This window comes from Pseudomonas sp. PDM18 (genome assembly GCF_014852585.1).
Taxonomy (GTDB): domain Bacteria; phylum Pseudomonadota; class Gammaproteobacteria; order Pseudomonadales; family Pseudomonadaceae; genus Pseudomonas.
The window spans coordinates 113,991-157,863 of the sequence record NZ_JACVBX010000015.1; the positions used below are offsets into that span (position 1 = coordinate 113,991).

The following is a 43,873-nucleotide window of genomic DNA, read 5'->3' on the forward strand; positions in this document are numbered from 1 at the left end:
CTGGGCGCTTCCGGTGACGCTGAAAGCCAGCGGTTCGGTGCTCTTCAGGTCAACGTTCAGGTCGCTGGACAGCAGGCCGCTGCGCAGTTCCAGGCGAATGAACGGGTCGATGTAGGCTTGGGCAACGCGCAGGTCGATGTCGCGGGTCGAAACCTTAAGCTTGGCGCTGACCGGACTGGGGATGACCTGGCCACTGGCTTCGATCTGACCGCGCGGGCCGAGACCGGTCTTGAGCTTGAGCTGCAGTGGCGAGGTCAGGCCGCTGTCGACGTTCTGCAGATCCAGGTCCAGCGGGCCGATTTCCAGGGCCACCGGTTTGCCCGGCGCGCGATCGGCCAGGTGAGCCTTGTAGCCGCGCAGTTGGGTGTCGCGCAAAACCACATGCCATGGCTTCGGCGGCTCGGTCGGTCTGGTCTGCTCGGTTGCCTGTGCAGGCTTGTCAACCGCGACGGGCTTGGCTCCTGGGTTGGTTTCTGGCTGGGACGGTACGGCCGGTTTGGCTGGCTCGGTCTGGGCTGTTGTGGCGGCAGCGCTGGGCTGGGTTTGCGGTTGGTCGGTCGGCGCCTTCTGCTCCTCGCCGGCTGCAGCTACCGCCTCGCTGGCAGGCGCTGGCTTGGGAGCGGCCTGCGCTTGCGGCGAGGGTTCCTCGGGGCGCTTGTAGGGTTTGAAGTTGGCGAAGAGCTTCTGCCAGTCCAGCTGGCCGTCCTTCTCCCGCGCCGCCCAGGCTTCCAGTCCTTGGCTGCGGATCTGGCCGACCACCACTTCCTGCTTGACGAGGTCCAGGGTGGTTTCGGCGACATCCAGGGTGGCAAGCTTGGCCAGTGGTTTGCCTTCGGGGGAACTGAGGTCCAGGTCACGCAGCTTGATGGCGGCCTTGTCCAGCAGGAGTTGCGTCCCCTTCGAAAGATCCAGGTGGTAGTCGGAGGCCGCGCTCAGGATGCCGTTGTTCAGGTTCAGCGGTGCATTGTCTCGCACGTAGGGCCACCAGGCCTTCAGCGGCACGCCGTCGAGGGTGAAGCTGCCCTTGGAAGTGAAGGGCACGATGCTCAAGTCACCCTTCCAGTCGAGCTTGCCGCCGTGGGGGCCGGTGGCGACCAGGGTCATTTCGGCGCCGTCCTCAGGCAGGGTGCTGAGGTTGTGCAGCTCGAAGCCCATTGGGTCGAAGACGAACTCCACTGGCTCGCTGGGGCGGCGGTCGAGGAAATGCAGGCTGCCTTCGGCGAGGCGGATGCGGTCGATGCGCAGGGGGAAGGGATCGCTGGGCTCTTCCTGGGCCGGGGCCGGCGCACTGGGCGGCAGCTTGAACAGTCTGCTCAGGTTCAGCGTGCCGTTCTCGGCGAACAGCAGTTCGGTGTGCGGTGCGTCCAGTTCGACGTCGGCGAGGTGCAGCCTGCGCTTCCACAGGCTGTCGAGTTCGAGGTTGGCGTAAAGGCGCCTGAAGCGCACCTGCTCCTGTCCATCGGCACCCAGATGCAGGCCCCAGAGGGTGAGTTCAAGGCTGAACGGGTTGAACTCGATGCGCTCCAGGCGCGCCGGAACGGTCGAGTAGTGGGCCAGTTGCTGGTTGGCTATCCGCAGTCCAACGCCGGGCAGGATGAGAAAACCCAGCAGGCAATAGAAGAGGGCCAACAGCACTACCGCGCCGAAGGCGCGTTTCAATCCTTTGGGCATGGCGAGAGTCGTTTCCGTCGTGACGTGCTACAGGAGTATGGCACGGCTGTGATTCTTCGATTCGATAGCCGCCTTCGGACGCGGTTTTCAGTGATGTCGGTCAGTCATTCAGGCGATGGGTGCGGGCGAATTCGACCAGGCCCACGAGGCTTTCCAGGTTCAGCTTCTCCAGAATGCGCGTCTTGTAAGTGCTGACAGTCTTCTGACTGAGGAACAGTTCCTCGGCGATGTCCTTGTTGCTCATGCCTCTCACCAGGCTGCGCAGCACGACCAGTTCCCGCGGCGTGAGGCTAGCCACCGGGTCGGTATTCTTGTCGATGCTCAGGGCCTTTTCCGGGAAGCAGCGATAGCCCGAAACCAGCATGCGCGCCGCGTTGAGGATGGCGCTGGTGTCCTTGTTCTTGCTGACGAATCCATGCGCGCCGGCCGCTTCGACCTTGCTGGAGTACAGGCGTTCATCCTGCGAGCTCAATACCAGCAGGCGAATGTTCTCGTCGAAGATATGGATGCGCGCCAGCAGGTCGAGGCCGTCCATGCCGGGCAGGTTGAGATCGAGTATCACCAGATCGGGGCGTTCCTTGCGTACGGCATCCAGCCCGCCGTGGCCATCGGACGCTTCACGGACCACTTCGAACTGCGGATCCTGCTCCAGCAACGAGCGGATCGCCAAACGCATTGCGGGGTGGTCTTCGATCAGCACCACACGCTTCTTCATAACTGACTCCCTGAGTCCGAATAATTGCGCGCATTGATCTTGAAGATAGACCAGTTGTTCAAGCACCTACGGAATATTCCTATGTGTAGGACTGAAAGTATGCGGGGAATCAAGTTGGCGGGGGGTGGCCCTCCCAGCGTGCGCGGAGACTTGCTGGGCAGAGTGAATTCTGCTCAGCAAGCCAGCGGGTGTTACCGCTGCAGAGCCAGCGCCACACCCTGCCCTCCGCCGATACAGAGCGTCGCGAGGCCTTTTTTCGCATCGCGGCGCAGCATCTCGTGTAACAGGGTGACGAGCACGCGGCAGCCCGATGCGCCGATGGGGTGACCAAGGGCAATGGCACCGCCGTTCACATTCACCTTTGCAGCATCCCACCCCAACTCCTTGCCAACCGACAGTGCCTGGGCGGCGAACGCCTCGTTGGCTTCGATCAGGTCCAGGTCGGCAAGCTGCCAGCCGGCTTTCTCCAGGCAGCGGCGGGTGGCCGAGACCGGGCCGATGCCCATGATGGCCGGATCGACACCCGCGTTCGCGTAGGCGGCGATGCGGGCCAATACCGGCAGACCCAGTTCGGCGGCCTTGGCAGTGCTCATCAGCAGGACGGCGGCGGCGCCGTCATTGAGGGTCGAAGCGTTGCCGGCGGTCACGCTGCCGTCCTTCTTGAACGCCGGCTTGAGCTTGGCCAGGGACTCGGCTGTAGTGCCGGCGCGTGGCTGCTCGTCGGTGTCGAAGCGCAGCGGTTCGCCCTTGCGCTGGGGAATCTCGATGGGAGTGATCTCGGCCTTGAAGCGGCCTGCTTCGATGGCCGCGGTCGCCTTTCGCTGGGACTCGGCGGCGAAGGCGTCCTGCTCCTCGCGGCTGATGCCGTACTTCTCCACCAGGTTCTCAGCGGTGATGCCCATGTGATAGTCGTTGAAGGCGTCCCACAGGCCGTCCTGGATCATGCTGTCGATCAGCTTGGCGTGGCCCATGCGCAGGCCGGTGCGGGCGCCGGGCATGAGATAGGGGGCGAGGCTCATGCTTTCCTGGCCACCGGCAATGATGACCTGGGCGTCGCCACAGCGGATCGCCTGGGCGGCCAGGTGCAGTGCCTTGAGGCCGGAGCCGCAGACCTTGTTCACCGTCATCGCCGGTACGCTGTTGGGCAGGCCGGCGGCGATGGAGGCCTGGCGTGCCGGGTTTTGGCCGGCGCCGGCGGTCAGGGTCTGGCCGAGGATCACCTCGTCGACCCGGGCAGGGTCCAGGCCGGTCTGTTGCAGCAGGCTGCGAATGACTGCAGCGCCCAATTCATGGGCCGGCAGTGCGGAAAGCGAACCCTGGAAGCTGCCGATGGCGGTACGGGTGGCAGCGACGATGACGACTTCTTGCATGACACGAATCCTCTGTCGGAAGCGGCGAGGCCGCAGCGAACGGTCATGGTTGCATGCCCGCCGCCGGCTCACCACCCTCCGAACCGGGTGGTCACGCTTCAGCGCAGAGGTGGTAAACCCATGCGGCGGCGTGCGCGGTGCAGCGAGCCATTGCGTACGGCCCAGCGCAGCAATGGCACGCTGCGCCTCACGCTGGAGCGGATCAGCTGCCGTTGCAGGCTGCCCAGGCTGAGACCGAGCTGATCGGTCGCCCAGTCCGGCAGCAGGTCGATGCCGGCACGCATCATCAGCATGCCGAAGGGCTTGGCGAGGAAGCTCGGGGCGGGGGCGTTGAACAGGACACTGACCACCTCGCGGGTGCGTTCGTCGTAGCGAAGCTGCGGTCGCATGCGTTGCAGGTAGGCGGCTACTTCCGCGCGGGAGCGTGGTACATCCCGTGCGCCGAGACGCTCGGCGATGAGGGCTATCTCATCGTAGTAACGATCCTGCTCTTCGCCGGAAAGGTCCGGGTTCAGGTAGCGCAGGTGCGAGGCGAGGAAGCAGCTGACTTCGGCGACGTGCACCCAGGTCAGCAGGTCCGGGTCGCTGGCCGCGTAGGATGTGCCGTCGGGGAGCGTGCCGTGCACGTTGTCATGGATGCGCCGCACACGTTCGATCAGCTTCTCGGCGTCACCGCGCGAGCCGTAGGTGGTGGCGGAGATGAACTGCCCGGTGCGGCGCAGGCGGCCGAGCATGTCGGCGCGGAAGTTGGAATGGTCCCAGACGCCGCCGAGGGCGGCCGGGTGCAGCATCTGCAGGAGCAGGGCGCTGATGCCGCCGATGAGCATCGAGCTGAAGTCACCGTGGACTCTCCAGCTCACGGAGTCCGGCCCGAACAGGCCGGGGTCGCCCTGGGGCGACTCGAAGTCGACCCCGCCCAGGGCGAGGCCGGTCAGGCTGAGTACCTGGCTTTCGATATGACGGCGGACGGTTTCCATTGCGGCGGACAGGCCTCGGGGCAAGGACGACAGGTCTGTTGTCTAAACCTAGCATCTTTGCGCCCGCGGCCTGTAGCGCACATCAACGGTTCAGGCGATTGTCGATCAGCCCCTGGACCACGCCGGGGTCGGCCAGGGTCGAGGTGTCGCCCAGGTTTTCCAGTTCGTTGCAGGCGATCTTGCGCAGGATGCGCCGCATGATCTTGCCCGAACGAGTCTTGGGCAGGCCCGGTGCCCATTGCAGCATTTCCGGCTTGGCGAAGCTGCCGATCTCCTTGCTCACCAGGGCCAGCAGCTCCTGCTTGAGCGCGTCGCTTGGCTCGATGCCGTTCATGGCGGTGACGAAGGCGTAGATGCCCTGGCCCTTGAGGTCGTGCGGATAACCGACGACGGCGGCCTCGGCGACCGAGTCGTGCAGTACCAGTGCACTCTCCACCTCGGCGGTGCCGATGCGGTGGCCGGAAACGTTGATCACATCGTCCACGCGGCCGGTGATCCAGTAGTAGCCATCCTCGTCGCGGCGCGCGCCGTCGCCAGTGAAGTAGTAGCCGGGGTAGGGCTTGAAGTAGGTATCGATCATCCGCTGGTGGTCGCCGTAGACACTGCGGATCTGGCTCGGCCAACTCGCTTTGATCGCCAGGACGCCGGAGGCGGGGCCGTCGATTTCCTTGCCCTGTTCATCCAGCAGTACCGGTTGCACACCGAAGAAGGGACGGGTGGCAGAGCCCGGCTTGAGGTCGGTGGCGCCGGGCAGTGGGGTGATCAGGATGCTGCCGGTCTCGGTCTGCCACCAGGTATCGACGATAGGGCAGCGCTTCTCGCCCACGACGTTGAAGTACCATTCCCAGGCTTCCGGGTTGATTGGCTCGCCCACCGAGCCAAGCAGGCGCAGACTGCTGCGGTCGGTCTTCTGCACCGGGGCTTCGCCCTCGCGCATCAGGGCGCGGATTGCGGTCGGCGCGGTGTAGAAGATGTTCACCTGGTGTTTGTCGATCACCTGCCAGAAGCGCGAGGCGTCAGGATAGTTCGGCACACCCTCGAACATCAGGGTGGTGGCGCCGTTGGCCAGCGGGCCGTAGACGATGTAGCTGTGGCCGGTGACCCAGCCCACATCCGCCGTGCACCAGTAGATGTCGCCGTCGTGGTAGTCGAACACGTACTTGTGGGTCATTGCCGCGCCGAGCAAGTAGCCGCCGGTGGTGTGCAGTACACCCTTGGGTTTTCCGGTGGAGCCGGAGGTGTAGAGGATGAACAGCGGGTCCTCGGAGTCCATTGGCTCGGGTGCGCAGTCCTCGCTGACTTCGCGCAGCGCCTCGTGGTACCAGATGTCACGGCCTTCGACCCACGGGATCTCGCCCTGGGTGCGCTCGACCACCACCACGGTGGAAACGTTCGGGCAATCGGCCAGGGCCTTTTCCACGTTCTTCTTCAGCGGGACGTATTTGCCGCCGCGCACGCCTTCGTCGGCGGTGATTACGGTCCGGCAGTCGGCATCGTTGATGCGGTCACGCAGGGCATCCGGGGAGAAGCCGCCGAACACCACCGAGTGGATCGCGCCGATCCGCGCGCAGGCGAGCATGGCGTAGGCCGCCTCGGGAATCATCGGCATGTAGATGCAGACCCGGTCGCCTTTCCCTACGCCGCGGCTCTTGAGCACGTTGGCCAGGCGGCAGACATGGCTGTGCAGCTTGCGGTAGGTGATGTTGGCGGATTCGCTGGGGTTGTCGCCTTCCCAGATGATCGCGACCTGCTCGGCGCGCTGCTCCAGGTGGCGATCGATGCAGTTATAGGTGACGTTGAGCTGGCCGCCCTTGAACCAGGTGGCCTGGCCCTTCGACAGATCGCCATGGTGTACCGAGTGCCAGGGCTTGAACCAGTCGAGGAACGCCTTGGCCTGCTCGCCCCAGAAGGCTTCCGGGTCGTCTACCGATTGCTTGTAGAGGCGCTGGTACGCGTCATTGTCGAGGTAGGCACGCTTGCGTACGGCCTCCGGCACGGGGTGAAGGCTGATCTCGTACATGGGGAATCCTTGTTGTTGTTGAGCCGAGATGCCCCAAGGGTGCATCCAAGGCCAGGCGGGTTCAAGGGTTGTCCATGTTGTTTCGACGCGCCATCGCGCCGGATCGTTCAGAGGAGGCGTATTCCTGCTGGGCGGCGACCAGGCGCCGGGTCGATTCGCCGTAGCGCCGGGCTATCGCATCGAGCGTGCTGTCGAGCGTCGGGATCGCCGTGGCGCCGAGTCCTGGCAATGCTGGGTGGTCGGCAGGCGAGTCCGGCAGGAACAGTAGTCCACCGGCACTGCTGGCGGGTTGTGCGGCGCTGCCCCGTACTTCTGTTCGGAAGGTCCGCGCCCAGGCGTCCACGGCCAGCGCCAGGCTGACTTCATCGAAGCCCTGCTCCAGTGGGACGCTGAAAACCTCGTGGTTCCAGAGGGCGAGGTAGTTGCCGGCGGCGGTCAGGTAGCCGCTGGCGCCGAGGTTGAAGCGCTGGCTGTCGTGCCGTGGCGACCAGTCCTGCACGCCGAACTCCCGAGCGAGCCTCGCGGCCCTGGGTTTGCCGGCGATGGCCTCCACCAGTGCAAGCGACAGCGGTAGCGCAGCGGTAACACCGGAGGTGGTGATCACTTTATCGTCCGCTACATAGCGGCGATTTTCCTCCCAGTCCGCATCGGGGTAATCCTCGAGGCGTTGCTTGCGCGAGTACCAATGGCCGGTGGCGCGTCGGCCATGCAACAGCCCCGCGTTGCCCAGCACCAGGACGCCATCGCAGATGCCGACGATGGTCGCGCCCTGCGCCGCCTGAGCCTGGACGAAAGCCAGCAAGGCGGGGTCTTTGCTGTCATGCACGGCGGGCACTATCAGGTAGTCGGCACCCTGTGGATAACGTTGCGCAAATGCCTCCAGCGTGTCCTGCGGCTGAAGTCGCAGGGCAGGCATCAGTTGCACCGGACCGGGCTCCGTCGCGAGGGCGAGCACTTGCGCTGCGCCCGAGCGGCGCAGTACGCCGAGAGGGACGACATAGTCCGCGAGTTCGGTCATGTGGTTCTGTGCGATGACGGCGATGACTGGGCGCTCACGGCCGAAGCGCGCTTGATAGGGCGCAAGCGCCTCGTCGTCAGCCTGCGCGGCGTGGGTGCAGAGCAGCAGGATGAGGAATAGCAGGAAAGTGTCCATAAATGTCTCCGGGTGGGATTTCCATCCTGCCGGCGATAAGTCTGTCAGTTCTGACGCTGATAGATGAAAATCTGTCAATCGCCGCCAGGAATTCTCCCCGATGAATGCCCCTCACCGCGTTCTGCTGCTGATCTTCCCGGACTTCCAATTGCTCGATGCCACCGGGCCGGCCGATGTGTTCGCCGCAGTGGATGAGCACCTGCCCGCCGCTGCGCGCCCCGCCTACCTGCTCGAGGCGATATCGCCCGATGGTGGGTTGGTTCGCTCCAGCACTGGACTGGAAGTGGCGACCAGGGCTCTGCCGGAGCCGCAGCAGGCGGCCGGCTGCACTGTGCTGGTGGCGGGCGGCCATGGGGTGCAGGCGGCCCTTCAGAACGGTGAAGTAGCGCGATGGCTGGCACAGGCCGCAACCCACGCCGCGCGCTGCGGTTCAGTGTGCACCGGGGCCTTTCTGCTGGCGCAGGCCGGGCTGCTGGAGGAGCGCCCGGCAGTTACCCACTGGCGATACGCCGAACTGCTTCAGCGGCTGTTTCCTCGCTTGCGGGTCATGCACGACTCGCTGTTCGTCCGTGACGAGAAGTTCTACAGCTCCGCCGGTGTGACGGCCGGGATAGACCTGTGCCTGAGCCTGGTGGAGGAGGACCATGGCCGTGACCTGTCGCTGCGGGTTGCCCGTGGGTTGGTGATGTACCTGCGTCGACCTGGCGGCCAGCGTCAGTTCAGCGCCGAACTGCTGGCGCAGCAGGCGCCGCCGGGCGGGCAGATGGAGCGCTTGGTGGAGTGGCTGCGTGAACGGCTGGCGGAAGCCCTCGATGTCGAGGGGATGGCCGCGCAGATGGCCGTATCAGTGCGCACCCTGCATCGGCATTGCCAAGCGGAGATGGGTATGACTCCCGCGAAGCTGTTGCTGGAGTTGCGTCTGGAAAAGGCCAGCCAGTTGTTAGAGGCGGGCGAGTCGTCGCTCAAGCGCGTGGCGCAGCACGCAGGTTTTGGCAACGAGTACAACTTGCGGCGCGCCTTCGTGCAGGCGCTGGGCGTGACACCCGGGGAGTTTCGGCAGCGATTCTGCCGCTAGCAGGAGGCGGACGGATGCGCAGGGTACGCACCCGTCCGTTTCGCCATCAGCCGCGGTGACGGCCGCGGAAGAAGTCGATCAGGCCTTGGGTGGAACCATCCTCGGCGGCGCTTTCCTCGCTGCCGACCAGGCGGCCGTAGACGGCCTTGCCCAGCTCCTTGCCCAGCTCCACGCCCCACTGGTCGAAGGCATTGATGCCCCAGAGGATGCTCTGTACGTACACCTTGTGCTCGTACATGGCGATCAGCGCGCCCAGGCGGCGGGCGCTGATGCGCTCCAGCACCAGGGTGTTGCTCGGGCGGTTGCCCGGGATCACCTTGTGCGGCGCCAGGCGTTGCACTTCGGCCTCGTCGACCCCCTTGGCGCGCAGCTCGGCCTCGGCCTCGGCGCGGCTCTTGCCGACCATCAGCGCCTGGCTCTGCGACAGGCAGTTGGCGTACAGCCACTGGTGGTGATCGGCGACTGGGTTGTAGCTGGACACCGGGACGATGAAATCTGCCGGGATCAGGTGGGTGCCCTGGTGCAGCAACTGGTGATACGCGTGCTGGCCGTTACACCCCACGCCGCCCCAGATCACCGGGCCGGTGCCGGCGGATACCGGTGTGCCGTCCTGGCGCACGCTCTTGCCGTTTGACTCCATGTCCAACTGCTGCAGGTGGTCGGTGATGTTCCGCAGGTAGTAGTCGTAGGGAAGGATCGCGTGGCTGCGCGCGCCCCAGAAGTCGCCGTACCAGACGCCCAGCAGGCCCAGCAGCACCGGGATGTTCTTCTCGAACGGCGAGGTCAGGAAGTGCTGGTCCATGCTGTAGGCGCCGGACAGCAGCTCCTTGAAGTTGTTGATACCCACCGACATGGCGATCGGCAGGCCGATGGCCGACCACAGCGAGTAGCGACCACCGACCCAGTCCCACATCGGGAAGACGTTCTCCGGGCGGATGCCGAAGGCCGAGGCGGCTTCCTTGTTGCTGGAAACGGCGATGAAGTGGCGATACAGCTCCGCCTCGCTGCCACCCTGGGCCAGGTACCAGGCACGGGCGGCCTGGGCATTCTTCAGGGTTTCCAGGGTGCCGAAGGACTTCGACGAGACGATGAACAGCGTGGTCTCGGCGTTGAGCTTGGCGGTCATCTCGCGGAATTCGCTGCCGTCGATGTTCGCCAGGTAGTGGCAACGCACGCCTTTCTGGGCGAAGGGTAGCAGCGCCTCGGAGACCAGTTGCGGGCCGAGGAAGGAACCACCGATGCCGATGTTCACCACGTCGGTGATCGGCTTCTCCGTGTAGCCGCGCCACAGGCCGTTGTGCACGGCAGCGACCAGTTCGGTCATCTGGTGCAGAACACGGTGCACCTCGGGCATCACGTCAACGCCATCGACCATCACCTTGTCGCCGATGGGGCGGCGCAGCGCGGTGTGCAGCACCGGGCGGCGTTCGGAGGCGTTGATCACCTCGCCACGGAACATCGACCCGATGGCCTCGCCCAGCTTGGCTTCCTCGGCGAGCTTCACCAGCAGGTCGAGGGTGTCCTGGCGGATCAGGTTCTTCGAAAAGTCGAGGAACAGGCCACAGGCGCTAAGGGAGAAACGCTTGAAGCGCTCCGGATCCTCGGCGAATGCCTCGCGCATGGTGAAGTTCTGCAGATCCTGGCGGTGGGCGGCCAATTCCTGCCAGCTTGCCAGTTTGGTGGCATCCAGCGGGGTGAGGTGGTGTTCCATGACGTACCTTCGGGTAAGACGTGCGTGTTTGAACGAGGCTTTGGAACTGGGGAGGGCCCGTTGGTTCCGAGCCTTCCCCGCGGCTCAGGCGAGCTGAACCGGGATAGCGTTGCTGGTATGGCTGAGTTCGTTGCCGGGCGCCATGTACAGCATGCGCGGCTTGTAGCCTTCCAGCTCGGCGTCGCTGAACTGAGCGTACGCGCAGATGATCACTCGGTCACCCACCTTGGCCTTGTGGGCGGCGGCGCCGTTGACGGAAATCATCCGCGAACCTTCCTCGCCACGGATGGCATAGGTGGTGAAGCGTTCGCCATTGTCGACGTTATAGATCTGGATCTGCTCGTACTCGCGGATGCCGGCGAGATCCAGCCATTCGCCGTCGATGGCGCAGGAGCCTTCATAGTCGAGCACAGCGTGGGTGACTTCGGCGCGGTGCAGTTTGGCTTTGAGCATGATGCTCTGCATGGCGGGGCTCCTGTTTTTCTTCTGGTCGAGGAGAGCGGGGCGAGTATGCCCGAGCACCCGAAGTCGCTCAAGGCAGCGACTGGCGCGGCTTCGAGGCGAAAATTCGGGCGTCGGGCGGGGAATCAGTCGATGTGGAAGGCGAGGTTGTCGATCAGCCGGGTGGTGCCTAGGAAGGCGGCAACCAGAATCACCAACTGATGGTCTTGCGCGGTGGCCGGGCGCAGGCTGGCGGACTCGCGGGCCTCAAGGTAGTCGATACGCAGGCCGGCCGCTTCGATCTGTTGGCTGCCCTCGGACAGTAGCGCGGGGAAGTCGCGCTCGCCCTGGCGGATACGCTCGGCAAGGTGCTTCAGGGTGCGCTGCAGGACAGGCGCGATGGCGCGCTGTTCCTCAGTGAGGTAGCCGTTGCGCGATGACAGGGCGAGGCCGTCCTCGGCGCGCACGGTGGGCTCGCCAAAGATCTGGATCGGCAGGTTCAGGTCGCGCACCAGCTTGCGGATCACCGCCAACTGCTGGAAATCCTTCTCGCCAAATAGCGCCATGTCGGGCTGGACCATGTTGAACAGCTTGCAGACCACCGTGGCGACACCATCGAAGTGACCCGGACGGCTGCCGCCGCACAGGCCCTCGGAGACTCCGGTGACATGCAGTTTGGTCTGGCCTTCCATGCCGTCGGGATACATCTCCTCGACAGTGGGGGCGAACAGCAGGTGGCAGCCGGCGTTGAGCAGTTTCTCCTGGTCCGCGACCAGGGTGCGCGGGTACTTGTCCAGGTCTTCGCTGGGGCCGAACTGCAGCGGGTTGACGAAGATGCTCGCCACCACGAAGTCGGCGCGCTGGCTGGCCTTGGTCACCAGCGCGGCGTGGCCTGCGTGCAGGTTGCCCATGGTCGGCACCAGCGCGATGCGCTTGCCTTCGCTACGGGCACGCGCCACGGCGGCGCGCAGCTCGCGGACTGTCTTGACTGTATTCATCAGGCGAAACCGTGCTCCGGGCCAGGGAAGGTGCCGTCCTTGACTGCCTTTACATAGGCGGCGAAGGCGGACTGGATGTCGGGCTGGCCTTCGAGGAAGTTCTTCACGAACTTCGGCGAACGGCCGGACAGAGACAGGCCGAGCATGTCGTGCATCACCAGCACCTGGCCGTCGGTCCCGGCGCCAGCACCGATGCCGATGACTGGGATCTTCACGGCTTCGGTGATTTCCTGCGCCAGGGCGGACGGCACGCACTCCAGCAGCAGCGCGGCGGCGCCGGCCTGCTCCAGGGCGATGGCGTCTGCGCGCAGCTGGCGTGCCTGGTTTTCCTGGCGGCCCTGGACTTTGAAACCGCCGAACAGGTTGACGGCCTGCGGGGTGAGGCCCAGGTGCGCACACACCGGGATTCCTATCTGGGCCAGGCGGTTGATCGGCTCGGCGAGCCAGGCGCCGCCTTCGAGCTTGACCATGTGGGCGCCGGCCTGCATCACTTTCACCGAGTCGCGCAGCAGCTGGTCCAGCGAGGTGCCGGATTCGAACGGCAGATCGGTGACGATCAGCGCGCCCTTGTTACCGCGTTTCACGGCGGCGGTGTGGTAGGCCATGTCCTCGACGGTCACCGGCAGCGTGCTGTCGTGACCTTGCAGCACCATACCCAGGGAGTCACCGATCAGCAGCATTTCGGCACCGGCCAGGCTGGCGGTGTGGGCGAAAGTGGCATCGTAGGAGGTCAGCATCGCGATCTTTTCGCCGCGTTGCTTGAGACCTTGCAGGGTGGTCAGGGTGACATCAGGCATGAAAGTGTCCTCGGTTCTGCGCCGGGCAGGGGCAAACGGGGCCCTATAGTCCGGATCGAAAAAGGCTAAGTCAATTGCAGGTGTTACCGGACTGTTACGGCGTTACTGCCAGTGCGCCCTACGCCTGGGGCGCAGCATGCCTCAGGACAGGCGCTCAAGGCCGCTGAACGGACAGGCGGCGAGCAGCTCGGGGAGGGTGCGCCCGTCGGGGAAACGCAGCTGCGGAGCTAGGTCCGCCAGCGGGTAGAGCACGAAGGCGCGGGCGTGCATGTGGTAGTGCGGTACGGTCAGGCGCGGCTCGTCGATCAGGCGCTCGCCGAACAGCAGGATATCGAGGTCGAGGGTACGCGGCCCCCAGCGCTCGTCCTTGCGCACGCGGCCCTGCTCCAGCTCGATGGTCTGCAGGGCGTCGAGCAGCGCGAGGGGCTCCAGGTCGGTATCCAGAGCGGCCACAGCATTGACGTAGCGTGGCTGGTCTGGCGGGCCCAGCGGGTCGCTGGCGTAGAGCGGGGAGACTACCGCCACCTTGGTAGCGGGGACCTGCTCCAGCGCCTTCAGAGCGGCTTCCAACTGCTGGCGCGGCTCGGCGAGGTTGCTGCCGAGTCCGATGTACACCCGTTCGCTCATTCGCTGCTGGCGCTTTCGGTGCGCGGCCCGCGACGACGGCGATTGCTGCCGCCACGGCGACGCTTGCGCGGTGCGGGGCTGCCGCCTTCTTCCTGCTGGCTGGCCAGATTGCGGATCATGCCGCGGCGTTCACCGTCGCTGGCTTCCTGGTAGTCGGTCCACCAGTCGCCGAGGCCACCGGTTTCCTCGCCAGCGCTCTCGCGCAGCAGCAGGAAATCGTAGCCGGCGCGGAAACGCGGGTTTTCCAGCAGCAGGTCGGCCTTCTTGCCCTGGCGGCGCGGCAGGCGCTCCTGCATGTCCCAGATCTCGCGGATCGGGATAGTGAAGCGCTTGGGCACTGCAGTGCGGCGGCACTGCTCGAGGATCAGCTCATGGGCGGCTTCCTGCATCGCCGGGATCGGCGGCATGCCTCGGTCCTGCAGCTTCAGCACGCGGGCGGGCAGGGCCGGCCAGAGTAGCGCGGCGAACAGGAAGGCCGGGGTGACCGGCTTGCCCAGGCGGATGCGCTCGTCGGTGTTGGCCAGGGCCTGGCGCATCAGTTTGCCGGCGTACTCGGGGTCGTCCTTCAGCGCCTTGGCGCTCGCCGGGAACAGCGGGGCGAACAGCTCGTACTCGTTGAGCAACTCAAAGGTGCGTTCGGCCTTGCCGCTGAGGAACAGCTTGAGGATTTCGTCAAACAGGCGCGCCGACGGGATCTCATTGAGCAGCGGCGCCAGGCGGCGGATCGGCGCGGCACTGTGCTTCTCGATCTCGAAGTCCAGCTTGGCGGCGAAGCGCACGGCCCGCAGCATACGCACCGGGTCCTCGAGGTAACGCTGCTCCGGATCGCCGATCAGACGGATCAGGCGGTTGCGGATGTCGCGCACGCCGTGGGCGTAGTCGAGGATGCGCTCGCCGGTGACGTCGAAGTACAGGGCGTTGATGGTGAAGTCGCGGCGCTGAGCGTCGTCTTCCAGAGTGCCGTAGACGTTGTCACGCAGAATACGGCCGGCCTCGTTGCGGGAGGCGTGGGCGTTATTGGCGTCCTCGTCATCTTCGCTGACCGGATGGTTGGCGCGGAAGGTGGCAACCTCGATGATCTCGCGGCCGAAATGGACGTGGACCAGTTTGAAGCGGCGCCCGATCACCCGCGCATTGCGGAATTCGGCACGCACCTGCTCGGGCGTGGCGCTGGTGGCCACGTCGAAGTCCTTGGGCGGAATACCCAGCAGCGGGTCACGTACGCCACCGCCGACGATATACGCCTGGTAGCCGGCCTTGGTCAGGCGCTCCACGACGTTCACCGCGTTCCTGCTGAACTGTTCCCGCCGCAGCGAGTGCTGATGATTGCCAACGACTTCCGGAGTGGTGCGGACAGCGCGCGGACGGCGCAGTGGGGATCGGATGGACTGGATCAGCTTTTTCAGCATGTGTGCACTATCGGGAATAGGTGTGTGGATGGCATACGCAGGTCTCGGCAAGCCGCCTGATTACGGCGTTTCCTGGAGGATAGCGGGTGTCTGCCGCTGCCTTGAAACAAATGGCAGCAAATCGAATGCCGTCTGCGCCGCGGCGATTCTAGCATCGTGGGATGGGATGATGAAGAAAACTGAGGAAAGGGACTTGCGGGGAGAGAGCGGGGGGTGTAGCGAAAGCTACTGGGGGAGCCGAGGCTCCCCCCCAAATAGGTGCGTGCTTTGTTTTTATTATGATTACCGGGCTTGTTGTTTTTGTTTGTAGACCCGACCCTCAAAGCTACCTGCTTCGGGGAACCTTCCACACTTGGAAGGTGTTCAATAGCAAACGGATTGCTTTGGTCGCTGAGTGAGCAATGATCTTTCGATCCAACCAGTTTTGCGTGCTGTCTCAAGACAGTTTTATTCTTCTTGACTGGTTGCGGGACTGGTCCCGACGGCTACCCTTCTCCAAAAGAATCAGTTAGCTGCGCCTCCGCGATCTTGTTTTTGTTGTGCTGGAGTCGTTTCGTCTTGTTCTTATTGTGAGTGGTCGTGCTTGTTATTGTTGTTGTGCCAATAACAAAGCAGATGCCGTGCCAACTTTTGCGAATCCTTATTTTTCAAGGGTTTGCGAGGATTCTCCCCCAGGCGGTAGGCACAAAAAAGCCGGGTTCCCGTTACCGATGAACCCGGCTTTTGTTACGGAGCTTGTCTCCGGTAACAGTGTGAGACCTCTTACGAGTCAGCCGATGCGCCGGATTTGCGGCGCGGGATGCCCAGGCGCTGGCGGCGTTCCCACAGGCATTTGCGGCTGATACCCAGCTTGCGCGCCAGCTCGGTCTCGGTCATGTGGTCCTGGTGCTCGAGGACGAAGTGCTGGAAGTAGTCCTCCAGCGAAAGGTCCTCGGTGGGCTCGTGGTTGCTGGCGCTGCCGTTGGTGGGGCGCAGGTCGCCGTCATCGCCGAAGTCGTCGTCCAGATCATCCAGCTCGATGTCAATGCCCAGCAGGTCCGCCGGGATTTCCTGGCCTTCGCTGAGGATCACCGCGCGCTCGATGGCGTTCTCCAGCTCGCGCACGTTACCCGGCCACGGGTAGTGACGGATGGCCTGTTCGGCTTCGTGGGAGAAGGTCAGCGCCGGGCGCCCCATCTGGGAGCACTGGCGCGCCAGGAAGGAGCGGGCGATTTCCATCACGTCGGGGCCGCGCTCGCGCAGAGGCGGGAGCTTCAGCGAGATGACGTGCAGGCGGTAATAGAGGTCTTCGCGGAACTGGCCGGTCTTGGCCAGCATCTTCAGGTCACGGTGGGTGGCGGCGATCAGGCGCACGTCGACCTTCTGCGACTGTACCGAGCCGACCCGACGAATCTCGCCTTCCTGCAGCACGCGCAGTAGGCGTGCCTGGGCCTCGAGCGGTAGTTCGCCGATCTCGTCGAGGAACAGGGTGCCGCCGTCGGCCGCTTCCACCAGGCCCGCACGGCCGGCGCTGGCACCGGTAAACGCACCTTTCTCATGGCCGAACAGTTCGGATTCGATCAGGGTTTCCGGGATCGCCGCGCAGTTCACCGAGATCAGCGGCGCCTTGGTGCGCTTGGATAGGTTGTGCAGAGCGCGGGCGACCAGTTCCTTGCCGGTACCGGACTCACCCTGGATCAGCACATTGGAGTCGGTGGGCGCTACCTTGCGGATCTTGGTGTAGAGCTCCTGCATGGGGGCGCAGGAACCGATGATGCCGATCTCGCCGTCCGCGGGGGCGGTGTTACCGCTGCTACGGTCGGCGGCCTTGGCGTTACCGCGGGCTTCGGCGGGAGCGTTACGGCTCTCCTGGCGATCCTTGAGGATGCGCGCCACAGCCTGGAGCATCTCGTCGTGGTCGAACGGCTTGGCGATGTAATCCACCGCGCCCATCTTCATCGAGTCCACTGCCGAGCGCAGGCTGGCGTAGCTGGTCATGATCAGCACCGGAGTGCCCTGGGCCAGCTTGATCAGTTCGGTGCCGGGTGCGCCGGGCAGGCGCAGGTCGCTGACGATCATGTCGAACGACGGAATGCTGTAGCGCTCCTGCGCCTCCTGCACCGAGCCAGCTTCGCTGACCTGGTACTGGTTGCGCTCGAGCAATCGTCGCAGGGCGGAACGGATGATGGTTTCGTCTTCGACGATGAGGATATGTGCCATGTATTCAGCTCTCTCGACGTGCTCGTTTACTGCTCGGCCGTCGGGCCAGGATGCCGCGGCAAGGTGACGCTGATGCGGGTTCCGCATTCGCGTTCGGGGTCAGCCGGGCTGTCTATGGTGATTTGCCCATAATGCTCTTCCACGATCGAATAGACCAGTGCGAGGCCCAGGCCGGTTCCTTTGCCCGGGTCCTTGGTGGTGAAGAACGGCTCGAACAGGCGGTCGATGATCGACTTGGGTATGCCGCTGCCTTCGTCCTCGACGATCAGGTCGATGGTCTGCTCGGAAGCTTCTGTGCGCACGCGGATCGCGCCATTGGGCGGGGAGGCGTCGCGGGCGTTGGACAGCAGGTTGATCAGCACCTGGGCCAGGCGCTGGGAGTCGCCTTCCACCCAGTGTTCCGGATCGCACAGGTTGAAGAACTGCACGTCGATGCTGCGCTTGTTCAGCGACAGCAGGCCGATGGCTTCCTGGGCGACGTCCGCCAGGCATACCGGCTCGGCCGCGACCTGCTTGCCGCCGGCGTGGGCGAAGCTCATCAGCGACTGCACGATGCGCGACACTCGCTTGGTCTGTTCGAGGATCTGCCCGCTGATCTCGGTCAGCTCGCCATCGCCTTCGCGTTCTTCCCGCAGGTTCTGCGCCAGGCAGGCGATGCCGGTGATGGGGTTGCCGATCTCGTGGGCCACGCCGGCGGCGAGGCGGCCGATGGAGGCCAGGCGCTCGGAGTGGATCAGCTTGTCTTCCAGGGACTGGGTTTCGGTGAGGTCTTCGACCAGCAGTACCAGGCCACTGTTACCGGGCGCGAGGGGTTCCTCGATGGCCGCCTTGTGCAGGTTCAGCCAGCGGGTCTGGCCCTCGATGGTCAGGCGCTGCTTGTGCAGGTGTTCGTCCGGCGCGTCGATGAAGCCTTCCAGCAGGCCGCGCCATGGATCGGGCAGGGCGGCCAGGCGCGAGCCGACCACGCGCTGCGCGCTGACCCCGGTGAGGTCCTCGATGGCGCGGTTCCACATGAGGATTTCCTGGTCCTTGGCCAGCGAGCACACGCCCATTGGCAAGTCCTGCAGGGTCTGGCGGTGGTAGCGGCGCAGGGTGTCGAGTTCGGCAGCGAGGCCAGTTAGCCGGGAGTGGTAGTCCTCCAGGCGGCTCTCGATGAAGTGGATGTCTTCGGTGACGTAGGCTTCGCTGCTGGCCTTGTAGGGCAGGAAGGTTTCCACCATGTCCTGTGCCACGCTCGGGCCCATGAGGCCTGAGAGGTTCGCTTCGATGCGGTCTCGCAGGCGGCGCAGGGCGTAGGGGCGGCGTTCGTCGAAGGGCAGGTGCAAGTCGCGCAGGGCCTGCTCCACTTCGCGCTGGGCGGTTTTCGCGCCCAGTGGCTTGGCCAACTGGCTGGCGAACTCCTGCGGGGAAACGGCGATCAGTTCGCGGCGCTGCGGGCGGCGTACGTTGTCCACGGCGCAGGCCTCGGCGGCGCCTTTCTCTTCATCGCTGGCTTCGGTGAACAGCGAGACCAGGGTGAACACCAGCACGTTGGCGGCCAGCGAAGCGAGCGCGGCGAGGTGCCAGGTAGTGTCGTCGAGTACATAGAGCGAGTTGAACAGCGGCAGATAGATGCTCTGCATGTTCGCTACCAGCGGGGTGAGCATGGTCGCGCCCCACACCAGCATCCCCGCCACGAGTCCTGCGATGAAGCCGCGGCGGTTGGCGGTCGGCCAGTAGAGCACGGCTAGCGCGCCGGGGAGAAACTGCAGGGTGGCGACGAAGGAAACGATGCCCAGGTTGGACAGGTCCTGCTCCGCGCCCAGCAGCAGGTAGAAGGCATAGCCGGCCATGATGATCGCGGCGATCAGTGCGCGGCGGGTCCACTTCAGCCAGCGGTAGATGTTGCCTTCGGCTGGCGGCTGGTAGAGCGGCAGCACCAGGTGGTTGAGCACCATGCCCGAGAGCGCCAGGGTCATCACGATGATCAGGCCGCTGGCGGCGGAGATGCCGCCGACGAAGGCGGTCAGCGCCAGGGCCGGGCTGTCCACCGAGATGCCCAGGCCGAGGGTGAAGTATTCCGGGTTGGTCGAGGCGCCCAGGTGCAGGCCGGCCCAGAGGATCGGCGGCACCGCCAGGCTCATCGGCAGCAGGAACAGCGGCAGGCCCCAGCTGGCGCTGAGCAGCGCGCGCGGGTTGAGGTTCTCGGTGAAGGTCATGTGGAACATGTGCGGCATGACGATGGCTGAGGCGAAGAACACCAGCAGCAGCGTGCGCCACGGCCCTTCGGCGAGCGGCGTGTGCAGGGTGCTCAGGGCTTCCTGGTTCTGCAGCAGCCAGACTTCCAGGCCGTCCGGCCCGCCGAACACGCCATAGAGGGCGAACAGGCCGATGGAGCAGAGCGCCACCAGCTTCACCAGCGACTCGAAGGCGATGGCCATCACCAGCCCTTCATGACGCTCGCGGGTGGCGATGTGACGCGCGCCGAAGAGGATGGCGAACAGCGTGATCAGCGCACAGAACGCCAGCGCCGCGCGGTTGGGCTCGGATTCACGGGTGAGGATGCTGATCGAGTCGGTCACCGCCTGGATCTGCAGCGCCAGCATTGGCAGCACGCCGATCAGCATGAACAGCGTGGTCAGCGCGCCGGCCCAGGTGCTGCGGAAGCGGAAGGCGAACAGGTCGGCCAGCGACGACAGCTGGTAGGCCCGCGTGATCCGCAGGATCGGATAGAGCAGCACCGGCGCTAGCAGGAAGGCGCCGGAGACGCCCAGGTAGATCGCCAGGAAGCCGTAGCCGTACTGGTAGGCCAGCCCGACCGTGCCATAGAAGGCCCAGGCGCTGGCGTATACGCCCAGCGACAGGGTGTAGATCAGCGGATGGCGCACCAGCCGGCGCGGAATGAAACCGCGCTCGGTGATCCAGGCGACACCGAAGAGGACCATCAGGTAGGAGGCGCTGATCAGGATCAGCTGGGTGAGGCTAAAGCTCGTCAGCATCGCGCTGGCTCTGCAGGATGAAGGTGACGACGATCAGGATCAGCCACAGCAGATACGGGCGGTACCAGGCGCCGTGGGGATCGATCCACCAGTCCATGATGGCCGGTGAGAACAGGTAGATGCCCACGACCAGAAGCAACACCAGTCGGTAGATGTACATGTCGTCTCTCTCTTGGTTCGGCGGGCAGGCTACCTGTGCGCACAGTCGCCGGCAAGCCGGCGGCCGTTGCCGGCACCGGGGAGCCCTTGTAGGAGCGAGCTTGCTCGCGAACAGGCCCGATGACGCGGTTCGGGTTCGCGAGCAAGCTCGCTCCTACAGAAGAGCAGTCTTTACCAGTCTAGAGCCGCGCATCTTCCAGCGTCAGGCTGTGGGGGATCGCATTGGCATCCCAGTGCGCGGTGCCCCAGGCGAGCACCTCGTGCGGCGTGGCCTGCAGCAGCTCGGTGGGCGGTTTCTGTCCCAGTGCCTTCAAGGCGCGCACCAGCAGCGGGGCGGCCTGGTCGGCTTCCAGTGGCGGCGATCGGTAGGACTTGCCGAGCTTGTGGCCGTCGGGCTGGATGATCAGCGGCACGTGCAGGTAGCGCGGGGCGGCGATGCCCAGCAGTTCCTGCAGGTAGAGCTGGCGCGGGGTGTTGTCCAGCAGGTCGGCGCCGCGAACGATGTCGGTAACACCCTGCCAGGCATCGTCCAGCACTACCGCCAGTTGGTAGGCGAACAACCCGTCGCGGCGGCGGATGACGAAGTCGCCCACTTCGCGGCCCAGGTGCTGATGGAATTCGCCCTGCAGGCGATCGGTGAAGCGGTAGTCCAGCTCCGGCACGCGGATGCGGATGGCGACGTCGCCGTGCCAGTCATGCTGGGCATCGCGACAGGTGCCGGGATAGATGCCGTTGCTGCCTTCGAGTTGTTTGCGCGAGCAGGTGCAGGCATAGGCCAGGCCGCTGCGCAGCCATTGCTCGACCTGGGCGGCGTAGGCCTCGCCGCGCTCGCTCTGGCGCTCGACTGGGCCGTCCCATTCGAAGCCGTAGCGCTCGAGCGTCTCTAGGATGGCTGCCTGGGCGCCAGGCATTTCGCGCGGTGGGTCGAGGTCTTCCATGCGCACCAGCCACTTTCCCCCCACGGCGCGCGCGTCCAGGTAGGAAGCCACTGCCGCCACCAGCGAGCCGAAGTGTAGGTAGCCGCTGGGCGTGGGGGCGAAGCGTCCGACGTAGCGGGAGGCGGGCATGGCTGGGCGTCTCTTTATTCAGCACCAACGAAACGGGGCGCCGCAGCGCCCCGTTCGGGATCAACCAGACTCAGGAGCCCAGCTGCTTTTCCTTGATTTCCGCCAGGGTCTTGCAGTCGATGCAAAGGGTGGCGGTGGGGCGGGCTTCCAGACGGCGGATGCCGATCTCGACGCCGCAGGAATCGCACCAGCCGTAATCGTTGTCTTCGATCAGCTGCAGGGTCTCGTCGATCTTCTTGATGAGCTTGCGCTCGCGGTCGCGGGCGCGCAGCTCCAGGCTGAACTCTTCTTCCTGGCTGGCACGGTCGGCCGGGTCGGGGAAGTTGGCCGCTTCGTCCTGCATGTGGTGCACGGTGCGGTCCACTTCTTCCATCAGCTCAACTTTCCATTTGTTGAGGATGGAGGTGAAGTGCGCGCGCATGCGATCACTCATGTACTCCTCGCCCTTGGTTTCCTGGTAGGGCTCGAAGCCACGAATCAGTTGGCTGCTCTGTTGCTTTGCTTTGGTGGGCATGGATGACCGCCTCTCACTTCGCTAATCCTCTCGCGGATGGTCCCTCTCCGGCACCGCCGGCCCCGCGCTCGCAGCGGGCGAACTTACCAGAACGATAACCGCGATGCTACTCCCGGTTATCGAGCCTGCCAGTACCCGCACATGACCTGATCGCCAGGTCGGCGACCCACCGGTCATCGCCAGTGGGTTTTTCGACAAACCTGAGCAGAATCGTCGGCGTTCGCCAGACGAAGCCTGCAAGTTCCCGGAGGCCACGCATCGAAGGCGCGGCTGCCCAGAATTCATCAGTGGCCTGTTAGAATCCCGGCTCTGTCGCAAAGTTCGGAATATTCCATGGCCACCACCTTCAGTGCGCGCAGCCGCGCCATCGAACCCTTCCACGTCATGGCGCTGCTGGCGCGGGCCAACGAGCTGCAGGCCGCGGGCCACGACGTCATCCACCTGGAAATCGGCGAGCCGGACTTCACCACCGCCGCGCCCATCGTCGAGGCCGGGCAGAAGGCCCTGGCAAATGGTCACACGCGCTATACCGCCGCACGTGGTCTGCCGGCCCTGCGTGAAGCCATCGCTGGCTTCTACGCCCAGCGCTACGGCCTGTCGATCGACCCGCAACGTATTCTCGTGACGCCCGGTGGCTCCGGTGCCCTGCTGCTCGCCAGCAGCCTGCTGGTGGACCCGGGCAAGCACTGGCTGCTGGCCGATCCGGGCTACCCGTGCAACCGTCACTTCCTGCGCCTGGTGGAAGGCGCTGCGCAACTGGTGCCGGTTGGCCCGGAGAGCCGTTACCAGCTCACCCCGGAACTCATTGAGCGGCACTGGGATCAGGACAGTGTAGGCGCTCTGGCGGCGTCGCCGGCGAATCCTACGGGCACCCTGTTGCACAAGGACGAACTCGCCGCGCTGTCTTGCGCTCTGAAGGCGCGCGGCGGCCACCTGGTGGTGGACGAGATCTACCACGGCCTGACGTACGGCCTGGATGCTCCCAGCGTGCTGGAAGTGGATGACGACGCCTTCGTCCTCAACAGTTTCTCCAAATATTTCGGCATGACCGGCTGGCGCCTGGGTTGGCTGGTGGCGCCGTCCGAAGCGGTGGGCGAACTGGAGAAACTGGCGCAGAACCTGTACATCAGCGCGCCGAGCATGGCCCAGCATGCGGCGCTGGCCTGCTTCGAGCCGGCGACCCTGGCGATCCTCGAAGAACGCCGCGAAGAGTTCCGCCGCCGCCGCGACTACCTGCTGCCGGCGCTGCGCGAACTGGGCTTCGGTATCGCCGTGGAGCCGGAGGGTGCGTTTTATCTGTATGCGGATATCAGCGCCTTCGGTGGCGATGCCTTCGCCTTCTGCCAGCACTTCATCGAGACCGAGCATGTGGCCTTCACGCCCGGCATCGATTTCGGGCGTTACCAGGCCTCGCACCACGTGCGTTTTGCCTACACCCAGAGCGTCGAGCGCCTGCAGCAGGCGGTGGAACGCATCGCCCGTGGTCTGAAGACCTGGCGTCCCTGATGCGCTTCGAACCGGCGCTGATCGAGGCGCGCCTGATCAAACGCTACAAGCGCTTCCTGGCGGACATCGAGACCGCCAGCGGCGAGCGGCTCACCATCCACTGCCCCAACACCGGCTCGATGCTCAACTGCATGAGCGAAGGCTGCCGCGTCTGGTTCAGCCGCTCCGATGATCCCAAGCGCAAGCTGCCGGGGACCTGGGAGTTGGTGGAAACCCCGCAGGGCCGGTTGGCCTGCGTGAATACCGGGCGCGCCAACCGGCTGGTGGAGGAGGCGCTGCTGGCCGGCACGGTGACCGAGCTGGCCGGCTTCGACGAGCTGCGCCGCGAAGTCACCTACGGGCAGGAGAACAGCCGCGCAGACTTCCGCCTGATGTACGCCGGTAAGCCTGTGTACGTGGAAGTGAAGAGCGTGACGTTGGGCTTCGATGACACCTCGGTAGCCGCCTTTCCCGACGCAGTTACCCAGCGCGGCGCGAGGCACCTGCGCGAGTTGGCGGCGCTGGCGCGCCAGGGCATGCGTGCGGTGTTGCTGTATGCGGTGAACCTGTCGGATATCGAGGCGGTTCGCCCGGCTGCGGAAATCGATTCGGCTTATTCTGCCGCGCTGGTGGCGGCGCGCAACGCCGGGGTTGAGGTGCTGGCGTATGGGGCGCGAATCGATACCCGGGAGATTCGGCTGGAGCAGCCGTTGCAGGTGTTGCTCTAGGCGGGAGACGGTGCGGGGCTGTTCGCGAGCAAGCTCGCTCCTACGCAGGGGCGAACGGTCTGGACCTGCGGGAGCGAGCTTGCTCGCGAAGCTATCCGAAAACCTTGTTACCCCTGGGCCTCGTCCAGCGGCTCCAGCCAGATCCCCCGCTCATCCTCTCGGCAGGGCAACGCCTCCAGTACATCCCCCAGGCACGGCCCCTGGATGCACTCGCCTGTCTCGATCAGGAACAGCGCGCCATGGTGGCCGCACTGCAGCAGGCGTCCACTGGCATCGAGGTACTGTTCAGCGTCGTAGCCTAGCGGGATTTCCCGGTGCGGGCAGCTGTTGCGGTAGGCATAGACACGGCCCTGGTGGCGCACGGCAAAGAGATTCAGGCCAGCGGCCTTGAAGCCCCTGCTCTGGCCTTCGGCTAGGTCATGCGGGGCGCAGAGCAGGATCATCCGGGTCTTCCATTCAGGTACGGCATCACGAGGCGGACATTATCCGCGCCCATAGGGCGGTACCGGAAGAGGGTGCACTTCCCTGTGCTGAATAGCGTGTGCTGAAGAAGGGCTGGGCTGGCGTGTTGCCAGCGAAAGCGGCGCCGACCTTACGCCTCTCCGGCATTTAATGCAAATAATTATCAAATAGATTTCCTGGTTTTCCTGTGGCAAGGTTCGTCCATGCTGCCGCGCCGCGGCAGGACACCTTTCGAACGAGGAATTCTGCGATGACGACCCTGACTGCGCCGGCCTCCGAGCTGTACTGCGCCTGGCAAGCCCTGCGCGCCGAGAAACCACGCCTGCGCGTCCGGGACGCGGCGCAACACCTGGCCGTGAGCGAGGCCGAGCTCACCGCTAGCCGCCTCGGCGTGGATGCCGTGCGACTACGCACCGACTGGGCCGAGCTGCTGCCGGCGCTGGGGGCGCTGGGCCAGATCATGGCGCTGACCCGCAACGAGCATTGCGTGCATGAGCGCAAGGGGCCGTACCGCGACGTCACCGTCTCCGCCAATGGCCAGATGGGCCTGGTGGTTTCCCCGGACATCGACCTGCGCCTGTTTCTCGCCGGCTGGGCCAGCGCCTTCGCCATCAGCGAGGAGACCGCCCACGGCACCCTGCGCAGCATCCAGATATTCGACCGCCAGGGCACCGCCGTGCACAAGGTCTTCCTCACCGAGCAGAGCGACCTCGCCGCCTGGGACCCGCTGGTTCGCAGCTTCACCGCCGCCAAGCAAAGCGCCGAGCTCGACCTGACTGCGCCAGAGCCCAAGGCCGCACCGTTGGCCGATGGCGAAATCGATGTCGCCGCCCTGCGCGAAGGCTGGTCGGCATTGAAGGATACCCACCACTTCTTTGCCTTGTTGAAGAAGCACAAGGTCCAACGCACCCAGGCGCTGCGCCTTGCCGGGCGCGAGTGGGCCGAGACGCTGGCCGTCACCGAGCTGCCGCGCCTGCTGGAAGCGGCCGGAGCCAGCCAGTTGCCGATCATGATCTTCGTCGGCAACGCCCACTGCATCCAGATTCACACCGGCACCGTGGAGAACCTCAAGTGGATGGACGACTGGTTCAACGTCCTCGATCCGCTGTTCAACCTTCACTTGAAAACGCCGGGAGTGGTCGAGCTGTGGCGCGTGCGCAAGCCCAGCAGCGATGGCGTGGTCACCAGCTGGGAAGCCTTCGACGCCAACGGCGAGCTGGTGTTGCAGGTGTTCGGTGCGCGCAAGCCGGGGGTTCCGGAACTGCAGAGCTGGCGCGAACTCGCCGAATCCTTCCCGGCACTTTGAGGACGACCCATGAAGACTTCCAAGACTGCACGCGCGCTGTTCGCTGGTCTCTGCCTGACAGCCACCAGCGCATTGGCTGATTCGTTGCCGCAGCGCTGGGTGAGTGCCGGCGGTTCGCTGAGCGAATGGGTCGTCGCCCTGGGCGGCGAGGCCAAACTGGTCGGCGTCGATACCACCAGCCTGCACCCGGCCTCGCTCCATGCACTGCCGAAGATCGGCTACCAACGGCAACTCGCGGCCGAAGGCATCCTCGCGCTGAAGCCGGACATCCTGCTGGGCAGCGAGGAAATGGGCCCGCCGCCGGTGCTGCAGCAACTGCGTGCCGCCGGCGTGCGGATCGAGACGCTGTCGGCCAAGGCCGACGAGAAGACGGTGCACGACACCATTCAGCGCTTGGGCGACCTGCTGGACTCGCCGGACAAGGCGAAGCAGGTCGAGGCGGACTTCGACGCACGCATTGCCGCCCAGGATGCCTGGGTGAAGAAGGCTCAGGCCGCTCAAGCCGCTCCCGGCGTCGTCCTGCTGGTCGGGCACGCCGGCGGCAATCTGCTGGTGGCCGGGCAAGGCACCTCCGGCGACTGGCTGATCCAGCGCGCCGGCGGCCGCAACCTGGCGACCCACACCGGTTACAAGACGCTGTCGACCGAAGCCCTTACCGCGCTGAACCCGCAGGTGGTGGTACTGAGCGACCGCGCCCTGGACGGCGACAAGGCCCGCGCCGCACTGACCCAGCAGAACCCCGGCCTGGCAGCGACCAGCGCGCTGCGCGAAGGCCGCGTACTGGTCCTTGATCCGACCCTGCTGGTGGGTGGCCTGGGGCCGCGTATCCCGGACGGACTGGCTAGCCTCTCCCGGGCCTTTTATCCTTCCGCGCAGGCCCTGAACACGGAAAGTCGTCCTTGACCCGGATCGTTACCGCTCGACCGCTGTTCCTGCTCCTTGGTTTCCTCCTGCTGCTGGTCGTCTGGCTCTCACTGGCCCTCGGGCCGGTGAGCCTGCCGCTGGGCGATACCCTGCGCGCGCTGGCGCACATGGTTGGGCTGCCCGTCTCCGCCGACGGCCTGGGTCAGGCCGAACTGATCGTCGGGCAGATTCGCCTGCCGCGTACTCTGCTGGGTATCGCGACCGGCGGTGTGCTGGCTCTGGCCGGCGTGGCGATGCAGGGCCTGTTCCGTAACCCGCTGGCCGATCCCGGCCTGATCGGGGTTTCCAGTGGCGCCGCCCTGGGGGCGGCCATCGCCATTGTCTTTGGTGCATCCATCGGTGGGCTGCCCGAGGCTTTCGCGCCTTACCTGCTGTCCGCATGCGCCTTTGCCGGCGGCCTGATGGTGACGGCGCTGGTCTACCGCCTGGGGCGTCACAATGGCCAGACCAGCGTGGCGACCATGCTGCTCGCCGGCATCGCGCTGACCGCGCTCGCGGGCGCGCTGATCGGCCTGTTCACCTACCTCGCCGACGACGCCACCCTGCGCACGCTGACGTTCTGGAACCTCGGCAGCCTCAATGGTGCGAGCTACCCGCGACTGTGGCCGTTGCTACTGATTACCCTGCTGGTGGCCTGTTGGCTGCCGCGCCGGGTGAATGCATTGAATGCGCTGCTGCTGGGCGAGTCCGAAGCGCGTCACCTGGGCTTCGACGTCGAGCGGCTGAAGGTCGAACTGATCCTCTGCACTGCGCTGGGCGTCGGTGCGGCGGTGGCCGCCGCCGGCATGATCGGCTTCATCGGTCTGGTGGTGCCGCACCTGCTGCGCCTGATCGTCGGCCCGGATCACCGGGTGCTGTTGCCTGCATCGATGTTCGGCGGCGCGATTCTCCTGCTGTTGGCCGACTTGATCGCTCGCTTGGCGCTGGCGCCGGCAGAGCTGCCGATCGGCATCGTCACTGCATTGATCGGTGCGCCATTCTTTCTCTACCTGCTGATCCGGGGGCGTTCCTGATGCTGTGCGCAGACAAGCTACTGGTGAAGCGCGGCGCCCAGACCGTCCTGCAGGATATGAGCGTGACACTGCAGCCGGGCCAGGTGCTCGGCGTTCTCGGCCCTAACGGCGCGGGCAAGAGCACCCTGCTCGGCGCGATGAATGGTGAACTACCGCTGGCCGGAGGGGAGGTGAGCCTCGACGGCCGCCCGCTGGAGTCCTGGCAAGGCAATGAGCGCGCACGTCGGTTGGCCGTGCTGCCGCAGTCGTCCTCGCTGAACTTCGCCTTTCCCGTCGAGGCCGTCGTGGGCTTCGGACGATTGCCCCACGACAGTGGCCGCCAGCGCGACGAGGAAATCATCCGTGAAGCCATGGCCGCTGCCGATGCTTCGCACCTGGCCGGGCGTAGCTACCTGGCGCTCTCCGGTGGCGAGCGTCAGCGGGTCCACCTTGCCCGTGTGCTGGCTCAGCTCTGGCCGGGCGGGGCGGAGCAGGTGTTGCTGCTGGATGAGCCGACTTCGGCGCTCGATCCACTGCATCAGCACACCACACTGCAGGCCGTGCGCGATTTCGCCGGGCGCGGCGCGGCGGTGCTGGTGATCCTGCACGACCTGAACCTGGCGGCGCGTTACTGTGATCGTCTGTTGCTCCTGCACGAGGCGCGCACGCATTTGCTCGGCACGCCGCACGAAGTGCTGCAGGCCGAGCCGCTGCGCACTGTCTTCGGCCTCGACGTGCTGGTGCAGGAGCATCCGGAGCGGGGCCATCCGCTGATCATCGCGCGCTGAAGGGAGTCGCCATGAAGAAGGTTCTGCTCGTGCCGCTGCTGGCGCTGCTCGCTGCCTGCCAGAATCAGGGGGTGGCGCCGCCGCTGCCGGTCTGGCAAAGCCCGGACGGGCGCGACAGTGCCGAACTGGGTGTGATCCGCGACTTGCGTAGCGGTGAACAGCTTTCGCCGGCACAGCTGCTCGATCAACTGGCTGCCGCACCGCGGGTCATAGTCGGCGAGCAGCACGATAACCCCGATCACCATGCGCTCGAACTCTGGCTGGCGCGCGCGCTGGCCGAGCGCCGTCCGAGTGGCAGCGTGCTGCTGGAGATGCTCAACCCCGATCAGCAGAGCGCAGTCGCTGCTGCCCAGTCTTCAGCGGCGAAGGGCGATATGCCGAGCGATCTGATCGGTGCGCTGCATTGGCAGCCGGGGTGGGATTGGTCGCAATACGGCCCGCTGGTGACCTGGCTGGTGAAACAGCCGGCGCCGCTGCTGGCGGCCAACCTGGATCGCAGCGAGATCATGGATATCTATCGGAATCAGCCCCAATTGCGGGGAACAGCCTCCACGGCCGCTCCGGTGCGCGATGCGTTGCTGCAGGACATCCGTGACTCCCACTGCGGCCTGCTGCCGGACAGTCAGCTCCCGGCGATGCTGGCGGTCCAGCAGCAGCGCGACCGGCGCCTGGCCGAGCGTTTCAAGGCGGCGCCTGAACCAGCCCTGCTGATTGCTGGCGGCTTCCATGCGCGCCGGGACCTGGGCGTTCCGCTGCACCTGCAGGACCTGGGAGCAGCGCAAGGGCTGAAGGTAGTGATGCTGGCCGAAGTGGGCAGGGAGGTGGCGCCGGCTCAGGCCGATTTCGTCTGGTACACCCCCGCACAGCCGCCAACGGATTATTGCGCGCAGATGCGCGGCAAGTAGTGAAGGGGCCTAACGGCCCTTTTTCGTTTCTGCGGGAATGACGGTCGCCGCAGAAATCGCAGGCAAAAAAAGACCCGGCAAAGTGCCGGGTCTAAAACCGTGATTAGCCTGATGAGGAGATAATCTGAAGAGTCCGACTGCGTGGTCTCTCTAGCTTATCCAACTGGCCTCGCAGCCAGTGGTTGTAATAATAACCATTATCATTTGAGAGTCAACACCTTTTCTTCGACCGATCCGAAGATTTTTTCGGCGGGCAGGAATGCTCTGTGTGAAGGAAAAATCGAGGCAAAAAAAAGACCCGGCAAAGTGCCGGGTCGAAACCGTGATTAGCCTGATGAGGAGATAATCTGAAGAGTCCGACTGCGTGGTCTCTTGAGGTTATCGATCTGGCCTCGCGACCAGATGACTCAATAATAATCATTATCATTTGAGGGTCAACCTCTTTTCTGCAGATTTTTTCTCGCCCGCGAAATACCGCCTGCGCAAACGAAAAAGCCCGGCGCTGGGCCGGGCTTTCTCAGGTGGAAGCGGATCAGTCGGCCTGGCGTTGTAGACGCAGCTGGGTGACTTCCTTGTTCAGCAGGTCGATGCGCCGCGCCATGCCTTCGATGAGGCTGTGGGCAATGCGCGGGTTGCTCTGCATCAGGCTGAGGAACTGGTCCTTGGGAATCACCATCACGGTGCACGGTTCGCTGGCGATCACCGAGGCGCTGCGCTTCTCGCGGGTGAACACGGCCATGGCGCCGAATATCTCGTCTTTCTGCACATCACCGACCTTCTGCCCGTCGACGAAGGCCTCGGCGTGGCCCTCGATGATGATGAACACGTGCTCGGCGTCGTCACCCTGCTGGATCAGCTGGGCGCCGGCAGCGAAGTGCTGGAAGCCGGTGGCCGGGCGGATCTCCGGCTGCTTGAGATGCGCCAGGGCATCCGACAACAGCGCGGTGTGGCCAATCAGGTAGTGCAGGAACTGCTCCTGACGCTGCTCGTGGCTGTGGATGTGACGGAATACTTCGCTGCGCAAATAAGGGATCAGGCACAGCGGCTCTTCGCTGACATAGCGGCAGGGCGGCAGCTCGATGCCCTGGCGCAGACCGACAAGGTCGCCTTCCTGCAGGTAGAACAGCGGGCGTTCATCCACCAGAGCATGGACTAGGCCGTTCTCGATGAGGAATAGGTGCTTGCCGGGCAACTCGCCTTCCAGATCGTCGGAGCGCTCCAGCCGGATGGCTTCGCCCGCGGGCTCAAGGCCGGCAAGCAGCTGCGCCGGAATGCCCTGTAGCCGATTGATCAGTCGATCGGCATAGGCGGGTTGTTCACCGAGTAGGTACATGGCCGTAATTCCTTGATATGGCGACGGTCGAGGGCGCACGAAGGGCCCTGAAACCATAAGCGGACAGGCACCTTGCGTAAACATTTTCCCACAGAGCTTGTGAGCTAGCTCTTGTTACGTGCTGGAAATGTCTCAAGCTCGCCGAGAAGGGCCGCTTTGTGCGCAGGGGGCAGGTCGTTCCAGTGCACATTCAGTAGTGCGCCCTCGATGGCATAGAGCAGCACTTTGGAGGCGCGGAAGCCCCGCGCGCGTACGGCCCGATAAGCGCCGACAGCGCCCAGGCGTCGTAGGTCGCCGGCGTTGTGGATGCCCACGGCGTGGAGCCACTGGGCGGAGGTTTTGCCGAGGTTCTTCAGGTGCAGCAGTTCGTCGTTCATCGTCTGTCCTTGCGATGGGCGCGATGGGTGTCAGGTCTTGAAGGGGCCGAGAACTGCTCGTAGCGGCCGGACACTCTGGAGGAAGTGTAGCGGTGACTGGGAAAAACGTGGCTTTGTGATATCGCCAAAAAAATTCGGGGCAGGGCGTTGTTGTCGTCGAAGGCTGGCCGGGCGGCGTCGCTACCGGCCGGAGATCGCCACGCGTGGGCGACTCCGGCCGACAGGCGGTGGATCAGAGGCCAGGCAGGCGCTGGCGGATGCTGGCAACCAAGGCGTCGAGGTTGGCGGCTTCCGGGGTGTTGACGCGCTTGCTGTGCTGCTGCTCCTCGGCGCTCAGGTCGTCGCGGCTGGCTAGCTGCGCCTGGACGACTTCCAGGGTGGCGTCAGAAGGGTCGTTGCCGTCGTTCTGGCGCTGGGCCAGCCAGCCGGCGATCACGGCTTCAGGTGCGTGGCAGTCGAGGATCAGGAAGGGCACGCCGGTTTCCTCGGCGATTTCCCATGCCGCGGCGCGCTGCTCGCGCTTGAGGAAGGTGGCGTCCAACACGACCGGGTAGCCGGCGCGCAGAATGTCCACGGCCAGTTCGTTGAGGCGCTGGTAGGTCGCGGCGGTGGAGTCGGCGTCATAGATGCCGCTCTTGAGCTGGCCCTGCTGATCGGTCTTCTGTTCACCGAACAGGCGCTTGCGTTCCACGTCCGAGCGCAGGCGAACGGCGCCCAGCGCTTCCACCAGGCGCAGGGCAACCTGGCTCTTGCCGACCGCGGAAACGCCGACGGTGACGGCCAGGAAGCGCGAGGGAATGGCGCTGTAGCTTTCCGCCAGGTTGGCGTAGTTGCGGTACTGGCGCAGGGTCGCGGCTTTCTGCACGGCGTCGGTCTGGTGCGCCAGGCTGAAAAGCGCGATCTTGGCGCGAACCAGGGCGCGGTAGGCCTTGTAGAAGTTCAGCAGGGCCAGGGATTGGTAGTCACCGGTGTATTCCAGGTACTGGCTGACGAAGCGCCGCGACAGGCATTTCAGGCCGCGGTCCTCCAGGTCCATCGCGAGGAAGGCGTAATCGGCGGTGACATCGGTGAAGCGGAACGGCTCGTTGAATTCGATGCAGTCGAACAGCACGGCCTTGCCATCGATGATCGCGGCGTTACCCAGGTGGATGTCGCCATGGCATTCGCGGATGAAGCCGTTTGCCTTGCGCTGCTCGAATACGCTGTGCAGGCGCTCGAAGCTGGATTCGGCCCAGGCTTCCAGGGCGCCGAGTTGTTGCAGGTCGGCCTTGTCGGAGAGCATCGGGCGGATCTGCTCGAAGTTCTGTCGCACCGGCGCCATGCAGGATTCTGGTGTGCCCAGCGGGTGCTCGATCGGTACGACCGGAGTGCGTAGATGGAAATCGGCGATCTGCTTGGCCAGGCCGTCGATGTGCTCGGCGCCCAGCTCTCCACGGGCCTGCACTTCGCTGAGCAGTTGGCTTTGCGGGAATTCGCGGCACTGGAGCATGTACTCGAAGGCCGGACCCTCACCGTTCAGTTGCGGCGCGGACTCGCTGCCGGTGATGGCGATCACGTCAAGGTACAGGCCTTCGGTCAGGCGCTGGTTCAAGCGCAGTTCTTCCTCACAGAAGTGCTTTCGCTTGGCCAGGTCGGTGAAGTCGAGGAAGCCGAAGTTCACCGGCTTCTTGATCTTGTAGACGTAGGAGCCAGTGAGCAGCACCCAGGAAATGTGGGTTTCGATGACCCGGAAACCGTCGACCGGATGTGGGAAGAGGGCGGGGTTCTGCAGGGCTGCGAGTAAGGTCTGGCTCACGTGATGTCCTTTCCGATCGAATTTCTGAAGGCAGGCATTATGGCGGCTGGGTAGGCAGCTGCAAACTCTGCGGCCGGCCGGCAACCAAATGGCCATCGTGGGGTCATAGCTCGGCGACTGCCGACTTCGCGAGATGCGCGGCAATTCGCATCAAGCCCGGACGCCCGCTGGAGCGGCGTCTGTCTCCTGTGGATAAAGTACGTATAATGCGCCGCCATGACGCGTCCCCGATCTTCCAAACCTCGTAAAAAAAGCGGCAAATCGTCGCCCGCCATGCGCAAGTGGCTGGGCTGGGCTCTCAAGCTCGGTCTGGTTGGCGTGGTGGTGCTGGCCGGTTTTGCCGTGTACCTCGATGCGGTTGTCCAGGAGAAGTTCTCCGGCAAACGCTGGACTATTCCCGCCAAGGTCTATGCCCGGCCGCTGGAGCTGTTCGTCGGCCTGAAACTGGGCAAGGACGACTTCCTGCGCGAGCTGGATGCCCTGGGCTATCGGCGCGAGACTTCGGTCGCCGGGCCGGGCGCGGTGTCGGTGGCCGGCAATGCCGTCGACCTGAACACACGCGGCTTCCAGTTCTATGAAGGTGCCGAGCCGGCGCAGCGCATCCGTGTGCGCTTCTCCGGCGACTATGTGGCCGGCCTGAGTCGCGCCAACGGTGGCGACCTCGCTGTCGCACGCATGGAGCCGCTGCTGATCGGCGGCCTGTACCCGGCGCACAACGAAGACCGCATCCTGATCAAGCTCGACCAGGTGCCGCCGTACCTGATCGATACCCTGGTGGCCGTGGAAGACCGGGACTTCTGGACCCACCACGGGGTTTCGATCAAGTCCATCGCCCGCGCCGTCTGGGTCAACGCCAGCGCCGGCCAGTTGCGCCAGGGCGGCAGCACGCTGACCCAGCAGTTGGTGAAGAACTTCTTCCTGACCAACGAACGCAGCCTGTCGCGCAAGCTCACCGAAGCCATGATGGCGGTGCTGCTGGAACTGCATTACGACAAGCGCGAAATCCTCGAGGGCTACCTCAACGAGGTGTTCCTCGGCCAGGACGGCCAGCGCTCGGTGAACGGCTTCGGCCTCGCCAGCCAGTACTTCTTCAGCCAGCCGCTGTCGGAGCTCAAGCTGCCGCAGGTCGCTCTGCTGGTCGGCATGGTGAAAGGGCCCTCCTATTACAACCCGCGCCGCAATCCTGAACGTGCGCTGGAACGCCGCAACGTGGTGCTCGACGTGCTCGCCGAGCAGGGCGTGATCACTGCCGACGAAGCGGCTGCCGCCAAGCAGACGCCGCTGGGTGTGACTCGCCAGGGCAGCATGGCCAACAGCTCCTATCCGGCTTTCCTCGACCTGGTGAAACGCCAGCTGCGCGAGGATTACCGCGACGAGGACCTGACCGAAGAAGGCCTGCGTATCTTCACCAGCTTCGACCCCATCCTGCAGATGAAGGCCGAGTCCGCCGTCAGCGAAACCTTCAAGCGCCTCGAAGGCCGCAAGGGCGTCGCCGAAACCGAAACCGCGATGGTCGTGACCAATCCGGAAACCGGTGAGATCCAGGCTTTGCTCGGCAGCCGCGACCCGCGCTTTGCTGGCTTCAACCGCGCCGTCGATGCGGTGCGGCCGATCGGTTCTCTGGTCAAGCCGGCGGTCTACCTGACCGCGCTGGAAAAGCCGAGCCAGTACACCCTGACCAGTTACATCCAGGATCAGCCGTTCCAGGTGAAGGGCAAAGATGGTCAGGTCTGGACGCCGAAGAACTATGAAGGCACCGCCAACGGAACCATCTTCCTCTACCAGGGGTTGGCCCGTTCGCTGAACCTGTCTACTGCCAGGCTGGGTCTCGACCTGGGCGTGCCGAACGTTCTGAAGACGCTGGAGCGACTAGGCGTTTCGCCGAACTGGCCGGCTTATCCGTCGATGCTGCTGGGGGCCGGTGCTCTGAGCCCGATGCAGGTGGCGACCATGTACCAGACCATCGCCAGCGGCGGTTTCAATACTCCGCTGCGTAGTATTCGCAGTGTGCTGGCGGCCGACGGGCAGCCGCTCAAGCGTTATCCGTTCCAGGTCCAGCAGCGCTTCGATCCGGGCGCCATCTATCTGCTGCAAAGCGCCATGCAGCGCGTGATGCGCGAGGGCACCGGGCGTTCCGTCTACAACCAGCTGCCGGCGTCCCTGACCCTGGCGGGCAAGACCGGCACCACCAACGACTCCCGCGACAGCTGGTTCTCCGGCTTCGGTCAGGACCTGCTGGCGGTGGTGTGGATCGGTCGCGACGACAACGGCAAGACGCCGCTCACCGGCGCCACCGGTGCGCTGCAGATCTGGACCAGCTTCATGCGCAAGGCCAATCCGGCGCCGCTGGACATGCCTATGCCGGATAATGTCGTGCAGGCCTGGGTCGATCCGCATACTGGGCAGGGCACAGACGCCAACTGCCCCGGTGCGGTGCAGATGCCTTATATTCGTGGAAGCGAGCCTGCGCTGGGCGCAGGTTGCGGAAACCAGACGCCGGCCGGCGAAGTCATGGATTGGGTGCGTGGCTGGTTGAACTGATGCAAGAGGATTGGAAGTGAGAAAAGCTTGGTTTGCAGCGTCGGCGACTCTGGCGCTTCTGTCCGGTTGTGCCTCCCCCCAGCACGGCGCGATTCCCGTGCAGGACTCCGGTACCTCCGTCTCCAACTCGGAGCGCGTCGGCCGCAGCGGTGGCAACACCCAGGCGCCGGTACGTGCCGGAGCCGGCCAGAGCATCCCGCAAGGTGACTCCGGCGTTACCGTGATGGTCCCGCAGGATGCCGGCGTGGCACCTATCCAGACCTTCCCGGCACAAACCGGCGCTGCGCCGATCAGCACTGCGCCGATGACCACCTCCGGAGGTGCCAGCGGCTCGAACTATTCGTCGCAGCAGCCGATTTCCACCAGCGGCGGCATTACCTCCAGCGGTGGTTTCCAGTCGCAGACCTACCAGCAGCCGGCGTACCAGACCCAGCAGGCGGCGCCGTCCTCCCAGAACGTTTATCAGGGCCCGTCCGGGATTCCGTCGAGCAACTCCGGCCTGTCGGCGGACGAGCAGCTGGATGGCCCGGTGCTGGCGCTGTTGACCTCCGCTTCGCAGCAGCAGGGCGGTGGTGATCTGAACGGCGCTGCTGCCAGCCTGGAGCGTGCCCAGCGTATCGCTCCGCGCGAGCCGCAGGTGCTCTACAAGCTGGCCCAGGTTCGCCTGGCCCAGGGCGATGCCGCGCAGGCCGAGCAGGTAGCGCTGCGAGGTCTGTCGCTGGCCAATGGTCGCCCGACCATGCAGGCCAGCCTGTGGGATCTGATTGCCAAGTGCCGTGACCAGCAGGGCAATGCGGCCGGTGCCGCCGAAGCGCGGCAGAAAGCCAAGGTGACCCTGTAATGGACGGGCGTGTGCTGGCCGTTGCCGATCAGTTGCTGCGGATCGAGCGGGAGCTGCGTGCGATCGGGAAGTGGGGAGTTGAGAGCCCGTCGACGGACAGGCTCTCCAGCATCGAGCCCTTCTGCGTGGACACGTTGGCGCTGGAGGAGTGGCTGCAGTGGATCTTCCTGCCGCGGATGAAGTTGATCATCGAGAGTGGCGCGGACCTGCCCAGTGCCTCAGGCATCCGCGCCATCGCGGAAATGGCTTACGCCAATGAGGGCGCACGAGTGGTGGCGTTGCTGGATGCCCTTGGCGCCTTCGATCAACTGATCAGCCCGACGCCCTGAGGGGCATCAGTTGCAGTTTTCGCGCAGGCTCTTCTCGCTGGTGGCGATGCGCCCCTGGCGTTCTTCTTCGGTGATCCGCCGCAGATCGCCGTTACCGTCGTCCACCCGGATCCGCGGGTTGTTCTTCAGTTGGGCCAAGTCGGTGCGCAGCTTTTCGCATTGCTGAATGCGCTCGGCTTCCTGCTGTGCCACTTCCTGGCGCACCTTCTCGTCGGCGGCCTTCTGCTTTTCGTCCGTGCTGGGTGGCAGCGTAGGCTTGGCGGCAGCGGGCGGCGGGAAGTTGCTCGCCTTGGGCGGGGCGGTATTGGTGTTGACGGCGGCGGCGTCGGTGCCTTCCGGCGGTTGGGCGCCGAAGTGGGTGATGCCCTGGGCATCGACCCATTTGTAGACCTGCGCGGCCATCACGGTCGGGGCCAGTGCGAGCAGCAGGCTGCCCATGAAAATCGTCCGTCGCATGCGTTGTCGATCCTTGGGATGCGGAGTCTGTTGGTAACTATAACCAAAACGTGCGCTTATTCACTCTGAGAAAGTTCACATCCCTGCTTCATTCAAAGCCATATATGGCTTGACTTGGCCGCTTCGTTTCAGAAGAATCCAAGGTTCGCTGCAGTGGGCCGGCCGCAAGCTGGTTTTACTCGGCAGACAAGAGGTGCTACCCGCGCCGCAAAGTTTCACCCTGTTTCGCGTTACCTCGCGCTGGGTGGAGGCTCTCCGTAACACAAACAGGAGCGTCTCCAGGTTCTGCTCAATCGGCAGTCGACGTAGCCGGCGATTACATTCGCCCATGTCTGCCGGGCAGCCATCCAAGTCGGTCCCCCACGTTGGGGGTTTCCGTATATAGCGTTCTAGAGGTGACAACGTGGAACTTTTATCCGGCGCTGAAATGGTCGTCCGCTCCCTGCGTGACGAAGGCGTTAAGTACATCTACGGGTACCCGGGCGGTGCCCTCCTGCATATCTACGACGCTCTCTTCAAAGAGAACGAAGTAACCCATATCCTGGTTCGCCACGAGCAGGCCGCGACCCACATGGCCGACGGCTATGCGCGCGCCACCGGCAAGCCGGGCGTGGTGCTGGTGACCTCCGGTCCCGGCGCGACCAACGCCGTCACCGGCATCGCTACCGCCTACATGGACTCCATCCCGATGGTGGTGATCTCTGGCCAGGTGGCGAGCAACATGGTCGGTACCGATGCGTTCCAGGAAACCGACATGGTCGGTATCTCCCGCCCGATCGTGAAGCACAGCTTCATCATCAAGCACCCGTCGGAAATCCCGGAAGTCATCAAGAAGGCCTTCTATATCGCCCAGTCCGGTCGTCCCGGCCCGGTGGTGATCGATATTCCGAAGGACATGGGCGATCCGACCCAGAAGTTCGAGTACAACTACCCGAAGAAGGTCAAGCTGCGCTCCTACAGCCCGGCGGTCCGTGGTCACTCCGGTCAGATCCGCAAGGCTGCCGAGATGATGCTCGCCGCCAAGCGCCCGATCATCTACGCCGGTGGTGGCGTGATCATGGGCAATGCCGCCGAGCCGCTGACCGAAGTCGCGCGCATGCTCAATGTGCCGGTCACCAACACCCTGATGGGGCTGGGTGGCTATCCGGGTGCCGATCGCCAGTTCGTCGGCATGCTCGGCATGCACGGCAGCTACACCGCGAACCTCGCGATGCACCACGCTGACGTGATCTTCGCGGTAGGCGCACGCTTCGACGACCGCGTGATCAACGGCGAGACCGCTGCCAAGTTCTGTCCGAACGCCAAGATCATCCACGTCGACATCGACCCGGCCTCGATCTCCAAGACCGTCAAGGCCGACATCCCGATCGTCGGCCCGGTGGACAGCGTCCTGACCGAAATGGTCGCGATCCTCAAGGAAATCGGCGAGACCCCGAACAAGGAAGCCCAGGCTGCCTGGTGGAAGCAGATCGAGGAATGGCGCGGCACCCGCGGCCTGTTCCCGTACAACATGGGCGACGGCAGCATCATCAAGCCGCAGACCGTGATCGAGACCCTCTGCGAAGTCACCAACGGTGATGCCTTCGTCGCTTCCGACGTGGGCCAGCACCAGATGTTCGCGGCGCAGTACTACCGCTTCAACAAGCCCAATCGCTGGATCAACTCCGGTGGCCTGGGCACCATGGGCTTCGGTTTCCCGGCCGCCATGGGCGTGAAGCTGAACTTCCCCGATGCCGACGTCGCCTGCGTGACCGGTGAAGGCAGCATCCAGATGAACATCCAGGAGCTGTCCACCTGCCTGCAGTACGACCTGCCGGTGAAGATCGTCAACCTGAACAACGGTGCGCTGGGCATGGTCCGCCAATGGCAGGACATGCAGTACAACAGCCGTTATTCGCACTCCTACATGGAATCGCTGCCGGACTTCGTCAAGCTGGCTGAAGCGTATGGCCACGTCGGCATGCGCATCACCGACCTGAAGGACCTGAAACCGATGATGGAAGAAGCCTTCGCGATGAAGAATCGCCTGGTCTTCCTCGACATCCAGGTCGATACCAGCGAGCACGTCTACCCGATGCAGATCCGCGGTGGTGCGATGCGCGACATGTGGCTGAGCAAGACGGAGCGTACCTGATCATGCGACACATCATTTCCCTGCTGCTGGAAAACGAACCCGGTGCGCTCTCCCGCGTGGTCGGCCTGTTCTCCCAGCGCAACTACAACATCGAAAGCCTGACCGTCGCCCCGACCGAGGACCCGACGCTGTCGCGCCTGACCCTGACCACCGCCGGTCAGGATGAGGTCATCGAGCAGATCACCAAGAACCTCAACAAGCTCATCGAGGTGGTAAAACTGGTGAACCTCTCGGAGAGCGCGCACATCGAGCGCGAGCTGATGCTGGTGAAAGTGAAGGCGACCGGCGCCCAGCGTGCCGAGGTCAAGCGCACCACCGACATCTTCCGCGGACAGATCGTCGACGTCACCAGCAGCGTCTACACCGTGCAGCTGGCCGGTACCAGCGACAAGCTGGATAGCTTCATCCAGGCCGTCGGCGCCGCGTCGATCCTCGAAGTTGTCCGTAGCGGCGTCACCGGCATTGCCCGTGGCGACAAGACTCTCAGCATCTGATTTGAAATACGGCCCACGAGGCCAACTGACAGGGGATTACCCAAATGCGCGTTTTCTACGATAAAGACTGTGACCTCTCCATCGTTCAGGGCAAGAAAGTTGCCATCATCGGTTACGGTTCCCAGGGCCACGCCCACGCCTGCAACCTGAAAGACTCCGGCGTCGACGTTACCGTCGGCCTGCGTGCGGGGTCTTCCTCCGTTGCCAAGGCTCAGAACCACGGCCTGAAAGTCGCCGAAGTGGCTGAAGCCGTTGCCGCTGCCGACCTGGTCATGATCCTGACCCCGGACGAGTTCCAGGGCCGCCTGTACAAGGACGAGATCGAGCCGAACCTGAAGAAGGGCGCTACCCTGGCCTTCGCTCACGGCTTCTCCATCCACTACAACCAGGTCGTACCGCGCGCTGACCTCGACGTGATCATGATCGCGCCGAAGGCCCCGGGCCACACCGTTCGCTCCGAGTTCGTCAAGGGCGGTGGCATCCCTGACCTGATCGCCATCTACCAGGACGCTTCGGGCAATGCCAAGAACGTCGCTCTGTCCTACGCCTGCGGCGTTGGCGGCGGCCGTACCGGCATCATCGAAACCACCTTCAAGGACGAGACCGAAACCGACCTGTTCGGCGAGCAGGCTGTTCTGTGCGGCGGTTGCGTCGAGCTGGTGAAAGCCGGTTTCGAAACCCTGGTCGAAGCCGGTTACGCTCCGGAAATGGCCTACTTCGAGTGCCTGCACGAACTGAAGCTGATCGTTGACCTCATGTACGAAGGCGGCATCGCCAACATGAACTACTCGATCTCGAACAACGCCGAATACGGCGAGTACGTGACCGGTCCGGAAGTCATCAACGCCGAATCCCGTCAGGCCATGCGCAACGCTCTGAAGCGCATCCAGGACGGCGAATACGCCAAGATGTTCATCTCCGAAGGCGCCACCAACTACCCGTCGATGACCGCCAAGCGCCGCAACAACGCCGCTCACGGCATCGAAGTCATCGGCGAGCAGCTGCGCGCCATGATGCCGTGGATCGCCGCCAACAAGATCGTCGACAAGACCAAGAACTAAGGTCTTTTCGACGAACGAAGAAACGCGGCGCTTGCCGCGTTTTTTCGTTTAGGGGCGGTGATCTGGTATAAAGCGGGGGCGTCGGGTGAGTCTGCGCAGTAGCGTGCCCCGGCGAATCTCAGCCTCAACGAGTTCTCAAGGAATCGTCCATGAGTGAAGGTCACGAGGAGCCGAACAAGGCTTCCGACACCGAAGAAAGTCTGCTGCCCATCGATGAACACATCGAAGAGGGGCATGACGCCGAAGGTCGCAAGGTTCGTCATCGCGGCATCTACCTGCTGCCCAACCTGTTCACCACCGCGGCACTGTTCACCGGCCTCTACGCCATCATCAATGCCATGAACGGCGACTTCTCCAACGCCGCTATCGCCATCTTCGTCGCCATGGTCCTCGACGGCCTCGACGGTCGTGTGGCCCGCCTGACCAATACCCAGAGTGCCTTCGGTGCCGAGTACGACTCGCTGTCCGACATGGTTGCTTTTGGTGTCGCTCCGGCGCTGGTTGCCTTCGAGTGGGCGCTGAGCAGCCTGGGCAAGGTCGGCTGGATGGTCGCCTTCATCTATGTGGCGGGAGCTGCTCTGCGTCTGGCACGCTTCAATACTCAGGTGGGCAAGGCCGACAAGCGCTACTTCATTGGTCTGGCCAGTCCGGCTGCCGCGGCGCTGGTTGCCGGTACGGTGTGGGCGTTCGCCGACTTCGACGTGCAGGGTGCCAAGGTTTCCCTGCTGGTTGCCCTGATGGTCGCTGCCGCTGGCATGCTGATGGTCAGCAACATCAAGTACTACAGCTTCAAGGATCTCGACCTGCGTGGTCGCGTGCCGTTCATGGCGATCCTGGTGGTGGTGCTGGCATTCGCCGTGGTCTTCACCGACCCGCCGCGCATCCTGCTCCTGCTGTTCCTTGCTTACGCCACCTCCGGCCCGGTGCAATACTTGTTGCAATTGCGCCGTCGCAAGCAGCCGCCTGCCGTGTAATTTCCAGCGGGCTCCGCAGTCTACTGGCGCATACAGCCAGTCGTTGCGGAGCCCGTCATGCTGATCAAGTCGTCCCGCCTTTCCGATTGCCACGAATCGGAAGTCACTCCTGAATCCCTCTATCTCTCCCGCCGCCACTTTCTCGGTGGTGCGATGGCGGCTGCCGCACTGTCCGGACTGCCCCGGCTGAGCCTTGCCGATGGCGGTCGCTATGCTGATGTGGCCGAAGCGGCTGCTCCTTCCTGGTTGGCGGAGAAGCTGTCGGCTACCCGCTGGGATGCCGTGACGGTGAAAGATGAAGCCATTACGCCATTCAAGGACGCGACCACCTACAACAACTTCTACGAGTTCGGCCCCGACAAGGGCGATCCCGCCGCCAATGCCGGCGCGCTGAAGACCGAGCCGTGGTCAGTCGTGATCGATGGGGAGGTGGGCAAGCCTGGCAAGTATGGTCTCGAAGACTTCATCAAGCCCTATCAACTGGAGGAACGCATCTACCGGCTGCGCTGTGTCGAAGCCTGGTCAATGGTCATTCCCTGGATTGGCTTCCCGATATCCGACCTGATCAAGCGAGTGGAGCCGACCAGCAAGGCAAAGTACGTACGCTTCGAAACGCTGGTGGATCGCAAGGACATGCCGGGTGTGCAGTCCAACTTCGCCCTGATCGACTGGCCCTATGTGGAAGGGTTGCGTATGGACGAAGCCATGCATCCGTTGGCGATATTGGCAGTCGGCATCTATGGCCGGGTGCTGGCGAACCAGAACGGAGCACCGCTTCGCCTGGTGGTGCCGTGGAAGTACGGGTTCAAGGGGGCCAAGTCCATCGTGCGGATCAGCTTCGTGGAAGAGCAGCCCAAGACTACCTGGCAAAGCCTGGCGGCTGATGAGTACGGTTTCTATGCCAACGTCAATCCGACCGTGGACCATCCTCGCTGGAGTCAGGCGCGCGAGCGGCGCCTGCCCAGTGGACTATTCAGCCCCAATGTTCGTCCTACCCTCATGTTCAACGGCTACGCCGATGAGGTCGCTTCGCTTTATGCAGGCATGGACCTGAGGATGGATTACTGATGCGCTATCCGTTCTGGCGGGCCGGGGTGTTTCTGGCTGCGATGCTGCCGCCCCTTTATTGGCTGTACCAGGCGTGGATCTTCGATCTCGGCCCGGACCCGGGCAAGGCGTTGGTCGACCGGCTGGGGCAGGGCGGTCTGATCCTGTTGCTCATAACCCTGACCATGACTCCCCTGCAGAAGATCACCCGCTGGGGAGGCTGGGTACAGGTGAGGCGGCAGTTGGGTCTGTGGTGCTTCACTTATATAGTGCTGCACCTGGGCGCCTATGCCGTCTTCATCCTGGGTCTGGACTGGGCGCAGTTGGGCGTAGAACTGCGCAAGCGTCCCTATATCATCGTGGGGGGCATTGCCTTCCTCGGTCTGCTCTTCCTGGCGATCACCTCCAACCGGTACAGCATGCGAAAGCTCGGGGCGAGCTGGAAGAAACTGCATCGCCTGATATATGTCATCCTCGGTCTGGGGTTGCTGCATATGCTGTGGGTCGTACGCTCAGATCTTGAGCGCTGGGCGGTCTATGCAGCCATAGGCCTGATCCTGATGCTTCTGCGGACGCCGCCGGTGGCGCGTCGCCTACCTTTCCTGCGGGGCCGTCCGGCGGCGAACTGAAGAAAGTTTAAATTAGTCGTTGACGGCTGATTTAAACTCCCTATAATGCGCGCCACTCCCAGCGACGAAGCGCTGAAAGAACTTGAAAATCAAGTACTTACAGGTGTTCTGAGGTGAGAGGGGTGGTCAGGCGGGTGATTCACTTGCCGCTCTTCATTCGCTGCTTCGGTAGCGAGCTGAAAAGAAGATCGCCGAGGTGGTTGACAGCGAGTTTGATCGCTGTAGAATGCGCCTCCCGCTGATGAGAAGGTTTCCTTCGCTGAAGCACAAGCGATTGAGTAGAAAAGAAATTTTCGAAAATAAAGCTTGACGGAAAGAGAGGTTAGCGTAGAATGCGCGCCTCGGTTGAGGCGAAAGCCTCAGCCAAACGCTCTTTAACAAGTTGAATCAA

At 64.2% G+C, this 43,873-nt stretch carries 39 protein-coding genes (1 of these 39 running past the window's edge); 17 read left to right on the forward strand and 22 right to left on the reverse strand.

The window, feature by feature from the left end; genetic code table 11:
• From IB274_RS25500 to IB274_RS25525, 6 genes are all read right to left on the reverse strand, one after another.
• Positions 1-1,671 carry the 5' portion of a DUF748 domain-containing protein gene (locus IB274_RS25500; protein ID WP_192435600.1) on the reverse strand. It extends 1,458 nt beyond the left edge of the window, so 1,671 of the gene's 3,129 nt are visible here — the first part of the coding sequence; it begins with the start codon at positions 1,669-1,671; its stop codon lies off the left edge, out of view.
• A 100-nt stretch (positions 1,672-1,771) separates the two neighbouring features.
• Entirely contained in the window at positions 1,772-2,386 is a 615-nt protein-coding gene (locus tag IB274_RS25505) for a response regulator transcription factor (protein WP_192435601.1), read from the reverse strand.
• A gap of 191 nt (positions 2,387-2,577) precedes the next feature.
• A complete protein-coding gene (locus IB274_RS25510; RefSeq protein WP_192435602.1) occupies positions 2,578-3,756 on the reverse strand; it encodes an acetyl-CoA C-acetyltransferase in 1,179 nt (392 codons plus the stop codon).
• A gap of 98 nt (positions 3,757-3,854) precedes the next feature.
• The gene (locus IB274_RS25515; protein WP_192435603.1) at positions 3,855-4,733 is read right to left on the reverse strand and encodes an oxygenase MpaB family protein; all 879 of its coding nucleotides are present in this window, start codon (positions 4,731-4,733) and stop codon (positions 3,855-3,857) included.
• An 82-nt stretch (positions 4,734-4,815) separates the two neighbouring features.
• Positions 4,816-6,753, reverse strand: a complete 1,938-nt coding sequence (acs, locus tag IB274_RS25520; RefSeq protein ID WP_192435604.1) for an acetate--CoA ligase — start codon at positions 6,751-6,753, stop codon at positions 4,816-4,818.
• 61 nt (positions 6,754-6,814) lie between these two features.
• On the reverse strand, positions 6,815-7,906 hold the full coding sequence (locus IB274_RS25525) for a DJ-1/PfpI family protein (protein WP_192435605.1): 1,092 nt from the start codon (positions 7,904-7,906) through the stop codon (positions 6,815-6,817).
• Positions 7,907-8,006: 100 nt separating this feature from the next.
• Here IB274_RS25525 and IB274_RS25530 point away from each other — a divergent pair, with 100 nt between their 5' ends.
• Positions 8,007-8,981 (forward strand): GlxA family transcriptional regulator, encoded by a 975-nt coding sequence (locus IB274_RS25530; RefSeq protein ID WP_192435606.1) that lies wholly within the window; start codon positions 8,007-8,009, stop codon positions 8,979-8,981.
• Positions 8,982-9,027: 46 nt separating this feature from the next.
• Here the strand turns inward: IB274_RS25530 and pgi are convergent, their stop codons facing one another.
• From pgi to dksA, 11 genes are all read right to left on the reverse strand, one after another.
• Positions 9,028-10,692 carry a glucose-6-phosphate isomerase gene (gene pgi / locus IB274_RS25535; protein ID WP_192435607.1) on the reverse strand — a complete coding sequence of 555 codons (1,665 nt, stop codon included), beginning with the start codon at positions 10,690-10,692 and terminating at the stop codon, positions 9,028-9,030.
• A gap of 84 nt (positions 10,693-10,776) precedes the next feature.
• Positions 10,777-11,157, reverse strand: a complete 381-nt coding sequence (gene panD / locus IB274_RS25540) for an aspartate 1-decarboxylase (RefSeq protein WP_045216800.1) — start codon at positions 11,155-11,157, stop codon at positions 10,777-10,779.
• Positions 11,158-11,279: 122 nt separating this feature from the next.
• Positions 11,280-12,131, reverse strand: a complete 852-nt coding sequence (gene panC, locus IB274_RS25545) for a pantoate--beta-alanine ligase (protein ID WP_192435608.1) — start codon at positions 12,129-12,131, stop codon at positions 11,280-11,282.
• Positions 12,131-12,928, reverse strand: a complete 798-nt coding sequence (gene panB, locus IB274_RS25550; protein ID WP_192435609.1) for a 3-methyl-2-oxobutanoate hydroxymethyltransferase — start codon at positions 12,926-12,928, stop codon at positions 12,131-12,133. Before panB ends, panC begins: the two co-directional genes overlap by 1 nt.
• A 141-nt stretch (positions 12,929-13,069) precedes the next feature.
• A complete protein-coding gene (folK, locus tag IB274_RS25555; protein WP_192435610.1) occupies positions 13,070-13,555 on the reverse strand; it encodes a 2-amino-4-hydroxy-6-hydroxymethyldihydropteridine diphosphokinase in 486 nt (161 codons plus the stop codon).
• On the reverse strand, positions 13,552-14,964 hold the full coding sequence (locus tag IB274_RS25560; RefSeq protein WP_192435611.1) for a polynucleotide adenylyltransferase PcnB: 1,413 nt from the start codon (positions 14,962-14,964) through the stop codon (positions 13,552-13,554). The genes folK and IB274_RS25560 overlap by 4 nt, the downstream gene beginning before the upstream one ends.
• 762 nt (positions 14,965-15,726) lie before the next feature.
• Positions 15,727-17,163: a sigma-54-dependent transcriptional regulator gene (locus IB274_RS25565; RefSeq protein WP_192435612.1), complete on the reverse strand. Its 1,437-nt coding sequence runs from the start codon at positions 17,161-17,163 to the stop codon at positions 15,727-15,729.
• 26 nt (positions 17,164-17,189) lie between these two features.
• A complete protein-coding gene (locus IB274_RS25570) occupies positions 17,190-20,141 on the reverse strand; it encodes a sensor histidine kinase (RefSeq protein ID WP_192435613.1) in 2,952 nt (983 codons plus the stop codon).
• On the reverse strand, positions 20,125-20,301 hold the full coding sequence (locus tag IB274_RS25575; RefSeq protein WP_015478907.1) for a hypothetical protein: 177 nt from the start codon (positions 20,299-20,301) through the stop codon (positions 20,125-20,127). Before IB274_RS25575 ends, IB274_RS25570 begins: the two co-directional genes overlap by 17 nt.
• 178 nt (positions 20,302-20,479) lie before the next feature.
• Complete coding sequence (gene gluQRS / locus IB274_RS25580; protein ID WP_192435614.1) at positions 20,480-21,367, reverse strand: tRNA glutamyl-Q(34) synthetase GluQRS; 888 nt, start codon at positions 21,365-21,367, stop codon at positions 20,480-20,482.
• A 70-nt stretch (positions 21,368-21,437) separates the two neighbouring features.
• The gene (gene dksA / locus IB274_RS25585) at positions 21,438-21,881 is read right to left on the reverse strand and encodes an RNA polymerase-binding protein DksA (RefSeq protein ID WP_015478905.1); all 444 of its coding nucleotides are present in this window, start codon (positions 21,879-21,881) and stop codon (positions 21,438-21,440) included.
• Positions 21,882-22,214: 333 nt separating this feature from the next.
• Here dksA and IB274_RS25590 point away from each other — a divergent pair, with 333 nt between their 5' ends.
• Positions 22,215-23,387, forward strand: coding sequence for a pyridoxal phosphate-dependent aminotransferase (locus IB274_RS25590; RefSeq protein ID WP_192435615.1), 1,173 nt, complete (start codon positions 22,215-22,217; stop codon positions 23,385-23,387).
• Positions 23,387-24,094, forward strand: a complete 708-nt coding sequence (sfsA, locus tag IB274_RS25595; protein WP_192435616.1) for a DNA/RNA nuclease SfsA — start codon at positions 23,387-23,389, stop codon at positions 24,092-24,094. The genes IB274_RS25590 and sfsA overlap by 1 nt, the downstream gene beginning before the upstream one ends.
• Before the next feature lie 107 nt (positions 24,095-24,201).
• Here sfsA and IB274_RS25600 read toward each other — a convergent pair whose 3' ends face one another.
• The gene (locus tag IB274_RS25600) at positions 24,202-24,537 is read right to left on the reverse strand and encodes a Rieske (2Fe-2S) protein (protein ID WP_192435617.1); all 336 of its coding nucleotides are present in this window, start codon (positions 24,535-24,537) and stop codon (positions 24,202-24,204) included.
• 269 nt (positions 24,538-24,806) lie between these two features.
• Here IB274_RS25600 and IB274_RS25605 point away from each other — a divergent pair, with 269 nt between their 5' ends.
• Genes IB274_RS25605 through IB274_RS25625 form a run of 5 tightly spaced genes read left to right on the forward strand, consistent with a single transcriptional unit; the run spans position 24,807 to position 29,471 of the window.
• On the forward strand, positions 24,807-25,862 hold the full coding sequence (locus IB274_RS25605; RefSeq protein WP_192435618.1) for a hemin-degrading factor: 1,056 nt from the start codon (positions 24,807-24,809) through the stop codon (positions 25,860-25,862).
• A 9-nt stretch (positions 25,863-25,871) separates the two neighbouring features.
• Positions 25,872-26,765, forward strand: coding sequence for a heme/hemin ABC transporter substrate-binding protein (locus IB274_RS25610; protein WP_192435619.1), 894 nt, complete (start codon positions 25,872-25,874; stop codon positions 26,763-26,765).
• A 50-nt stretch (positions 26,766-26,815) separates the two neighbouring features.
• Positions 26,816-27,799, forward strand: a complete 984-nt coding sequence (locus IB274_RS25615) for a FecCD family ABC transporter permease (RefSeq protein WP_192435637.1) — start codon at positions 26,816-26,818, stop codon at positions 27,797-27,799.
• On the forward strand, positions 27,799-28,566 hold the full coding sequence (locus tag IB274_RS25620) for a heme ABC transporter ATP-binding protein (RefSeq protein ID WP_192435620.1): 768 nt from the start codon (positions 27,799-27,801) through the stop codon (positions 28,564-28,566). Before IB274_RS25615 ends, IB274_RS25620 begins: the two co-directional genes overlap by 1 nt.
• Before the next feature lie 11 nt (positions 28,567-28,577).
• Positions 28,578-29,471 (forward strand): ChaN family lipoprotein, encoded by an 894-nt coding sequence (locus tag IB274_RS25625; protein WP_192435621.1) that lies wholly within the window; start codon positions 28,578-28,580, stop codon positions 29,469-29,471.
• 532 nt (positions 29,472-30,003) lie between these two features.
• Here IB274_RS25625 and IB274_RS25630 read toward each other — a convergent pair.
• The 3 genes from IB274_RS25630 to IB274_RS25640 form a co-directional block, all read right to left on the reverse strand.
• Positions 30,004-30,804: a Crp/Fnr family transcriptional regulator gene (locus IB274_RS25630; protein WP_192435622.1), complete on the reverse strand. Its 801-nt coding sequence runs from the start codon at positions 30,802-30,804 to the stop codon at positions 30,004-30,006.
• A gap of 104 nt (positions 30,805-30,908) precedes the next feature.
• Entirely contained in the window at positions 30,909-31,181 is a 273-nt protein-coding gene (locus tag IB274_RS25635; protein ID WP_192435623.1) for a TfoX/Sxy family protein, read from the reverse strand.
• 232 nt (positions 31,182-31,413) lie between these two features.
• Positions 31,414-32,976: an AAA family ATPase gene (locus IB274_RS25640; RefSeq protein ID WP_192435624.1), complete on the reverse strand. Its 1,563-nt coding sequence runs from the start codon at positions 32,974-32,976 to the stop codon at positions 31,414-31,416.
• A 216-nt stretch (positions 32,977-33,192) separates the two neighbouring features.
• Here IB274_RS25640 and mrcB point away from each other — a divergent pair, with 216 nt between their 5' ends.
• Genes mrcB through IB274_RS25655 form a run of 3 tightly spaced genes read left to right on the forward strand, consistent with a single transcriptional unit; the run spans position 33,193 to position 36,687 of the window.
• Positions 33,193-35,517, forward strand: coding sequence for a penicillin-binding protein 1B (gene mrcB / locus IB274_RS25645; RefSeq protein ID WP_139791701.1), 2,325 nt, complete (start codon positions 33,193-33,195; stop codon positions 35,515-35,517).
• A gap of 16 nt (positions 35,518-35,533) precedes the next feature.
• Entirely contained in the window at positions 35,534-36,358 is an 825-nt protein-coding gene (locus tag IB274_RS25650; protein WP_192435625.1) for a tetratricopeptide repeat protein, read from the forward strand.
• Positions 36,358-36,687 carry a YqcC family protein gene (locus tag IB274_RS25655; protein ID WP_192435626.1) on the forward strand — a complete coding sequence of 110 codons (330 nt, stop codon included), beginning with the start codon at positions 36,358-36,360 and terminating at the stop codon, positions 36,685-36,687. Before IB274_RS25650 ends, IB274_RS25655 begins: the two co-directional genes overlap by 1 nt.
• A gap of 6 nt (positions 36,688-36,693) precedes the next feature.
• Here the strand turns inward: IB274_RS25655 and IB274_RS25660 are convergent, their stop codons facing one another.
• On the reverse strand, positions 36,694-37,143 hold the full coding sequence (locus IB274_RS25660) for a DUF4124 domain-containing protein (RefSeq protein WP_192435627.1): 450 nt from the start codon (positions 37,141-37,143) through the stop codon (positions 36,694-36,696).
• Between the two features lie 403 nt (positions 37,144-37,546).
• Here IB274_RS25660 and IB274_RS25665 point away from each other — a divergent pair, with 403 nt between their 5' ends.
• From IB274_RS25665 to msrQ, 6 genes are all read left to right on the forward strand, one after another.
• Positions 37,547-39,277, forward strand: coding sequence for an acetolactate synthase 3 large subunit (locus IB274_RS25665; RefSeq protein ID WP_192435628.1), 1,731 nt, complete (start codon positions 37,547-37,549; stop codon positions 39,275-39,277).
• 2 nt (positions 39,278-39,279) lie between these two features.
• Positions 39,280-39,771 (forward strand): acetolactate synthase small subunit, encoded by a 492-nt coding sequence (gene ilvN / locus IB274_RS25670; protein ID WP_192435629.1) that lies wholly within the window; start codon positions 39,280-39,282, stop codon positions 39,769-39,771.
• A gap of 44 nt (positions 39,772-39,815) precedes the next feature.
• Positions 39,816-40,832, forward strand: a complete 1,017-nt coding sequence (ilvC, locus tag IB274_RS25675; protein WP_017516327.1) for a ketol-acid reductoisomerase — start codon at positions 39,816-39,818, stop codon at positions 40,830-40,832.
• A gap of 149 nt (positions 40,833-40,981) precedes the next feature.
• The gene (pssA, locus tag IB274_RS25680) at positions 40,982-41,806 is read left to right on the forward strand and encodes a CDP-diacylglycerol--serine O-phosphatidyltransferase (protein WP_017516328.1); all 825 of its coding nucleotides are present in this window, start codon (positions 40,982-40,984) and stop codon (positions 41,804-41,806) included.
• Positions 41,807-41,863: 57 nt separating this feature from the next.
• Positions 41,864-42,874, forward strand: a complete 1,011-nt coding sequence (msrP, locus tag IB274_RS25685) for a protein-methionine-sulfoxide reductase catalytic subunit MsrP (RefSeq protein WP_192435630.1) — start codon at positions 41,864-41,866, stop codon at positions 42,872-42,874.
• Positions 42,874-43,482 carry a protein-methionine-sulfoxide reductase heme-binding subunit MsrQ gene (gene msrQ, locus IB274_RS25690; protein WP_192435631.1) on the forward strand — a complete coding sequence of 203 codons (609 nt, stop codon included), beginning with the start codon at positions 42,874-42,876 and terminating at the stop codon, positions 43,480-43,482. The genes msrP and msrQ overlap by 1 nt, the downstream gene beginning before the upstream one ends.
• The last annotated feature ends 391 nt before the right edge of the window (positions 43,483-43,873 follow it).

What these genes read in the sequence shown, in the direction of transcription:
- sfsA (WP_192435616.1), top strand. Translation starts at nt 23,387, where the DNA reads ATGCGCTTCGAACCGGCGCTGATCGAGGCGCGCCTGATCAAACGCTAC.
- dksA (WP_015478905.1), bottom strand. Translation starts at nt 21,881, where the DNA reads ATGCCCACCAAAGCAAAGCAACAGAGCAGCCAACTGATTCGTGGCTTC.
- panD (WP_045216800.1), bottom strand. Translation starts at nt 11,157, where the DNA reads ATGCAGAGCATCATGCTCAAAGCCAAACTGCACCGCGCCGAAGTCACC.
- IB274_RS25600 (WP_192435617.1), bottom strand. Translation starts at nt 24,537, where the DNA reads ATGATCCTGCTCTGCGCCCCGCATGACCTAGCCGAAGGCCAGAGCAGG.
- IB274_RS25565 (WP_192435612.1), bottom strand. Translation starts at nt 17,163, where the DNA reads ATGGCACATATCCTCATCGTCGAAGACGAAACCATCATCCGTTCCGCC.
- IB274_RS25605 (WP_192435618.1), top strand. Translation starts at nt 24,807, where the DNA reads ATGACGACCCTGACTGCGCCGGCCTCCGAGCTGTACTGCGCCTGGCAA.
- gluQRS (WP_192435614.1), bottom strand. Translation starts at nt 21,367, where the DNA reads ATGCCCGCCTCCCGCTACGTCGGACGCTTCGCCCCCACGCCCAGCGGC.
- IB274_RS25620 (WP_192435620.1), top strand. Translation starts at nt 27,799, where the DNA reads ATGCTGTGCGCAGACAAGCTACTGGTGAAGCGCGGCGCCCAGACCGTC.
- pgi (WP_192435607.1), bottom strand. Translation starts at nt 10,692, where the DNA reads ATGGAACACCACCTCACCCCGCTGGATGCCACCAAACTGGCAAGCTGG.
- folK (WP_192435610.1), bottom strand. Translation starts at nt 13,555, where the DNA reads ATGAGCGAACGGGTGTACATCGGACTCGGCAGCAACCTCGCCGAGCCG.
- IB274_RS25530 (WP_192435606.1), top strand. Translation starts at nt 8,007, where the DNA reads ATGAATGCCCCTCACCGCGTTCTGCTGCTGATCTTCCCGGACTTCCAA.
- IB274_RS25575 (WP_015478907.1), bottom strand. Translation starts at nt 20,301, where the DNA reads ATGTACATCTACCGACTGGTGTTGCTTCTGGTCGTGGGCATCTACCTG.
- msrQ (WP_192435631.1), top strand. Translation starts at nt 42,874, where the DNA reads ATGCGCTATCCGTTCTGGCGGGCCGGGGTGTTTCTGGCTGCGATGCTG.
- IB274_RS25590 (WP_192435615.1), top strand. Translation starts at nt 22,215, where the DNA reads ATGGCCACCACCTTCAGTGCGCGCAGCCGCGCCATCGAACCCTTCCAC.
- panB (WP_192435609.1), bottom strand. Translation starts at nt 12,928, where the DNA reads ATGCCTGATGTCACCCTGACCACCCTGCAAGGTCTCAAGCAACGCGGC.
- IB274_RS25515 (WP_192435603.1), bottom strand. Translation starts at nt 4,733, where the DNA reads ATGGAAACCGTCCGCCGTCATATCGAAAGCCAGGTACTCAGCCTGACC.
- IB274_RS25560 (WP_192435611.1), bottom strand. Translation starts at nt 14,964, where the DNA reads ATGCTGAAAAAGCTGATCCAGTCCATCCGATCCCCACTGCGCCGTCCG.
- IB274_RS25570 (WP_192435613.1), bottom strand. Translation starts at nt 20,141, where the DNA reads ATGCTGACGAGCTTTAGCCTCACCCAGCTGATCCTGATCAGCGCCTCC.
- IB274_RS25525 (WP_192435605.1), bottom strand. Translation starts at nt 7,906, where the DNA reads ATGGACACTTTCCTGCTATTCCTCATCCTGCTGCTCTGCACCCACGCC.
- ilvN (WP_192435629.1), top strand. Translation starts at nt 39,280, where the DNA reads ATGCGACACATCATTTCCCTGCTGCTGGAAAACGAACCCGGTGCGCTC.
- panC (WP_192435608.1), bottom strand. Translation starts at nt 12,131, where the DNA reads ATGAATACAGTCAAGACAGTCCGCGAGCTGCGCGCCGCCGTGGCGCGT.
- IB274_RS25635 (WP_192435623.1), bottom strand. Translation starts at nt 31,181, where the DNA reads ATGAACGACGAACTGCTGCACCTGAAGAACCTCGGCAAAACCTCCGCC.
- IB274_RS25655 (WP_192435626.1), top strand. Translation starts at nt 36,358, where the DNA reads ATGGACGGGCGTGTGCTGGCCGTTGCCGATCAGTTGCTGCGGATCGAG.
- IB274_RS25630 (WP_192435622.1), bottom strand. Translation starts at nt 30,804, where the DNA reads ATGTACCTACTCGGTGAACAACCCGCCTATGCCGATCGACTGATCAAT.
- acs (WP_192435604.1), bottom strand. Translation starts at nt 6,753, where the DNA reads ATGTACGAGATCAGCCTTCACCCCGTGCCGGAGGCCGTACGCAAGCGT.
- ilvC (WP_017516327.1), top strand. Translation starts at nt 39,816, where the DNA reads ATGCGCGTTTTCTACGATAAAGACTGTGACCTCTCCATCGTTCAGGGC.
- msrP (WP_192435630.1), top strand. Translation starts at nt 41,864, where the DNA reads ATGCTGATCAAGTCGTCCCGCCTTTCCGATTGCCACGAATCGGAAGTC.
- IB274_RS25660 (WP_192435627.1), bottom strand. Translation starts at nt 37,143, where the DNA reads ATGCGACGGACGATTTTCATGGGCAGCCTGCTGCTCGCACTGGCCCCG.
- IB274_RS25625 (WP_192435621.1), top strand. Translation starts at nt 28,578, where the DNA reads ATGAAGAAGGTTCTGCTCGTGCCGCTGCTGGCGCTGCTCGCTGCCTGC.
- pssA (WP_017516328.1), top strand. Translation starts at nt 40,982, where the DNA reads ATGAGTGAAGGTCACGAGGAGCCGAACAAGGCTTCCGACACCGAAGAA.
- IB274_RS25510 (WP_192435602.1), bottom strand. Translation starts at nt 3,756, where the DNA reads ATGCAAGAAGTCGTCATCGTCGCTGCCACCCGTACCGCCATCGGCAGC.
- IB274_RS25505 (WP_192435601.1), bottom strand. Translation starts at nt 2,386, where the DNA reads ATGAAGAAGCGTGTGGTGCTGATCGAAGACCACCCCGCAATGCGTTTG.
- IB274_RS25610 (WP_192435619.1), top strand. Translation starts at nt 25,872, where the DNA reads ATGAAGACTTCCAAGACTGCACGCGCGCTGTTCGCTGGTCTCTGCCTG.
- mrcB (WP_139791701.1), top strand. Translation starts at nt 33,193, where the DNA reads ATGACGCGTCCCCGATCTTCCAAACCTCGTAAAAAAAGCGGCAAATCG.